The organism is Bradyrhizobium sp. WBOS08 (assembly GCF_024585125.1).
GTDB classification, from domain to species: Bacteria; Pseudomonadota; Alphaproteobacteria; order Rhizobiales; family Xanthobacteraceae; genus Bradyrhizobium; species Bradyrhizobium japonicum_B.
Genome location: NZ_CP028988.1, coordinates 1,414,356 through 1,471,372 on the forward strand (window position 1 = coordinate 1,414,356; position 57,017 = coordinate 1,471,372).

The window sequence follows — 57,017 nt, forward strand, 5'->3', positions numbered from 1 at the left end:
CTGCCGGGCATCCAGGACACCCTCACCATCATCACGTTCAAGGCGTTTGGTACGAGCTAGCCCCCCGCTTCCTTGCGCTTCGGTCGCGGCGGACCGTCCACCGGCGGCAGCGATTTGAGATACTCCGCCATCGCCGCAATATCCTCGTCGGGCAGTTGCGAGGTGTTCTTGATCACGCGCGTCATCGCGCCGCCGACGCTGTCGCCGTCGGGCAATTCGCCGTTCTTGAGGAAATAAGCGATATCCTTCACGCTCCACTCGCCGAGGCGCTTCTGGGTGATGTTGGGCACCCAGCCCTCGCCTTCGGGATTGGGCCCGCCAGCGAAACGCTGGCTCGAGATGATGCCGCCCAGCGCGTTGCGCGGGCTGTGGCATTCGGCGCAATGGCCAAAGCTGTTGACGAGATAGGCGCCGCGATTGAGTTGCGGTGACTTGCTGCTGTCGGCGGTGAATGGCTTGTCATCCAGAAACAGGAACTTCCAGATGCCGACATTGCGCCTGACGTCGAAGGGAAACTGCATGTCGTGGTCGCGCACCTTGCCGGTCACGGGCGGCAGCGTCTTCAAGTAGGCGAAGAGATCGAGCACGTCCTCACGCCTGGCGTGCTGATAGGACGTGTAGGGGAAGGCGGGAAAATAATGCTGCCCGCCCGGCGACACGCCGTGCATCACCGCGTTGACGAAGTCGGTGTCCGTCCATCTGCCGATGCCATCGTTCGGATCCGGAGAGATGTTCGGCGCATAGAACGTTCCGAACGGCGACTTGATCGCGACGCCGCCACCGAGCCTGCCACGATCGGGCTGGTCGGGCGTGGCATGGCAAGACGCGCAGCCTCCGGCGTTGAACATCACCTCGCCATTGGCAAGGTTGGCCACATGGGCCGGCGCGTTGCCCGCCGCCGCTACCCTCGGCGCGCTGAGCCACCAATAGGCGCCGGCGGCAACGAGCGCCGCGAGCAGCCCGATGAGAATTGTTCGTTGCAACATGCAGATCCATTCAATCGTCGCGGCGAACTTATGACCGATGTCGTCGCGGCTCCAGCCACGAAGAATTTAGCCCGCCTCGGCCGGACACGGGAATAAACTGAAATGCCGGCTGTTGGAAGTTTGCCAGCCCGAACGGGTTCAGCAGGGAGAATGTCATGAACAAGACCGTCATTGCCGCCCTGGCGCTCGGTGCCGTGACCTTCGCAGGCCCAGCCAGCGCCGAAAAGCTCAAGGCAACCCTCGACGGCAAGTCCGAGGTGCCGCCAACCGCCGGCAGCGGCACCGGAACCGCCGAACTGAACTATGATGCCGCCAGCAAGAAGCTGTCCTGGACCGTCACTTATTCCGGACTCTCCGGCCCAGCCACCGCCGCGCATTTCCACGGGCCCGCCGAAGCCGGCAAGAATGCCGGCGTCGCGGTCGCGATCCCGAATGCGGCCGCAAGCCCGGTCAAGGGCGAAGCGACGCTGACGGATGCGCAGGCCGCCGATCTGCTTGGCGGCAAGTACTACATCAACATCCACACCGCGGCCAATCCGGGCGGCGAGATCCGCGGTCAGGTGACGAAGTAAGCCGCAACGCTGCTTCGGCGCGAAGGCCGGGCGCAGGGAGGGGCATCCGGTTTTCGATCCGAGGGCAGCGAACGTCTGATGAGTTGAGGCTTGATCGCTCAGCGACGGAAGTGCGCTCCCTCCCCCGCTTGCGGGGGAGGGTTGGGGAGAGGGTGTCTCCGCGCAGAGATTATTGAGAATGACTGAGGACGTCCCTGCGCGGCAAGAGCCCTCACCCGCCGCGCTCTGCGAGCGCGGCGGCCTCTCCCGCAAGCGGGAGAGGCGGAGCAAGCCTCGAACCGCGTTCAACCAACAACCATTCCGCTCAAGCCGCGTTCAGCGCCTGCGCGAGGTCGGCGATCAGGTCGGACGGGTTCTCGATGCCGATCGACAGCCGGATGGTGGAATCGAGCACGCCGATCTTGTGGCGGATGTCGGCGGGAACGCCGGAATGGGTCATGGTCGCTGGCAGGCTCGCAAGCGACTCGGTGCCGCCGAGGCTCACCGCCAGCTTGAGGATCTGCAGCGCGTTGAGAAACTTCACTGCCGCGTCCTTGCCGCCGACGATGTCGAACGAGAAGGTCGATCCCGCCCCGAGGCACTGCCGCGCGAACACGCGGCCCGCCGCCGACGCCTCCTCGTGATGACCGAGATAATGGACCTTGGCCACCTTGGGGTGATCGCGCAGATAATCCGCCACGAGGCGCGCGTTGCTGTTGGCCTTCTCCATGCGCAGGCTCAGCGTCTCCAGCGAGCGGTTGATCATCCAGCAGGAATGCGGATCGAGCTGGGTGCCGATGGCGCCGCGCAGCGCCTTGATACCCTTCATGATCGCCTTCGATCCGAGCGCGGCGCCCGCGATCAGGTCGGAGTGACCGCCGACATATTTGGTCAGCGAATACAGCGACAGGTCCGCGCCGTGCTCGATCGGGCGCTGAAACACCGGGCCGAGCAGCGTATTGTCGCAGGCGATCACCGGCGTGTGCCCCTGCGTCTTTCCGATGGACTCGGCGACACGCCGGATCATGGCGACATCGACCAGGCCGTTGGTCGGGTTGGCCGGGGTTTCGATCAGGATCATCGAAACGCGGCCCTTGGCCATGGCCTCCTCCGCGGCCTGCGTGACGGCTGCTTCGTCGATCCCGTCGGCGAAGCCGACGGCGCCGATCGACAGCCGCGCAAGCGTGTTGGTCAGCAGCGTTTCGGTCCCGCCGTAGAGCGGCTGCGAGTGCAAAATGACGTCGCCGGGGCGGACGAAGGCGAGGATCGTGGTGGCGATCGCCGCCATGCCGGACGAGAACAGCGCGCAGCTCTCGGTGCGTTCGTAGATCGCGAGCCTGTCCTCGACGATCTCGCTGTTGGGATGATTGAAGCGCGAATAGACCAAGCCCGCGCCCATGCCTGCGGGCGGCTCGCGCCGGCCGGCGACGTAATCGAAGAAGTCCTGCCCGTCATCGGCCGTCTTGAACACGAAGGTGGAAGTCAGGAACACCGGCGGCTTGATGGCGCCTTCCGACAATTGCGGGTCATAGCCATAGGTCAGCATCAGCGTTTCGGGATGCAGCATGTGGTTGCCTATGTGCGTCTTCGACGGAAACGGTTTTGCCATGGCCTGTCTCGCTGTTGATTGAGATCCTCGCCGCGCGCTTGAACTCCCGACGTCATGAGGCAATCGGGAAAGAGACGCGACTCATCGCATCAACGCCGCGGCCGCTGCTGCGAACATAACCGTTCGGACGGCGATCCGTCAGACCTTGTGAACGGAAAAATCTTGTAAACGGAAAAGGGCGGCTGCTTTCACAACCGCCCTTTCTGAATTCCGAGTAGCCCGGATGGAGCGCAAGCGCAATCCGGGACGGAGGAACGACTCGGACAGCCCCCGGATTGCGCTTCGCTCCATCCGGGCTACGAAGCTTTTCCTTGGCCTCAGCTGTTCTTGATGCGGTAGGTTTCGTGGCAGCCGCCGCATTCCTTGCCGATCGCGGGCATGCTCGCCTTGAGCGAATCCAGGTCCTTGATCTTGGCCTTGGCCTCGCTGACGACCTTGGCGAAGCTTGCGACCTTCGCGTCGAAGCCGGGCTTGTCCTCCCAGACCTTCGGCGAGGTCGAGTAGTCGCCGTCGAGCTTCACGCCTTTGGCGCTGGCCGGAAACAGGTTCGGCAGCTTCTTGGCGGTATCCTCGAACTGCGCCAGCGCGCTGTCCACCGTCGCCTGGTCGTAGGGCTTCTCGCCCTTCACCATCGCCGACATCGCGCCGGCGTTCTTGCCGTTGCCCTTCATGAGGGTCTGAACTTCCTTGACGGAATCCTGTTGCGCCCAGACGGCGCCCATCCCGAGCAGCAGCGCAGCCCCGACGATCAATACTCGCTTCATTCGCAAAATCCCTTTCCCTGATGCAGGATCGTGCCGACCCCTGAATGGCCAACACCGATTGGCAGATTTCATTCCATCCGGAGCGGACGATAAATCGTCGCACTCCGGATCAATTGGGCTGAGCCCGCAAGACGCGTTCCGCGTGCCTGGACTTACAGGCTGTGGCGACGGTGATGCTCGCTGATGGCGATCCACACCCGCTCCGGCGTCGCCGGCATGTCGATGTGATCGATCTTGTATTCGCGCCAGAGCGCGTCGACGATGGCGTTGACGATGGCCGGACAGGAGCCGATCGCGCCGGCCTCGCCCGCCCCTTTCACGCCCATCGGATTGGTCTTGCACGGGACGTTGTGGGTCTCGAACACGAAGGCCGGGCCATCCGCCGCGCGCGGCAGCGCGTAGTCCATGTAGGTCGCCGTGATGAGCTGGCCGTCGGTGGCGCCATAGACCACCTGCTCCATCAGCGCCTGGCCGATGCCCTGCATGGCGCCGCCATGGACCTGGCCGGCCAGCAGCAGCGGATTGAGCGTCTTGCCGAAATCGTCGACGATCACGTAGTTGACGATCTTGATGATGCCGGTGGCCGGATCGATCTCGACTTCGGCGACATGGGTGCCGTTGGGATAGGTGCCGTCGGCGCTGGCGAAGGTCGCGCTGCCGTTCAGCTTCGACGGATCGACCCCGGGCCGCCTGGCCAGATCGGCGAACAAGATCGAACGATCGGTGCCGGCGATCCGCACCACGCCCTCGGAGATCTCGAGGTCGCCGGCGCCGGCCTCCAGCGCCTGCGCCGCGATCTCCTTCAGCTTCTGGCCGAGCTCGCGCGTGGCACGCTCGACGCTGACGCCGCCGGAGGGGATCGAGGCCGAGCCGCCGGTGCCGAGACCGGTCTTGATCTCGTCGGTATCGCCCTGATGGATGTGGACACGCTCGGGCGCGACGCCGAACTGCTCGGCGACGATCTGGGCGTAGGCGGTCTGGTGGCCCTGCCCGCTCGATTGCGTGCCGATCAGCACGGTGACGTCGCCGTTGGGATCGAGCCGCACATTGGCGGTCTCCTCGCCCATGGTGCCGCAGACCTCGACGTAGCTCGCCAGCCCGATGCCGCGGATCAGGCCCTGCTTCTTGGCAAGTTTCGCGCGCTTGGGAAAGTCCTTCCACTCGGCGATCTCCATCGCACGCTTCAGATGCGCGGCGAAGTCGCCGGAATCGTAGACCTTGCCGGTGGCCGTCTTGTACGGCAGCGCCTTCGGCTGGATGAAATTCTTGCGGCGGACCGCGTCCGGCGTCATGTCGAGCTTGCGCGCGCAGGCATCGACCAGACGCTCGATGACGTAGGCGGCCTCGGGCCGGCCGGCGCCGCGATAGGCATCCACCGGCACGCTGTTGGTGAAGATGGTGCGCACCCGGCAATGGAAGGCCTGGATGTCGTAGAGGCCCGGCAGCATGCCGGCGCCGCCATGCGGGATGTAGGGCCCGAAGGTCGACAGATAGGCGCCCATGTCGCCCATCAGATCGCAATCCATCGCCAGGAACTTGCCGTCCTCGGCCAGCGCCATCTTCGCGGTGGTGACGTTGTCGCGGCCCTGCGCGTCGCCCATGAAATGCTCGGTGCGGTCGGCCGCCCATTTCACCGTCTTCTTCAGCTTCTTGGCCGCGACCGCCATCAGGGCGTATTCGCGGTACGGGAACAGCTTGGTGCCGAACCCGCCGCCGACGTCGGGGCAGATCACCCGCATCTTGTCGGTGGGGATGTTGAGCACGTTCTGGCAGAGGATGTCGCGCAGGCGGTGGCTGCCCTGACTGCCGACCGTCAGCGTCAGATGGTCGCGCTTGGAATCGTATTCGCAGACCGCCGCGCGCGTCTCCATGAAGCTCGCGACCACGCGCGGATTGACGATCGAGATCTCGGCGACCGCATGCGCCTTGGCGAAGGCCGCTTCGGTCGCCGCCTTGTCGCCGATCGAGACGTCGAACAGCACGTTGCCGGGCTTGTCCGGCCAGACCTGCGGCGCGCCCTTTTTCACGGCATTGACGACGCCGGTGACCGCCGGCAGCGGGCTCCATTTGACCTCGATCGCCTCGATCGCGTCGCGGGCCTGATCGATGGTCTCGGCAACCACGAAGGCGACGGCATCGCCGACATGGCGCACCTCGTCCTTGGCCAGGATCGGGTAAGGCGGTCCGGTGAACGGATCGGTCTCGAGATTGAACAGGCAGGGCAGATTGCCGAGATCCGCAACGTCGTCTGCGGTGAGAATCAGCGCAACGCCGGGCAGGCCGCGGGCGCGGCTCACATCGAGGGTATACTTGGCATGCGCATGCGGCGAGCGCAGCATCAGGCAGCGCAGCGCGGCCTGCGGCGCGTAATCGTCGGTATAGCGGCCCTTGCCGCGGATGAGCGCGTCATCCTCCTTGCGCAGCACGCTTTGGCCAACGCCGAACTTGATGGGAGCCGCCATTTTCTGATCCCGTCCTATGGTTGTTTTGCGGGCATATTGCCGTGGAAAAACTGGCAAGGCAAATGGCATTAGGCCGGCGCTGACGCAAGGAATCAACCGGTGCTGGCCTGTAAAGTCGGGGTCATCGCATCAATTTCCGTGTGGCCGCCCTTCGAGACGTCCGCCGCTGAGCCAGCCCGACGACAGGCTCAGCGGTCGTCTCGAAGGAGAGGCGTCACATCCCACCACGGCCCCACAGTGTCCTCGCGTTGTCTCTCACCCTGTCGATGACACGCTCAGGTGCGATGAAGTCGATCTCGCCGCGCGTCAGGCCGATGTCCATCAGCTCCCTGTCGCTGAGGTCATGCAAGCTGACCCGTACGCGGGACCGCCGCGCCTGAAATGCAAGCCAGTATCGCTTGAGCAGGCTCAAGACCATCGAGAGATCGAGGCCGCGCCTTGCGGCATCGATCTCAATTTCGGATGAGATGTTCGTCAGTTGGGGTGGCATCGCACGCTCCTGCTGTTGAGCCGGCAGGGAGCGTGGCCAAAGAAAAGGCCCCGTCCGATGCCGGCGGGGCCTGGTGGAAAAGATGTCGTCGTCGAATTCCTAGCGCACGACTCCTTCCACGGCCCAGCCGAAGCGGGTCATGTGGTTGCGGTTGAGGGTGCGCGACGATTTGATCATGCAGCGCGAATACCACGGGAACAGCGCAAAATCAAGAGATGTGCGGATGTTCACTGCAGCCTGGAGGCGAATGCCCTGCTGGCTTAACCGCGCACCAGGGAAACCAGCCAGCTGCGGCCGAACAGGATGAGGATCGCGAGCGCGTAGACGATGCTGCCGCCGACCGCGAGCAGGACGAGCATCAACTCATCGTGGAAATGCATCGAGGCGAGAGATGCAGCACCGAGGTGCGCGATCAGCCAGAACGCGGCGGCGAGGACGATCCCGGTCAGCAGGAATTTGGCCAGCGACGTCAGCCAGCCACGGTCCAGCACGAGAAAACCGCGCCGCACGGCGAAGAACAGCACCAGCAAGAGATTGGTCCAGACCCCGACGGCCGTTGCGAGCGCGAGGCCGATCTGCGCGAGCGATCCCATCAAGGCGACCTTCAGCGCGACGTTGACGGCGATGCCGGTCAGCGACGCCCGCACCGGCGTCGCTGTGTCCTTGCGCGCATAGAAGGTCGCGACCGCGCTGCGGATCAGCACGAAGGGGATCAGGCCGATGGCGTAGGCCGCGAGCGTGGCGCCGGCCACGGCCGCGTCGGCCTGCGAAAACGCGCCGCGGGCGAACAGCGCCCGCATGATCTCGTCGGGCACGGTGAGGAAGGCCGCCACGAACGGGATCGAGAACAGCAGCGTGAAATCGAAGGCGCGGCGCTGCGCCTTCATCGCGCCGTCCTGGTCATTCGCGGTGATCCGCCGCGACATTTCCGGCAGCAGCACCGTGCCGATGGCGATGCCGATGACGCCGATCGGCAATTGATTGAGGCGGTCGGCGTAATACAGCGCCGAGAGCGCGCCGGCGGGCAGGAAGGTGGCGATGATGGTGTCGGCGAACAGCGCGAGCTGTGTGCCCATCGAGCCCAACGTCGCCGGTCCCAGTGCCTTGAAGAAGTCGCGAACATCTTCGTCGAGCTTGAGCGGCGCAAAGCGCGGCGGGCCGCCATGGCGGGCGAGATCGCCGGCGAGCAGGAAATATTGCAGGAAGCCGGAAATGAGCACGCCCCAGGCGGCGGCGTGGCCCGCGGTCGGAAACCAGGCGGCGAGCGCCAGCGTCATCATCATCGCGACGTTGAGGAAGATCGACGCCGCCGCGGCGCTGGCAAAGCGCTGCATCACGTTGAGCATGCCGCCATAGAGCGTCACCAGCGTGATCAGCAGCAGGTAGGGAAAGGTGATCCGGGTCAGTTCGATCGCGAGCTTGCGCTGCTCGGCATCCTCGGAAAAGCCGGGCGCGAGAATGCTCATGGCCTGCGGCATGAACAGCCAGGCGACGACCAGCAGCACGACCTGCGAGGCCAGCAGCAGCGTGAAGATGCGATCGGCGAACAGATGGGCCGCCGCCTCGCCCTTCTCGCCATGGACATGGGCATAGGCAGGCACCCAGGCGGCGTTGAAGGCCCCCTCGGCGAAGATCGCGCGGAAATGATTGGGCAGCCGCAGCGCCACGAAGAAGGCATCGGCTACGGGACCCGCGCCGAGGATCGCCGCCAGCATGATGTCGCGGGCAAACCCCGTCAGCCGCGAGAGCAGCGTGTATCCACCAACCGTGAAAATGCGTCCGAGCATGCGGACTCTTCTAGAGGCTTATCGGGCAGCCGATAAGGCTTTGAAGTCTGATGTGATGAAAAAAGACAGCTGCTCGGGGCCGGTCACCTCTCCGGTAGGGAGAGGTCGGAGCGCATCGAAGATGCGGTCCGGGTGAGGGGTTACAGTCTCACCGAATGCTGCGCCCCCTCACCCGGATTGCTACGCAATCCGACCTCTCCCCGCTGGGGAGAGGTGAAGAACTCAGCCCGCCAGCGCGCCCTGCACGGCGGCGATGATTCGTTCCTGGTCGGCTTCGGTCAGATAGGCGTGCATCGGCAGGCTGATGACGTCCTGCGACAGGCTCTCGCAAGCCGGCAGGCCGCCATCGGCGACCGGGTATTGCTTGTAGGCGGTCTGCTGATGCATCGACTTGCCGTAATAGATCGCGGTCGGCACGCCCTGGGCCTTCAGCGCGGCGGCAAAGCCGTCGCGGTCGGTCCCCTTCGGCAGGCGGATCGTGTACTGCGCCCAGACCGAGGTATTGCCGGGTGCCAGGCGTGGCACCGTGACGACGTTGCTCAGACCACGCGCGTAGCGCTCGGCGACCCTGTTGCGGGCGGCGATCTCGTCGTCGAAGATCTTCAGCTTCTCGATCAGGACCGCGGCCTGCATGGTGTCGAGCCGGCCGGTCAGGCCGAGCCGGACGTTGTCGTATTTGTCGACGCCCTGCCCGTGCACGCGGATGCTGCGCAGCGTTGCCGCGAGCTCGTCGTCATCGGTGAAGATCGCGCCGCCGTCGCCGAAGCAGCCGAGCGGCTTTGCCGGGAAGAAGCTGGTCGCGGTGGCGAGCCCGAAGGTGCCGAGCTTGCGGCCCTTGTAGCTGGCGCCGAACCCTTGTGCGGCGTCGTCGAGCACGAACAGCCCCTCGGCTCTCGCGATCTCGGCGATGGCGTCGTGATCGGCGGGCTGGCCGAACAGATCGACTGGAATCACCGCGACCGGCTTGAGGCCGGCCTTGCGCGCGGTCGCGATGCCGCGCTTGAGCGAGTCCGGGCTCATGTTGAAGGTGGCCTCGTCGACGTCGACATAGACCGGCGTCGCGCCGGTGCGCGCCACCGGCGAAGCCGTCGCGATGAAGGTGAAGGACGGACACAGCACGGCATCGCCGGGCCCGACATTCTTCGCCATCATCACCATCAGGATCGCGTCGGTGCCGCTGGCGCAGCCGATGACATGCTTGGCGCCGGAATAGGCGGCGAGCTGCTTCTCGAGCTCGAACACCTCCGGGCCGTTGACGAACTGGCAATGATCGAGCACGCGCTTGACGGCGGCATCGAGCGAGGCGCCGAGCCGGCGGCGTTGCGAGGCGACATCGATGAAGGGAATCGGTTCGGAGCGCAGATGCTGGTTCATGGCCTGGTTCTTGGCGCCTTGCTGGTCTTGAGCGGTCGACATGGACAGGGATCAGCCGGCGATGCGGCGCGGCCCCTTGAGGGCGGGCGATTTGGCCGCGGGCCGCGACGGCGTCTCCAGGCACTGGGTGGCGATCTCGAGGCTGGCGACGCCTTCGTCGCCGGTGACCGCCGGCGTCTCGCCGTTGCGCACCGCCTTGAGGAACGCGATCAGCTCGGCGCGGAGCGGCTCGTCATGGCCGACCGGCAGGTGCCGCATCGAATAGCTGCCATCCGGCTTGAAGCCGAAGCATTCGGTGACCTGGCGCGTCAAGAGATCGCCCATCACGTACTTGCCGCGGGTCGCGACCGTGACGCTGCGCGCCTTGAACGGCGTCAGCCAGTTGGTGTTGATGTGAGCGAGCACGCCGTTGGCGGTGCGGAACTGCAGCAGCGCGATGTCCTCGCGCTCGGCCACCGCGCTCGACAGCTGCGGCTGCACCTCGACGATGTCGGATTCGGTGAACCAGCGGATCAGATCGATGTCGTGCACGGCGAGGTCGATGACGACGCCGACATTGGACATGCGCGGCGGGAACGGGCCGACGCGGGTGATCGCGATGGAGAGAATGTCCTCGCCCGCGATCGCCTGCTTGACGGCGGCAACCGCCGGATTGAAGCGCTCGACATGGCCGACCATCAGCGTCACGCCGGCCTTGTGCGCGGCGGCGACGATCTCGCGGCCCTCTTCCACCGTGGATGCGATCGGCTTCTCGACCAGGACATGAATGTTCTTGGCGATGCAGGCGAGCGCCACTTCGTGATGCAGATGCGTCGGCGCGGCGATGGTGACCGCGTCGACGCCGGCGGCGATGAGCTGGTCGAGCGTCTCGAAGCTGGGGCAATTGGCCAGTTCCGTCGCGCGGGCGCGATGCGTGTGCGAGGGATCGACGACGCCGACGAGGCTGATGCCGGGCAGGCCGCTGAGCACGCGCGCATGGTTGCTGCCCATCACGCCGGCGCCAATGACGCCGACGCGCAAGCCGGCCTTTGCCGGTGCTGATCCCTTGGAACTCATCTGAGCAAACCCCGATTCAACGCAAATCCCCGGCGCGCTTCTAGCACGGACGCCACATTTGTGGCGAATGCCGCCCTTGCGGCCCGGACACGATTTGATTCAAAAAGTTACACGTTCCCCGGGCCTTAAGCGGAAAAATAACACTTGTCGGCCCGGGGCTCGTGATTCGGAGCCTGGTGGTTACGACCTTTGATAGTCGTCTTCAATCCGGATGATGTCGTCTTCCCCGAGATAGCTTCCAGTCTGGACCTCGATCAGTTCCAGCTGGATCTTGCCCGGGTTCTCCATGCGGTGGACGGCGCCCATCGGGATGTAGATCGATTCGTTCTCGTGCACCGTCTTGACGGTCTCGTTGACCGTCACCTGCGCGGTGCCGCGGACCACGATCCAGTGCTCGGCGCGATGGTGGTGCTTCTGCAGCGACAGCCGCCCGCCCGGCTTCACCACAATGCGCTTGACCTGGTGGCGCTCGCCATTGTCGACGGACTGGTAGCTGCCCCAGGGCCGATGCACCTTGAGGTGCTCCTCGGTGACCTTGGGCGCAACCGCCTTCAGCTTGGTGACGAGACGCTTCAGGCCGTTGGCATCCTTCTGCCGCGAGACCAGCACCGCATCCGCAGTTGCGACCACGACGAGATCGTCGACGCCTTCGAGCGCGACCAGCGCCTGGTCGGTGGTGACGTTGCAATTGCGGGAATCCTCGAACACGGCGGCGCCGTGCGCGGCGTTGCCCTGCGCGTCCTTCTCGGACAATTCCCACACCGCGTGCCATGAGCCGACATCGGACCAGCCGCACGAGACCGGAACGACCGCCGCGCGCGCGGTCTTCTCCATCACGGCATAGTCGATCGAGATCGCCTTCGCCGCAGCGAACGCCTCCGGCTCCAGCGTGACGAAGCCGAGATCGCGGCCGGCATTGTTGACGGCATTGGTGACCGCCTCGACGCTCGCCGCATCGACCTTGCGGTACTCGTCGAGCAGGACGCTCGCCGGAAACATGAAGTTGCCGCTGTTCCAGAGATAGCCCGAATTGACGTAGTCGGACGCCTTCACCGCGTCCGGCTTCTCGACGAAGCGCGCCACCGCATGCACCTCGCCGGAGATCACCTCGCCCGGGTTGATGTAGCCGTATTCGGTCGCCGGCCGCTCCGGCTTGACGCCGAAGGTGACGATGCGCCCGGTGCTCGCGGCGGCAAGGCCTTCGCGGCAGGCGGCGACGAAGGCGGCATTGTCCTGCACGACGTGATCGGCGGCGAGCGCGAGCACGATCGCCTCACTGGCGCGGTTTTGAGCGAACACCGCGCCTGCGGCGATCGCAGGGCCGGAATCGCGCCGCATCGGCTCGAGGATGACGTCCGCCTCGATGCCGATCTCGGCGAGCTGCTCCAGCACCATGAAGCGATAGGACGCGTTGGTGATGACGATCGGCCGGTCGAACAGGGAGGGATCGGAGACGCGCAGCAGCGTGTCCTGGAAGGTCGAGCGCGTGCCGAACAGCGGCAGGAACTGCTTGGGCCGCACCTCGCGCGAGGCCGGCCACAACCGCGTGCCGGCGCCGCCGCACATGATCAGGGGGATTATGCGTTTGTCCATCGTCATCTCAAACCTTGAAATAGTCCCGATACCAGGTGACAAAATTTTGGACCCCATGCTCGATCGGCGTTGACGGTGCAAAGCCGGTGTCGCGCATCAGATCCTCGACATCCGCGAACGTTTCCAGCACATCTCCCGGCTGCATCGGCAGCAATTCTTTGATCGCCGTCCGGCCCAGCTCCCGCTCCAGAAGACCGACGACGTGCATCAGTTCCTCCGGATGGTGATTGCCGACATTGTAGAGCTTAAACGGCGCATTTGCGGCAGAAGGATCCTCCGCCGGCACGAGATCGATCAGCTTCGAGACGACGCGCGTCACATCGTCGATATAGGTGAAGTCGCGACGCATCCTGCCATGGTTGAAGAGCCGGATCGGCTTGCCCGCCATGATGGCGCTCGCGAACAGAAACATGGCCATGTCGGGCCGTCCCCATGGCCCGTAGATGGTGAAGAAGCGCAGGCCCGTGACCGGCAGGCGATAGAGATGGCTGTAGGACTGCGCCATCACCTCGTTCGCCTTCTTGGTCGCGGCGTAGAAGCTCACCGGATGATCGGTGCGGTCCGCAACCGCAAATGGCATTTTTGTGTTGGCGCCGTAAACGGAGGATGACGAGGCGTAGACGAGATGACGAGCGCCGTTGTTGCGGCAGCCCTCGAGCACGTTGAGAAATCCGACGAGATTGGACTCGGCGTAGGCGTGCGGCTGCTCGATCGAGTAGCGCACGCCGGCCTGCGCCGCCAGATGCACGACTTTGGCAAAACGATGTTGCGCGAACAGCGCGGCCATCGTCTCGCGGTCGGCAAGGTCGGCCTCGACGAAGGAGAAACGGGGTTCCGCCTCGAGCAGCGCAAGTCGCGCCTTCTTCAGCGCCGGGTCGTAATAGCTGTTGAGATTATCGAGCCCGACGACGGACCGGCCTTCGCCCAGGAGCTGGCGGGCAACGTGAAAGCCGATGAAGCCGGCCGCGCCGGTAACCAAAATCGCCTGATCTGTCATCCTGTTCCCTGGGGATCCAAGCCGGCCCTGTTTAGCCGCCGGCTCGATCGGCTCGCAATAGGCCCGCAGCGCTTCATGAGGACTCCTCTCAGCGTCCTTAACGGGGCTATTGAACGAGGGCGATCGAACAAGGGCTATTGCAAGATTGGCGCCAAAACCATACCAAAGCGGCCGAATTCGGCGCCTTGCGTCGGGTTGCCTCAAATCTTCGCAAACCCAGTTCATGCGGGCGAAATGCGCCGAATCCTGCTTTCCGCGGCCAAAATCATGATTTCCGCGGCGCTGCTCTATCTGGCGCTGCGCAAGGTCGACCTATCCGAGCTGTTTTCGCGCTTCACCGTGACCAGCCTGCTCTGGATCGGCGTGGCGATCGCAATCACGTTTCTGCAGATCCTCGTCGGCGTGCTGCGCTGGCGCGAGATCAGTGCTGTCTGCGGCGCGCCGCTCGAGCTCAGCCGTGCCATGCGCTACAACGTGATCGGCTCGTTCTTCAACCAGACCCTGCCGTCGGCGATCGGCGGCGACGCGGTCCGGTTGTGGCTGGTCGCGCGCGCCGGCGCCGGCTGGCGTGCGGCCACCTACTCGATCTTCGTCGACCGCGCCATCGGCCTGATCGCGCTCGCGGTTCTCATCGTCGCGAGCCTGCCCTGGAGCTACACCCTCATCACCGATCCGCACGGGCGCTCGGCGCTGCTGCTCATCGACCTCCTGGCGCTCACCGGCGGCATTGGCTTCCTGATCTTCGGCGCCCTGAAATGGCGCTGGCTCAAGACCTGGTGGGCCACGCATCATCTTCACGCCTGCGCGGTGATCGCCAACCGCGTGATCTTCAATCGCAGCCGCGGACCGGTGATCGCGCTCCTGTCGATCCTCGTTCATGTGCTCGCCGTCGTCATCGCCTGGTGCGTGGTGCAGTCGATTGCAGCCCCGGTGCGCTTCAGCGACGTCTTTCTGCTCGTGCCGCCCGTGATGCTGATCACGATGATGCCGATCTCGATCGCCGGCTGGGGCGTGCGTGAAGCCACGATGGGCCTGGCGTTCGGCTTCGCCGGACTTGCCGCCAACGAGGGCGTCAACATCTCGCTGCTGTACGGCGCGGTGTTCTTCATCGTCGGCGCGGTCGGCGGCCTGGTCTGGATCCTCAGCGCTGAAAAGGCCGCGCAAGGGTCGGCTCCGATCGGAGTGCCGGAGTGAGCTCGGCCACCGGTGCGCTCGCCGGCGCGGCCGTGCTGCTTGCCGTTGCGATCGCCGCGCTGATCTCGGCGCTCGTCACCTGGACCAGCCGTCCCCTGCTCCAGCGCTACGCACTGGCGCGACCGAACGCGCGGTCCTCGCATCGCATCCCGACCCCGCAGGGCGCGGGCATCGCGGTGATCGCCGCCACCCTGATCGTCGCCTCGCTATGGGGGGCCTCGGCCAATGTCGCGATTCCGCCGGCGCTGGTCGCGGCGACGGTCGTGATCGCATTGGTCGGCTTCGCCGACGACATCGTGTCACTGCCCGTGCTCGTGCGGCTGGTGCTGCAGGCAGCCTGCGTCGGCGCGGTGGTGTTCACCGCGCCCGAGGCCGCGCGCATCGTGCCGGCGCTGCCGCTTGCGCTGGAGCGCGGCCTCATCGTCCTTGCCGGAGTCTGGTTCGTGAACCTCGTCAACTTCATGGACGGTCTCGACCTGATGACGGTGGCGGAAGTCGTGCCGGTCACCGCGGCGCTGCTGCTGCTCGGATGGCTCGGGGATCTCTCGTGGCCGGCTGTGCTGATTGCCACCGCGCTGGGCGGCGCCATGCTCGGCTTTGCACCGTTCAACCGTCCGGTCGCAAAGGTCTTCCTCGGCGATGTCGGCAGCCTGCCGATCGGTCTGTTGCTCGGCTGGTGCCTGCTGGAGCTCGCCTGGCACGGCCAACCCGCCGCAGCGCTGCTGCTGCCGGCCTATTACCTTGCGGATTCCACCATCACGCTGTTTCGGCGCATCATCCGGCGCGAGCCATTCTGGTCGGCGCACCGCACCCACTTCTATCAACGCGCAACCGACAATGGGTTCACGGTCCCGCAGGTGATCGGCGAGGTGTTCGCGCTCAATCTCGTGCTGGCGATGCTCGCCATCGTCACCGTTCGCGCCGGCTCGACGACGATCATTGTTGCGTCCTTGGTCGCAGGCGCGGTCGCCGTCGGCCTCGTGCTGCGGCGCTTTTCCCGCCTTCAGGCGTCCTGATCCGACAGCGCCAGCCGAACCCCCTCCTCGAGGGAGACCTGCGGCTGCCAGCCGGTGGCGATCGCCTTGGAGATGTCGAGCTCGAGCGAGCCGATCAGCCCGTCCTGCATCTCCTGACGGCCCACCACGCGCAGGACCGTGCCGAGCAGGTTCGGCGGGACGCCGAACAGCCGGGCAGTTTTGCCAGAGGCTCGCGCCATGCAGGCAATGAATTCAGGCGTCGAGACCCGCTCCCGGTCGGCCAGCAGGAAGATCTCGAAATTGCTCGCCGCGTCAGGATGGCGCAGCCGATGCAAGATGAATGACGACAGGTTCTGCACCGCAAGAAAGTTGCGGCGATTGCGGATCGCCGCAAAGGGCAGCGGCAGCCCCAGCCTGATTGCGCGCGCCAGCAACGGGAAGTTGCCCTTGGCGTGCGCGCCGTAGATCAGCGGCGGCCTGATCACCGAGATTTTCATGTCGACGTCGCGCGCCAGCGTCCTCAAGCCCGCCTCCGCCGCGGCCTTGGATGTGCCGTAGAGGCCACGAGGCGTCGGCGAATCGTTCTCGCTGAACGGCGCGCGGCCGTCATTGCTGCGGCCATGCACTAGAACGGTGCTGATGAAGATGAAATGGCGCACGCCGGCCGCTGCTGCGCAGCGTGCCAGGCGCAGCGTGCCCTCGACATTGACCTTTCGGTAGAGCTCGGCCGCGTGCTCGTCGTTCTTGTAATGCACGCGTGCGGCGAGATGGATGACGGCCTCGACGCCCTCGAGCGCCGCCTGCCAATCGGTGTCGGGACCGATCGCGTCGATCACGACCTCGCCGTCAGCCCCTTCCGGGCTGCGCACCGCGCGGCGGACCGACCAGCCCTCGCGCGTCAATGCGCGCACGACGTGACGGCCGACGAAGCCGCTCGCTCCCGTCACCAGCGCGACCGGCTTCGTCTCGCTCATCGTCGCTCCGACAGGACAGCGCGCAACACCCCATCGACCGGCATGGTCAGGCCGCCGTCGACCCGAATTCCGGCACCGCATCCTTCAGGATGGTCCTGATGGTGGCGCGGTCCTCGCGCGCGACGGCCTGCTCCAGCGCGCTGATCCATTTGCGCAACGTCTGCATCGGCGGCTGGTTCGGCTGTGCGGCCATGATGCCGGCAATCCCGATCTCGCGGGTCGGCTCCTCGGAGGCGAAAAGGATCTCATACAGGCGTTCGCCCGGCCGCATGCCCGTGTACACGATCTCGATGTCGTAGCCGGGCTGCAGTCCGGAGAGGCGGATCATGCGCTCGGCGAGATCGACGATCTTCACCGGCTGGCCCATGTTGAGCACGTAGACCGAGACATCGGCACGCTGCGCGCCGAGCGCGTGCGTGGCCGCGGTGATGACGAGATCGCAGGCCTCGCGGATGGTCATGAAGTAGCGGACCATGTCGGGATGCGTCACCGTGACAGGGCCGCCGGCTTCGATTTGGGCCTTGAACTTCGGCACCACCGAGCCGTTCGACGCCAGCACGTTGCCGAACCGGACCGAGATCAACCGCATCGGCGACCTGGCGCCGCCGCTGGCTGCAGCGAGATCGCGATCGAGCGCCTGGCAGTACATCTCGGCGAAGCGCTTGGTGAGGCCGAGCATCGACACCGGCTCGATCGCCTTGTCGGTTGAGATCATCACCATGGCTTCGGCGCCGGCGTTGTGCGCGGCGTCGGCGACATTGATCGAGCCGAAGATATTGGTCTTGACGCCCTCGCTCCAGTCGCGCTCGAGGATCGGCACGTGCTTGAGCGCGGCAGCATGGAACACGATATCCGGCCTGAACTCGGCCATCAGGCGCACGATGCGCTCGCGATCGCGAATGTCGGCGATCCGTCCTTCGATCTCGGCTGCCACACCCCGCGCGGCGAGCCGTTCCGTGATCGCGTAGAGCGCCGGCTCGGAGTTTTCGACGATCAGGAGCCGCGCGGCGCCGAAGGCGACGACGCGCTCGCAGATCTCGGAACCGATCGAGCCGCCGCCGCCGGTGACGATCACCGCCTTGCCGTTGATCAGGGCTTCCAGGCGGGCATAGTCAATCGCCTCGCTCGGCCGCAGCAGGAGATCTTCGACCGCGACGGGGGTGAGCCGCGGCGTATCGCCGCTCTCGAGCGAGGGCATGCGGCTGACGATCACACCCAACTTGCGCGCCCGCATCAGGACCGATTCCGGATGCGCCTCCGGCTCGAACGCCGACGGCGTCATCACGAGGCGGGCAATCGGCTTGTTGCGTTTGGCGAAGTCCGCAATGATGTCCTCGACATCGTCGATGCCGCCCAGCACCGGCAGGTTGCGGATGATTTGGCCCCGGTCCGAAAACGACGGCGACAAGACGCCGACCGGCCAGATCCGCTTGATCGCCCCGCTCTCGATGCCGCGCAGCAGCACCTCCGCGTCCGCGGCGCGGCCGATCAGCAGCGTCGGCGCGGCATCACCGCCTCTCGCATGGCGCCGCACCCGCGTATAGCGGAAATAGCGATAGGTCATGCGCAACGCGCTGAGGAAAGCGATCTCCAGGAACCAGTAGAGGACGATCGTCGCCTTGCCGAGGAAGAAGGCGCCGCGAACGTTGGGCGCAACGAAGATGTAGTCGAGCACGAGCAGGGCAACCGTCAGCACGGTCGCCGCGCGAATGATGTTCAGCGCGTCGGGCAGCGAGATGAAGCGCCATTTCGTCGTGGTCAGGTTCAAGACGAAGAACACGACGACGCTGAAGGCTAGAAAATAGGGCAGGATCTGGAACAGCAGCGGCAAACGCTCGTAGAAGCCGTCGCCACCCTCGAATCGCACGTAAAAGGCGGCAAAAAGCGCCGCCGTCGTCGCCAGCACATCGTGCAGCGCGATCAGGAAATTGCGCGAGGTGAGATGCGATAAACGCGTCATCCGCCGACCGATGAAAATCCAGTTAGATGCAACCTTTCCGCGCTGATAGCCCATCTGAACCAGACTTGCCAGCCGCGCGGCCGCTCAGGAACCGGCTTCCCCCATCTTCGCCTGGCCCCGTTGTGCCCGGATCACCATGCCGCCGGCGACGCCGACGCCGATGACGTACATCCAGCCCTCATGGAAGTCGAACAGATGGGAGTTGAACAGCGAGGTGAAGACGTTCTGCACCACCACCAGCAGCCCGATCCAGTTGGCAAGCCCGTCGCCGCGAAACAACAGCAGATGCAGGATCCAGATCGCATAGAGAATGAGGATGCCGATCGCGCCCCATTGCACGGCAACGTTGAGCGTCTGGTTGTGGGGATTGCCGATCACCTCGGCCGAGGCCCGGTTCTGACCGGCGGGCGCCGCGGCGCGTTCGAACAATCCGCGCGTCGAGCCGGTGCCGTGCCCCATGATCGGCGCCTCCGCCAAGAAGCTCAGCGACTTCCGCCAGAATTCGAGCCGCAGGCCCATCGAGGTCGCCTCGCCCCTTTCCACATAGCCCGCGTAGTCGTCGGTAAATCTCTCGGCGGTATGGCGCAATTGCGGAGAGGCCTGCCAGGCCAGAACGGCGCCGGCGAGCAGAGCGGCGGAGATGATCGCGATGCTGCGCCATTTGAGGTGCAGCAGCGCGAACACGCCGAACATGATCGGGATGGTGACGAGCGCGGTACGCGACACCACCACGAAGGTCATGTTGACGAAGAAGCTCAGCGCCAGCGCCGTCAGCAGTCCGGCGAGCCAGTAGCGCTTCTCGCGCAGCAACGTCACGATCGGATAGGCCAGCGCGACCGCGCAAAGCGCGAATTCCTGGCTCTGGTCGATGTAGTTCTTGACGAAGATGCCACGCTCGGGCGGACCGCCCTTGAGCGCGAGGTTCGGATAGAAGGCGACCAGCCAGGACATCACCGACAACAACGCGCAGGACACCAGAAAGGCGATGAATATCCAGTGGCCGCGGGGCGAGCGCTCGAAATGATAGAGCAGCAACGGCAGCACGAGCAGCTTCACGGTCGGATTGACCGCATAGAATCGCGCACCCCAGGTCGCGTCCGACCAGAGTGTTCCCACCAGCGCCAGCAGCACCAGCGCGATCGGCGCCGCACAGATCGGACGCTTCAAGAACTCCAGCAACGCGCGGACGTCGAGGAATGGCACCATGCAGACCAGCATCAGCGCGTTGAAGATTCCCGCAAGCGAGGTCGACCAGGGCAGCGAGGCCGCGGTCAGGACCGCGAATATATCGACCGTCTCGCGCCAGGCGGCCGGGCTGCGCAGACGGCGAAGCAACCTTTCGCCGGTCGTCTCGCGTGCGAGCACCGTCACTTGCCCCCTCCCCGAGCGCGATGCACCAGTGCCGTCGTGCTGAAGCCCTGGAGGATGTCGACCAGCACGACCGCCCCGCCCGCTTGCTCGACGATCTCGTGGCCCACCACCTGCTCGCGGGTGTAGTCGCCGCCCTTCACCAGCACGCCGGGCTTGATCCGCCTGATCAGGTCGATCGGCGTGTCTTCCTCGAAGATGACGATGAGATCGACGGCCTCCAGCGCGGCCAGCACCTCGGCTCGCGCGCGCTCGTCCTGGACCGGCCGCTCCGCGCCCTTGAGCCGCCGCACCGAGGCGTCGCTGTTGAGGCCCACGATCAGGCGGTCGCAGGCGGCGCGCGCCGCGGTCAGCACCTTGACGTGGCCCGGATGCAGGATGTCGAAACAGCCATTGGTGAAGCCGACGCGCTGGCCCTGCCTCTTCCACTCGGCGAGTTGGGCGTCGAGCGCATCAGGATCGAGCACGATCTTTTCCTCGGCCGCGAGACTGGCATGCGGCAGGATCTTGCGGCGCAGCTCGGCCGCGCTCACGCTGGCGGTGCCCTGCTTGCCGACCGCGACGGCGGCCGCGGCGTTGGCCATACGCAATGCCGTGTCCCAGTCCGCGCCGGCCGCAAGCGACACCGCGAGGGCGGCGGCGACGGTGTCACCGGCACCGGAGACGTCGCGCACCTTCACCGGGAACGCCGGAACGTGAACGGCCTCGCCGCCACGCGGCACCAGCGTCATGCCGCGCTCGCCCTGAGTGACCAGGATCGCCTCGCAATCGGCGAGCCGCATCACGTCCTCGCTGGCATCGACGATGCTCTGCGGCGTGTCGGCGCGGCTGCGCGTCGCTTCGGAAAACTCCTTGCGGTTGGGCGTAAGCAGCGTGGCGCCGCGATAGATCGCCCAGTTCAGGCTCTTGGGATCGACGATTACGGGCTTGCCGAGCTTTCGCGCGGCGTCGATCGTGTGGCGAATGACGCGCGCCGTCAGTACGCCCTTGGCGTAGTCCGAAAGCAGCACGAGGTCGGCGCGCGCGATTCCCGGCAGGATCGCCTCGATCAGCTTGGTCTCGACCTCATCGGATACCGGCGCCGCCTGCTCCCAATCCGCGCGCAGCATGTGCGTGGAAAAATGTTCGGAGACGAATCGGACCTTTCGCGTGGTCGGGCGCGACGGATCGCGCACCAGCACGCTTTCGATCGCAGCGAGCTCGTCCAGTGCCGTCTTGAGCCGTGCACCGGCATCGTCCTCGCCGACGAGGCCGACGAAGATGCAGCGTGCGCCGAGCGAGGCGACGTTGCGCGCGACGTTGCCGGCGCCGCCGATATGGATCTCGCTGCGCTGCGCTGTGATGACAGGCGTCGGCGCTTCCGGCGAAATCCGCGAGACCTCGCCATAGACGAACTCGTCCAGCATGATATCGCCGATGCACAGCACCGTGCGGCTTGAGATGGCTTGCGCGAGAGCGTCGAAATCGAGAATGGGCGTCGGCATGGTCAGGGAGCCTCAGCGGAAGCGGTCGGGCCGGTCGAGGTAATCCCCGACAAAGGCCTTCACCGCGTCCTCGAGCGTCGTGAAGCCGCCGTTATAGCCGGCGCAGCGGAGCCGATCGACCTCGCTCTGGGTGAAGTACTGGTAGGCCGAACGGATCTGCTCGGGCATGTCGATATATTCGATATTGGGCTTGGTGCCGAGCGCCGCATAGGCAGCCAGCATCAGGTCCCTGAAGCTGCGCGCCTTGCCAGTTCCGACGTTGAACAGTCCGGACACCGACGGCGTCGCCAGGAGCCACATGATTACGCGCACGACGTCATCGACATAGATGAAATCGCGGCGCTGATCGCCGTCTTCGATGCCCTCGCGATGCGATTTGAACAATTGCACGACGCGGCCGGCCTTGACGTCGTCGAAGCGGCGCGCCAGCACGCTCATCATCGAGCCCTTGTGGTATTCGTTGGGGCCGAACACGTTGAAGAATTTCAGGCCGACACATTGCGGCGGCAGTGGCTCACCATTGGCCAAGCGCCCGGCGACCGCAAGATCGAACATGTGCTTGCTCCAGCCGTAGAGATTCATCGGCCGAAGCTTCTTCAATGCGGGGATCGCAGCGTCGTCGTCGAAACCGCTTTCGCCGTTGCCATAAGTCGCTGCCGAGGAGGCGTAGATGAAGGGCACCACGCTTGCTGTGCACCAGTCGAGAAGGCGCATCGACAGACGAAAATTGGTCTCGAACACGAGGTCGCCGTCGGTCGCCGTGGTCGCGGAAATCGCCCCGAGATGGATCACGCCATCGAGCTTGCGGCCTTTCAGCCAGTCCATCAATTCCGCCGGCGGAACGATATCCGCAAGCTGGCGCTTGGCGAGGTTCCGCCACTTGCCATCGGTGCCAAGCAGATCGCAAACCACGACGTCGCTGCGGCCCGCGTCATTGAGGGCGGCCACGACATTCGACCCGATAAAACCGGCCCCGCCGGTCACCAGCAACATTCCGAAATCCCTGCCCGATTTTTCTGCGATCCGGTCCTGCCGTAGCGCATGAGCCGCTAAAGTGTAAGCGGTTTTGGGATTGAGCGGTTTGCCGGCTTTACCTGCCGGCTGGGAGCGGCTACCGAACCGCCAAATCATTGCGGCCCGTTCAACGAATGAACCAAAATTCACAGCTTAGTGGAGATCCAGACCGGAGCGATACCCGCCCGATTCTGATCATTCCCTACATGTGGATCGGCGATTTCGTCCGGAATCACACCGTCGTCCGGGTCCTGAAGGAGCGCTGGCCCAACCGGCCGGTCGATCTCCTCACCACGTCGCTGTGCGCTCCTTTGGTCGATTACATGCCCGGCGTGCGCGAGGGTATCGTCTGGGACCTGCCGCGCGGCCGGCTTGCCGTGGGCCGTCAGTTGGCCTTGGCGAAGCTGCTGCGCGAGCGAGACTACGGCACGGCCCTGGTGCTGCCGCGCACCTGGAAGGCTGCCATCGCGCCCGCTTTGGCCGGTATTCCTGAAAGAGTCGGCTTCGTCGGCGAGTTCCGATTCGGCCTGATCAACCGCTGGCGCTGGGGCGAAAAGAAACTGCCCCGCTTCATCGACAAGAACGCCGCCCTGGCCCAGCCTGACGGCGCCCCCCTACCCCCGGAATGGCCGGTGCCGCAATTGCGGGTCCCGGCGGAGGACATCGTCCGCTGGCGGCAGGCCAACGGCCTCGGCCTAGGGGCCGCGGTGGCGCTCGCTCCCGGCTCCGTGGGCGTCTCAAAGCGCTGGACGTACTATCCCGAGGCCGCCCGCCTGCTGGCCGGGCGCGGGCTCGAAGTCTGGGTGGTCGGCGGCCCCGCCGAGAAGGGCCTCGCTCAGGAGATCGTCGCAGCAGGCGGCCCCGGCGTGCGTGACCTCACCGGCAACGATTTGCGCAGCGGCGTGCTGGCCATGGCCGCCGCCGGCGTCGCCATCTCCAACGATTCCGGCCTGATGCACATCGCGGCCGCCCTGGGCACGCCCACCATGGGCATCTTCGGCCCGACCAGCCCCTATCTCTGGGCCCCCCTCAACGGCCTCGCCGCGACCGTGGTGCAGGACAAGGAGGTGCTGTCCTGCCAGCCCTGCCAGAGCACGATCTGCAAGATGAACGACCACAGGTGCATGCGGAATATCGCGGCGAGCGAGGTGGCGGCGATGGCGCAGCGGGTGCTGAGCGAGGCCGGGACGAAGGCGACGACGTGAGCCGGGCGGTCGCCGATCAGATCATGCTTGCGCGCGCGTTAGCTCATATGGAGCTGTCAGAACAGCAATTGGAATGCTCCATTCCTTGCTGATGGTCCGGATCATGTCCAGCGTCAGTGGACGGACGCGATTCAAAATTTCGGATGCCCGATTGCGTCCGATCAGAGCCGCCAATTCTGACTGCGAACGCCCCATGGATTCAATTGCAAAATGGAGAATGTCGATTGGATCGCCATGAGTGGTCGCGAAGTGATTGTCCTCGTACTCCTTGATGAGTGAAGACAAGACTTCGAATCGATCACCGTCAGACGTGCCGGGAGCGGGCTCGGCCTCGAAATAGCGGGATACTTCGCCGATAGCCCAATCGTAATCCTGTTCGTTGCGAAGCGGCCTTACGTCCATCATCACACGGTCTCCGCGTCTATTCCGTCGTACTCTGCGTGCGTGCCGACAAACTTGATGAGAGCTGTTTTGAACTTGTAGGAGAAGTGAACCACAAGGCGATACTTGTTGCCGCCTATGTCGAAGATGGCTCTGTTGTCGCCAACAAAGTCGATATTGTTTCCAAACGCTCTCTTCAGGTCTGCAGGGCCACTCCAGTCACCCTTGGAAACGATTTCGTACCAGGTCCCCAAGGGGGTCTCCGCTTGGGGGTATCGCTCCCAAAAGACCTTGAGCGCCTTTCGAGCTATTACGTTCATAGCCATATCATGTTCCCAATTCGGGATCAATGCAAAATTCCCATAATGGGAACATAGTCGTAGCGCGGACGCAAATCCGCGCAGCCTTACGCTGGCCGCCAAGCCCTTGATTTCGCTACCCTCGCCTACTGTGCATGGGGTTGTTTTCGCGATTTTTTGTTTGCCGGCGCGACCGCGGAGTTTCAGAGCAGCGACCGATAGACTTCGCCGATCCGCGCCGCTTCGGCATCGAGGCTGAACTTTGCCAGCACCCGCGCCCGCCCCCGCTCGCCCATCGCCGTCGCAAGCGTCACATCGCGCATCAACGGCTCGAGCGCCGCGGCCAGCGCGTCGGCATCTCCGGCCGGGATCAGCACGCCGCTTACACCATCCTCGACCACTAGCTCGGCCGCGCCGGCGCGCGCGGCAACCAGCGCGCTGCCCGCCGCCATCGCCTCGATCAGCGTGAGGCCAAAACCCTCGTTGCGTGAGGTGAAGGCGTAGATGGTCAGGCGCTGGTACCAGCGCTGCACCGCCTCGATCGGCAGCTCGCCGGTGATGACGATGCGCGATTGCAGCCCGGCGGCCTCGATCCGCTTGTTCAGATCGTTGGCAAAGGGCGTCTGCTCGGCCGTGACCTGTCCGACGATGATCGCGGTGAAATCCGGATAGCGCGGTAACAGGCCGCACATCGCATCGACGAAGAGGTCGGTGCCCTTCTGCGCACGCACGCGGCCGAAGCAGCCGATGGCGTAGCGGCCCGGCAGACCGCTTTCAGCGAAAGCAGCGGCGCGATCGGTCGGCGGCGCGTAAACGTCGGTGTCGACGCCGTGCGGGATCACCGTCGCCTTCACCTTCAGGAACGAGGCGGAGATGTCGCTCGTCGCGATGATCGCGTCCATGCGCCGGATCAGCCAGCGCGTGATCCAGCTATGATGCCGCTGCGCCGCCGAGGTGAACACGAGCCTCAAGGGCCAGCCGAGCGCGCGCAGCACGACGCCGGCGATCATCTCGTTGTTGCGCCGCGCATGCCAGATCAGCGGAGCCTTGCGGCGCCATAGCTTGAGAAAATCAGCAGCGCCGAGCCGCGCGATCCCGGCCGGCGCGTCGGAGCCGAACCAGGCGGCGCGATACAGCTTCGCCAGCCGCGGCGCCACCATCCGGTTGGTCGCGGTGACCCCGGAATAGCGCCTGTGCAGATTTGGCACGATCACTTCGAGATCGCCGGGGGAATTGGCCACATCACGCTCCGTTTGACCGGCCCCCTATACGCAACATTAAGCATAGTGACCAGTTCGGCCGCGCCGATACCCCCTCTTCACCACGCAGACGTTAGCTTGCAGCGTTGATCGAAGACGGGTGAGATCATGACTGTGCTAGTCACCGGCGGCGCCGGCTATATCGGAAGTCACACGGTGCTCGCGCTGGCGGAAGCCGGCGAGGACGTCGTGGTGATCGACGATCTCTCTACCGGTTTCTCCGCCTATCTGCCTGAGGGCGTGCCGCTGTTCATCGGCGATGCCGGCGACGAGAACCTGCTCGAAGGCGTGATCGCCCAGCACGACATCGAAAGCATCATCCATTTCGCCGGCTCGGTCGTCGTGCCGGATTCGATGCGCGATCCGCTCGGCTATTACCGCAACAACTTCACGACCGCGCGCAATCTGCTGAACGTCGCGGTCAAGCGCGGCATCAATCGCTTCATCTTCTCTTCGACCGCCGCCGTCTATGGCAATCCGGACCAGGTCCCGGTGCCCGAGCACGCGCCGACGCGGCCGCTGTCGCCCTACGGCTCGTCGAAGCTGATGACCGAGATCATGCTGCACGACGTCGCCGCCGCCTACGGCATGCAATACGTGACCTTGCGCTATTTCAACGTCGCCGGCGCCGATCCGCAGGCCCGCATCGGCCTTGCCACCGTCGGCGCCACGCATCTGCTCAAGATCGCGGTGGAAGCTGCGACCGGCCAGCGCGCCAAGATCGACGTGTTCGGCACCGACTATCCGACCCCCGACGGCAGTTGCATTCGCGACTTCATCCACGTCACGGACCTCTCGCAGGCGCATCGTTCGGCCCTTGCCTATTTGCGCAACGGCGGCGCCTCGACGACGCTGAATTGCGGCTATGGCCGCGGCTATTCGGTGCTGGAGACCATCGACGCCGTGCGCCGCGTCTCGGGCCGCAGCTTTGCCGTGCAATACGCGCCGCGCCGGCCGGGCGACATCATGACCATGGTCGCCGACACCAGCCGCATCCGCGGACTGCTGGACTGGAAGCCGCAATACGAGGACCTCGAGACCATCGCGGCCCACGCGCTGGCATGGGAGGACAAGCTGTTCCACGAGCGTCATGGCGAGCTTCGCCACGCCGCCTCGGCCTAGAATCATCCCAAGCGCAAGCCCTTAATTGGGCTTGAAAAACGGTAGCTGAGCGGGCACAGAGGCCCATCGATCCCTGACGCGCGGGCAGGCTTGTCCTGCGCCGTCAATGGACCCCGGATGGCCCAGTTTCCAAAGAAGATCACCGACGATCCCTATGCGGCAATGGCCCTGGTGCGCCGCCTGGTCACGGAACAGGGGATCGTCTACTGGCGGCGCTACCTCGTCGCTTTCGCGCTGATGGCGGTGGCCGCGGCAGCGACGGCGTGTGCGACCTACGTGCTCGGCCAGGTCATCAACCAGGCCTATGTCGACAAGAACATCCCGGGCATTGCGATGTTCTCGGGGCTCACGGTGATCCTGCTCTTCATCAAGGGCGTGGCCACCTACGGCCACATGGTGATCCTGACCAAGATCTCGAACGCGATCCTCGCCACCAACCAGCGCCAGCTGTTCGCAAAATTGATGCGCGAGAGCGTCGGCTTCTTCTCCGAGCGCCATTCCTCCGAATTCCTGGCGCGGCTCACGGCCGGCGCCAAGTCGATCACCGACGTGCTCAACATGCTGGTCAACGCCATCGGGCGCGACCTCTTGATGCTGCTCGCCATGATCGGCGTGATGGTGTGGCAGGATCCGCTGATGTCGTTCATCGGCCTCGTCGCGGTGCCGCCGGCGATGCTGGTCCTGCGCAAGCTGGTGAAGCGCATCAAAGGCCTCGCCTACAACCAGTTCACCGGCACCGCCGACATCATGGAGACGATGCAGGAATCGCTGCAGGGCATCCGCACGGTCAAGGCGTTCACGCTGGAAGAGACCATGCAGAAGCGCATCGACGAGAACATCGCGATCGTCGAGCGCAACGCCAACAAGATGGCGCGCGTCGCCAACCGCTCCAATCCGCTGATGGAGATGCTCGGCGGCTTCGCGGTCGCCGGCTGCCTGATGTACGGCGGCTACAGCGTGGTCGCGCTCAACGCCACGCCCGGCGCGTTCTTCTCCTTCATGACCGCGTTCCTGATGGCCACCGAGCCGGCCAAGCGGCTGGCGCGGCTCAACATCGATCTGAACAGCCAGCTCGTCGGCGCCCGCATGCTGCTCGAAGTGGTCGACAGCCCGGCCAGCGAACGCTCCGACGACGACAAGCCCGCGTTGAAGCTCACCGACGCGCGGATCGAACTGCGTGACGTCAGCTTCGCTTACCGCACCGGCGAGACCGTGCTCAACCGCATGAGCTTCGTCGCCGAGCCCGGCAAGGTCACCGCGCTGGTCGGCCCCTCCGGCGGCGGCAAGTCGACCGTGCTGGCGCTGCTGCTGCGCTTCCATGAGGTGACGCAAGGCGACATCGTGATCGACGGCCAGTCGATCGGCGCGGTCTCGCGCAAATCCCTGCGCTCGCAGACCGCCTATGTCGGCCAGGACGTCTACCTGTTCCGCGACACCATCCGGAGCAACATCGCCTTCGGCAAGCCGGGCGCGAGCGAGGACGAGATCATCGAGGCGGCGAAGGCGGCCTGCGCGCATGATTTCATCATGGGCTTCCCGCTCGGCTACGATACGCCGGTCGGCGAGCACGGCACGCAGCTGTCCGGCGGCCAGCGCCAGCGCATCGCGGTGGCGCGCGCGCTGATCAAGAACGCGCCGATCATTCTCCTGGACGAGGCCACCGCGGCGCTCGATTCGGAGTCCGAGCGGCAGGTGCAGGAGGCGATCGAGCATCTGTGCCGAAACCGCACCACCATCGTGATCGCCCACCGTCTCCACACCATCATGCACGCGGATGCGATCCTCGTGGTCGAGGGCGGCGAGATCGTCGAGCAGGGCCGGCACGACGAACTGCTCCGCCGCGGTGGCCGTTACGCCTCGTTCTTCCGCCTGCAACACCACCACGATTCCGGCGCGCTGGCGCCGATCAGCGCAACCGCATAGAGTTCGTTCCACCTCAAGAGCAGCGAGACCGCTTCATGAACGCCGCCTCCTACGTCATCCCGCTTCCGCCCCAGGCTTCGCTTCCCGTCGTCGGGGAAAGCGGCCGTTATCCGGTTCGCCGCATCTGGTGCGTCGGCCGCAATTATCTCGAGCACATCCGCGAGATGGGCAATGACGAGCGCGCCCCGCCGTTCTTCTTCGCCAAGCACGCCGACATGCTGGTGCCGGACGGCGCCACCATTCCCTATCCGCCGCTGACCAAGGACCTCCATCACGAGGTCGAGCTGGTCGTGGCGATGAAGAGCGGCGGCCTCAACATCCCCGCCGACAAGGCGCTCGATCACGTCTACGGCTACGCCGTCGGCATCGATCTCACCCGCCGCGACCTCCAGATCGCCTCGCGCAAGAAGGAGCGGCCCTGGGAGATCGGCAAGTCGTTCGACGGCTCCGCTCCTTGCTCGGCGATTCAGCCGGCCTCCAAGATCGGCCATCCCGCCAAAGGCAAGATCTGGCTCACGGTCAACGGCAAGGAAGCCCAGAAGGGCGACCTCACCGAGCTGATCTGGAACGTGCCCGAGATCATCTGGCAGCTCTCGCAGCAGGTGAAGCTCGCCGCCGGCGACATCATCATGACGGGCACCCCGGCCGGCGTGTCGCAGCTCCAGCCCGGCGACAAGCTCGAATGCGGCGTCGACGGTGTCGGCACGCTGAAGGTCAGCATCGGCCAGCCGGAATAGGCGCGAACGTAGGGCGGATTAACGAAGCGTAATCCGCCACCTTCGCGCGGCAATCGGTGACGTCGATCGTTGCTCGACCGTACGGCGGATTACGCTTCGTTGATCCGCCCTACAACACCTATCACGCCCGCACCGGCCGATTGGCAGGGCTTGCCTGCGGGACGCCGCAAGGAGGCCATCACCTGCTCCACATTCGGCAATTTGATCGCGGCAATGTTTGTTGCCATGGGCCGGACGATCCAGCAAGATTTCAGGCCCGAGATCACTCGATCGCGCTAGGGTAATGTCGCAGCCGGGTCCGTTGCTTCGCATGGCCGGTCCGACTTGATGGAGCCAGATTCATGAACCGCCTCCTTCTGCTTGCCGCCTCTCTCCTCCTCACCGCCAGCGCGGCGGGCGCCCAGTCCAGCCACCCTTATGCCGGCATGGAAAGGCGCCCGATCAAGGCGCTGTCACAGCAGCAGATCGACGACCTTCGCGCCGGACGCGGTATGGGCCTGGCTCTTGCTGCGGAGCTCAATGGATATCCCGGTCCCAGCCACGTGCTCGAGCTCGGCGACAGCCTCGACTTGACAGCCGATCAACGCGTCGAGGTCCGGCGACTGTTCGATGCCATGAAACAGGAAACCGTTCCGCTGGGTCACAAGCTCGTCGAGCAAGAGCGAGCGCTGGAAGACCTTTTCTCGTCCCGTGCGGTCACGTCGGAAGCGCTCAAGACGAGCATCGGGGCCATTGCCGAAACCCAGGGGCAACTCCGCGAGAGCCATCTCAAATATCATCTGTCGACCGCCGCCTTGCTCAATCAGAGCCAGATGCAGCGATATGCAGAGTTACGAGGCTACCAGCGTCCCGGCGGCTCCGCAGGGCACCAGCACCGCCACTAGACGAAGCCGACCGAGAGCGGACGATCGTGGCAGGACGGACGAGAGCAATCCGCAGATCGGCACGACGCAAGGGCGAACCAAGCTTCGCCGATCCGCCCCACGCGTCGCTTCAATTCAACGCCGAATACACGATGAGACCCAGAATCAGCGCCGCCAGCGCGTATTTCAGCGTGTAGTAGACGTTGCGGTTCCACTCCTTGACCTTGCGGCTGGCGAGATGAACCTCATAGAGCTTGCCGAACACCTTGTTGAGCACGCCGACATTCTCGCCGTCGACGTTCTGGGTCGCCGACGCCTTGACGATGTGATGGCTGACCCAGCGGTTGATTGCGGTCATGAAGCCGAACTTCATCGGGCGCTCGACGTCGCAGAACAGAATGATGCGGTTGACGTCGGTCGCATTCTCGGCGCTGTGAATGAAGGTCTCGTCGAACATGAAGGCTTCGCCGTCGCGCCAGACGCATTCGACGCCGTCGACCAGGATGCGGCACTTGGCCGAGTTCGGCGTGACCAGGCCGAGGTGATAGCGCAGCGAGCCAGCGAAGGGATCTCGGTGCGCGCCCAGCCTGCCACCCGGCGGCAGCATCGCGAACATCGCGCCGTGCACGCTCGGGATCGACTTCAGCAGCTCAACCGTCTTCGGGCACAGCGTGTTCGCCGAGGGCAGGAAGTCGTCATACCATTTCAGGTAAAACCGTTTCCAGCCGCTCTTGAAGAACGAGTAGAAACCCCAGTCATTGTTCTTGGCTGCCGCGCGGATGAAACCTTCGTCGAACAGGCGCACGGCTTCGTCGCGGATGGTCTCCCAATTCTCGCTCAGCGGCTTCAGCTCGGGAAACCGCTCGACCGGGATCACCGGCTTGTTCGGCACCGCCGAGCCCGCATACATCAGCACATTGTAGGGTGCCAGATAGGTCGAGTGATCGCCGAGCTGGCGCGCAAAGCGCAGCCGCTGCTTGCCGCGGAAGTGAACGTAAATCGTCGAGGCCGCCAGCACATAGAGAATGACAAGTTGCGGCGCAAAAAGCTGTTTCAACATCTCCCCGTTCCCCAGTGAACTCAGCCGGGGACGTCATCTACTCCGGCCGAACGTGTGCGACAAGATACTCGCCGCTGGGTTGTGTTCACACTGGGGAGAGCAGACGGGGGGACCTGGTGGCGGTCAGCGACCCCATCACGCCCGGGACAGCGCCTGGAGACCCTTGAAGGTCAGGCGCTTGGGGTCGGTGACGCCGGCCAGATAGAGACGGCGGATGAAGGCGATGACGGCATCGCGGTCGCAATCGGTCAGCGCGACGACGGCATCGACGGCGATTCTCTGGGCTTCCATTGGGCTCACCTCGGCCTTGCGAGTAACCCCGGCCGAGACAGGCTAGGATTGATCCGTAAATTCGGCGTTAACCGTTCGGGAACATGGCCCGATTCAGCGAGGCGGCCGTATACGCAAAACAACGCATTGCCAAGCGCCGGCTGCTCAGCGCGCCTTGATGCTCTTCCTTAGCTGCGCAAAGTGCTTCTTCAGCCGGGGCACGGCAAAATCGGTGAAGGCGCGCACCTTCGGCACAGCGAGCCGGCCCTGCGGGCAGATCAGGTGGGCCGGCATTTCAGGATCCGCATCACCAGCCAGTACAATCTCGAGCTCGCCGCGGGCGACCTGCTCGGCTACCTGGTACGAATACATCCGCGCAACGCCGCGCCCGGCGACCGTGGAGGCGACCGCCGCATAGGTGCTGTTGACGACAAGCCGAGGTGTGAACTGAATCGTGCGCGGCACTGACGCGCCGGCCTGCGGCGCAAAGGTCCAGGAATTGGGCAGGTGCGCCATCGCCACGATCTGGTGCTTGGCGAGATCGCCGGGCTCGTTGATGTGTGGATGCTGCTTGAGATAGCGCGGTGCTGCCACGACGATGCGGCTGATCTCGCCGACCCGCATCGCGATCATCGCTGAATCCGCGAGCGGCCCGATGCGAAGCGCGATATCGATGCCCTCTTCGATCAGGTTGACCGCCCGGTCGAACAACAGCAGCTTGGCCGACACGGTCGGATAAGCATCGAGGAACGCATCGAGGATCGGCCGCAAGACCATTTCTCCCGAGACCACGGGAGCCGTGATCGTGAGCAGGCCGCGCGGCGCCGTGCGCGGTCCAGCCGCGATGCCATCGGCTTCCTCGAGTTCGGCGAGCACACGGCGGCAGATCGCGGCATAGCGTTCCCCCTCCTCGCTCAGCTTGATCGCGCGAGTCGTCCGGTGCAGCAGTACGGCGCCGACGCGTTCTTCCAAAAACGCGATGGCCCGGCTCACCGCAGCCGGCGATCGGCCGAGCTTGCGCCCGGCGCCAGCCAAGCTGCCCTCGTCCACGGCCAGGACGAACACTTTCATCGCATCCAGACGATCCATTCCCTTCCCGTCCCCCCCTGAGCTTCCGCTCGCAGGCTAGGCGCTCGCCGTAAGCTCGACAACCACCGCCGGGGCGGCCGCCCCCGCATTCGTTCGCGCGGCGAAAGAGTGTCTGCCGGACAGCGGATATTCGCGACCGGCCCGTCGCAGCGTACCTCAGGACGCAAGCCGGCCGCTGCCGGCACAGGTCTCGAAGCTAACAACAGGAGCCCATCATGGGTATCGAGCAGAAGGTCGTCATCGTCACCGGCGCATCGCAGGGCATCGGCGCCGCCCTGGTCCGGGGTTTTCGCGATCGCAATTACCGCGTCGTCGCCACGGCTCGCTCCATCAAGCCGTCGGGTGACGATGACATCCTCGCCGTGCCCGGCGACATCGCCGATCGGGCCACTGCCGAGCGTGTGGTCTCTCAGGCCCTCGCCCGCTTCGGCCGTGTCGACACGCTGGTCAACAATGCCGGCATCTTCGTCGCAAAGCCGTTCACCCAGTACACGGCCGAAGACTATGCAGCGGTGATGGGCACCAACGTCGCGGGCTTTTTCAACATTACCCAGCTCGCCATGGCCGAGATGGAGCGGCAGGGCTCCGGCCACGTGGTACAGATCACGACCACGCTGGCGGATCAGGCCAATTCGAACGTGCCCTCGGTGCTGGCCTCGCTGAGCAAGGGCGGGCTGAACGCCGCGACCAGATCGCTCGCGATCGAATACGCCAAGCGCGGCATCCGGGTGAACGCGGTGTCGCCCGGCATCATCAAATCGCCGATGCACCCGGTCGCGACGCATGCGCAGCTCAGCGCGCTGCACCCGGTCGGTCACATGGGCGAGATGTCCGACATCGTCGATGCGGTGCTCTATCTCGAGGGGGCCTCCTTCGTCACCGGCGAGATCCTGCACGTCGACGGCGGGCAGAGCGCCGGACATTAAGACGAGGAGACGCACGATGCCCATCGTCACCATTCAAGTGACCCGCGAGGGAACGACGCCGGGAGCGGCTTCGCTCTCGGAGGTGGAGAAGGCCGCACTGATCGAGGGTTCAAGCCAGCTCCTGCTCGACGTGCTCGGCAAGCCGCTGGAGTCCACCTTCGTGGTGATCGAAGAAGTCGACACCGCCAATTGGGGCTGGGGCGGGCTGCCCGTGCAGGAATTCCGACGTCGGCGCGCTGCCCAGCCGGGATGATCGGCCGGTCATGCGCGCAAGGGGGGCGCCGTGACCGACGCAGACACGAAGCAGTCCGTCACGCCCCGGCCGAAACCGCATTGCGGAGGAGGCGCCGTCAGGAATAACGCATCACGCCGTCGTCGATCCGTCCGAAGCGCAGGGAGACGATGTCGAGCGCGTAATTCTGGTACAGCCGCCACGGCCGCTTCGAGCCCTGCTTCGGCATCTTGGCCACCGAGCGCTGCACATAGCCCGAGGTGAAATCCAGCGACGGCTGCGCCGTGATGGTCGAGTCATCGTTGTGCGGCACGCATTGACGGAAATTGTGCCGGTCCATGTAGTTGATGAGACGGCAGACATATTCGCAGGTGAGATCGCATTTCAGCGTCCAGGACGCGTTGGTGTAGCCGAAGGCCGAGGCCATGTTGGGCACGTCGGCATACATCATGCCCTTGTAGGTCAAGGTCTTGGCAAAATCGACGGCGCGGCCGTCGACACTGACCTCGAGGCCGCCGACGACCTGGAGCACCAATCCGGTCGCCGTCACGATGATGTCGGCGGCAAGCTCGCTTCCGTCCTTCAGGCGGATGCCGTCACGCGTGAACGTGTCGATCTCGTTGGTCACGACGCTGGCGCGCTGCTCGCGGATCGCCTTGAAGAGGTCGCCGTCCGGCACCAGGCACAGCCGCTGGTCCCAGGGATTGTAGCGCGGGGTGAAATGGGTTGCGACGTCGTAGTCGGGGCCGAGCGCCATTCGCACGCCCTTGAGAATGAGGTCCTTGACCTTCGCGGGCTTGCGCCGGCTGAGCTGGAAGAAGAACATCCCCCACATCACGTTGCGCCAGCGGATCAAATGATAGGCCAGCCGCGCCGGGAGGTTACGGCGCAATTTGTTGGCGAGGGGATCCTGCGCCGGCCGCGATACCACATAGGTCGGCGAGCGCTGCAGCATGGTGACCTGCGCCGCCTTCTTGGCGAGCTCCGGCACCAGCGTGACAGCGGTCGCGCCCGAGCCGATCACGACGACGCGTTTTCCCGCATAGTCGATGTCCTCGGTCCATTTCTGCGGATGCACGATGCGGCCGGCGAAATCCGCAGCGCCCTTGAACTCCGGCGTGTAGCCCGCCTCGTATTTGTAATAGCCCGAGCACATGAAGAGGAAATTGCAGGTGAAGCGGACCAGCTCGCTCGTGTCCTCGCCCGTGATGCGCTCGGCCTCGACGGTCCAGCGTGCCTCGCTGGTCGACCAGGAAGCGCGCTTGACGCGATGGCGGAAGCGGATGTGCTTGTCGATGCCGTTCTCGCCGGCCGTCTCGCGCACATAGTTTAGGATCTGCGGCCCGTCGGCGATCGCCTTCGGGTCGGTCCACGGCTTGAACGAATAGCCGAGCGTGAACATGTCGCTGTCGGAGCGGATGCCGGGATAGCGGAACAGGTCCCAGGTGCCGCCGATGCAGTCGCGCCCCTCCAGGATGACGTAGCTCTTGGTCGGACACCTGGTCTGCAAATGATAGCCCGCGCCGATGCCTGATAGCCCGGCACCGACGATCAGGACGTCGAAATGTTCTTGTTGCATGGTTTTCTCCGCCGGGGAGGATTGTCCGCCCGCCGCTGCTGGCCGTCAATTGGCAATCGGGCGCGCAGCAACCGTAAAGCGAGTTGAATTCCACGTCCCGAAACAACGAAGCCCCGGATTGCTCCGGGGCTTCTTGCGTTCCTGACGGACGACGCGTCTCAGTAGCGGTAGTGATCGCTCTTGTACGGGCCTTCCTGCTTCACGCCGATGTAGTCGGCCTGGTCCTTGCGCAGCTCGGTGAGCTTGACGCCGATCTTGGCGAGGTGCAGGCGGGCGACCTTCTCGTCGAGCGTCTTCGGCAGCACGTAGACCTTCTTCTCGTACTTGCCGTCCTTGTTGTTGGCGAACAGCTCGATCTGCGCCAGCGTCTGGTTGGTGAAGGACGCCGACATCACGAAGGACGGGTGGCCCATCGCGTTGCCGAGGTTCACGAGACGGCCCTCCGACAGCATGATGATGCGGTGCTTGTCGGGGAACTCGATCTCGTCGACCTGCGGCTTGATGTTGGTCCACTTCAGGTTACGGAGCGCCGCGATCTGGATCTCGTTGTCGAAGTGACCGATGTTGCAGACGATGGCGCGATCCTTCATCGCGCGCATGTGCTCGATGGTGATGATGTCCTTGTTGCCGGTGGCGGTGACGAAGATGTCGGCGCGGGGCGCGGCGTCTTCCATGGTCACGACCTCGTAGCCTTCCATCGCCGCCTGCAGCGCGCAGATCGGATCGACTTCCGACACCATGACGCGGCAGCCGGCCTGGCGCAGCGAGGCGGCCGAGCCCTTGCCGACGTCGCCGAAGCCGGCGACCATCGCGACCTTGCCCGACAGCATCACGTCGGTGCCGCGGCGGATGCCGTCGACCAGCGATTCACGGCAGCCATAGAGGTTGTCGAACTTCGACTTGGTGACGCTGTCGTTGACGTTGATGGCCGGCCACAGCAGCGTGCCTGCCTTCTGCATGTCGTAGAGACGATGCACGCCCGTCGTGGTCTCCTCGGACACGCCTTTGATGCTCTTGGCGATCCCGGCGAAGTAACCCTTCGGCTTCTCCTTGAGCTGCTTCTTCAGAAGCGCGAAGAAGACTTCCTCTTCCTCGGAGCCGGGCTTGTCGAGGAAGGCGGCGTCGCCGTTCTCGGCGCGCAGGCCGAGATGGACGTACATGGTGGCGTCGCCGCCGTCGTCGAGGATCATGTTCGGATGACCGCCGCCGTGCCAGTCGAACAGCTTCGCGGTGTAGTCCCAGTACTCGGCCAGCGTCTCGCCCTTGACGGCGAAGACGGGAATGCCGGCGGCCGCGATCGCGGCGGCGGCGTGATCCTGCGTCGAATAGATGTTGCAGGAGACCCAGCGGATGTCGGCGCCGAGCGCGGCCAGCGTCTCGATCAGTACGCCGGTCTGGATCGTCATGTGCAGCGAGCCGGCGATGCGGGCGCCCTTCAGCGGCTGCTTCGGGCCGTACTCCTCGCGGGTGGCCATCAGGCCGGGCATCTCGGTCTCGGCCAGCGAGAGCTCCTTGCGGCCGAAATCGGCGAGCGAAATGTCCTTGACGATGTAATCGGTGAAGCCGGGCTTCGCGTTCATAGGAGGTTCCTGTTTGTTTGGCTCGTCATTCCAGGGCGCTGTGACGCGAGCGAACCTGGAATCCGGAAGTGCGAGATTCCGGGTTCGCCGCGGTTGCGGCGCCCCGGAATGACGAAAGTGACTTAGAGCGCCCGCTTGAGCTGCTCGACGAGGTCGGTCTTCTCCCAGGAGAAGCCGCCCTCGTTGTCCGGCGTGCGGCCGAAATGGCCGTAGGCCGAGGTGCGCGCGTAGATCGGACGGTTGAGGTCGAGATGGGTGCGGATGCCGCGGGGCGTCAGATCCATCGCCTGCGCCGCTGCCTTCTCGAGCTGCTCCTCCGGCACCTTACCGGTGCCATGGGTGTCGATGTAGATCGACAGCGGGCGCGCCACGCCGATGGCGTAGGCGAGCTGCAGCGTGCAGCGGTCGGCCAGGCCGGCGGCAACGATGTTCTTGGCGACGTAGCGGGCGGCATAAGCTGCCGAACGGTCGACCTTGGTCGGATCCTTGCCGGAGAACGCACCGCCGCCATGCGGGGCTGCGCCACCATAGGTGTCGACGATGATCTTGCGGCCGGTCAGGCCGGAATCACCATCCGGGCCGCCGATGTAGAACTTGCCGGTGGGGTTGATGTGCCAGATCGTCTTCGGCGTGATCCAGTCCTTCGGCAACGCCTCGCGCACATAGGGCTCGACGATCTCGCGGACCTGGTTCGAGGTGAGGTCCGGAACCAGATGCTGGTGCGAGACCACGATCTCGCGCACGGCGACCGGCTTGCCGTTCTCGTACTGCACGGTGACCTGGCTCTTGGAGTCGGGTCCGAGCACCTTCTCCTTGCCGGAGTGGCGGGCTTCGGAGATCAGACGGAGGATCTTGTGGGCGTAGAAGATCGGCGCCGGCATCAGATCGGGCGTCTCGTTGGTGGCGTAACCGAACATGATGCCCTGGTCGCCTGCGCCCTCTTCCTTGACCTCGCCCGGCTGCAGCGCATCGACGCCCTGGGCGATGTCGGCCGACTGCGGATGCAGCAGGATCTCGATGTCGCAGGTCTTCCAGTGGAAGCCTTCCTGCTCGTAGCCAATGTCCTTGATCGCGCCGCGGACGACGCCCTCGATCTGCTCGTTGGTCACCGACTTGGGACCGCGGGTCTCGCCCGCAATCACCACCTTGTTGGTGGTGGCGAGCGTTTCGCAGGCGGCGCGGATCTGCCAGGGGTCGATGCCGGCCTTCGGCCCTTCGCGGTAGAACAGATCGACGATCTCGTCGGAAATGCGGTCGCAGACCTTGTCCGGATGACCCTCGGACACGGACTCGCTGGTGAAGAGATAGGACGCGCGCATCAGTAACCCCTTGTTCCGCCGCTAAGCCGGCGGGCGTTTGCGATGTTTACTTTTGATGATGTCAATCACGCCGGCGCGAGATGACGTAGGATTCGTCGAGAAACCAGAGCCCATTGTATTTTCGCAGCACGTCCCTGGCGGCATCCAGAGTGCGGCCGTTTTGAGTCATTTCTGTCAACCGGTCGTCCTCAATCTGAGCGACATACACCGCCGCATTCCACGCTGCAAAGGCCGTGGAGGTCCCGATCGTCCCGGTGACCTCGTTGGGCAGCGCTTCCATATCATACCTGAAGATCGAACGGTTATCCGCATAAGCATTAAAATTTAAGTCGCGGCCCACCGATCCGAGTTCATACTTAACGGCGCGCAATAGCTCATGACGGCTCACCGCGAAAGGATTTTCTCCGGGCCAGATCGCCTGGATCATTTCCATGCCCGGATCCTGGCCATGGGAGTGGATCCCGATCAGCCGCCCTCCCGGTCGAAGCGCCCGCGCAAGCGGTGCGATGATCCGCTTGGCCCGGAAGTTCACGGAGGACAGGGCGCGATAGGGCTGGGAGGCGATGACGAGGTCGAAATTGGCTTCGGTCTGGCCCGGCCGCGGAATGGTCGAGTCCAGCAGGAACCTGTGGTCCTCGCGATACAGCACCAGAACCACGGGCCGCTCATACAGCGGCATGGCGGTGCGCGGGCTGATCGCGGCGCGCCAGTTCTGCTCCAGAAACGGCCGGAGCTCGGCGATCTGCTGCTCGAACTCGCCCGATGAGGCGCCCCGCAGCGGGACCTCGTGCCAGACCGTCGCAGCCGCCGCCGCAGGCGATGCCGGCGTGAGCCAGGGCGCCTCCGAATAGAACATGTTGGTGAAGACGAACACCGACGCCGGGTGCTCGAAAATGCGGTCCGGCACCTTCTCCAGCGTCAGGCGCAGATCCTCGAGACTGAGCTCCTTGCCGGCGACGTAGAACGGCATGTGGGGAAAGCGCTGGTGCGTCGCGCGCAGCACCCGCGCCAGCACGGTGCCGTCGCCGACGCCGGCGTCGAACAGGCGCAGGGCCGGGGGGCGCGGATGGATCGAGGCGAGCTCCAGCGCGACCCTGTCCGCGACCACCCGCTTTTCGCTGCAGGTATGGACGAACAGCAGGTATTTCTGGCGGTTCTCGAAGAAGCGGAAATTGCCGCGCGGATCGCGCTTCTCGGGCGGCACCTGAAGCCCTCGCGGCGGCGGCATGCCGCCGGCCATAGAGGCCGCCATGTAGGCCTGGATCCGCTCCAGCGTGTCGATGGTGATGCGCTTACCCTCGCGCAGGCGATGCACCAGCTTCCCATCGTTCACTGCGCGCCGGCCAAAGGTCGATTCCGCCATGTCCGCCTTGCGGCAGAACTCCGTGATCTGGCTGAGGATTTCGTCGTTCTTCATGAGGTGGGACGCGGTGGGCAGACGGAGTGGGACGCCTCCTCCTAGCAAAGTCTGCCCACCAAGGGAATAGTGGATCGAAGCGCTTCCCCTGCCGTTTGCGCCGGCGCCAGCCGTGAACCGCTGCGGTCTGCCCGGCAACAAACAGGCGCCTCTCCTCTGAAGGGCCATTCGCCATGCGCCGCCTGCTCGTCGCGCTCAGCCTGCTCGTCGCAATCCCTTGGTCCGCACCGGCGCACGCGCAGGCGCGCAATCAGCTCGGGCCGCTCTGCACCACCGACACGACGCCGGCGGAGCAGATGATCGATGCCTGCAGCAAGATCATCGCGTTGAAGGTGTTTCGGGGCGAGCAGCTTGCGACCATCCATTTCTGGCGCGCGGTGGGCTGGAACAAGAAGGGCAATTACTCGAAGGTCATCGCCGATGCTACCGAAGCGATCCGGCTCCAGCCGAGCCAAGCGGGCTACAATCTCAGGGGATCGGCCTATTACGACAAGGGCGACTACGAGATCGCCGTTGCCGATTTTGACGACGCACTGAAGCTCGGACCGCCCAGCGGCACCATCTTCCACAATCGGGGCAACGCCTGGCGCGGCAAGCACGACTTTGCCAAGGCCATCGCCGACTACGACATGGCGATCAAGGCCGATCCGAAATCGGCATTCTCGTTCCAGAATCGCGGCATCTCGAAACAGGCGCTCGGCGACCTCGACGGAGCGCTCGCCGACATCAACCAGGCGATCCGGCTTGATCCTTCGCTGCCGCAGCCATTGATCAACCGCACCGCGATCTGGCGCGCCAAGGGCGAGCTCGATCGCGCCATCGCCGACGGCAGCGAGGCGATCCGGCTGGCCAAGGACAAGCCGCCGGTCAACATCATGACGCCGCCGAACAGCGTGCTGATCTCCGGCTACACAAATCGCGCCCTCACCTATGAGGCCAAGGGCGACTACGCCCGCGCGCGCGACGACTACCAGGCGACGCTGGCGATCGTGGCGTCCGACGCCGGCAGCAAGGCCAACCAGGCCACTGCCAAGGTACGGTTGTCGCTGCTGACGGATGCGGGCGCGCCGATCCCGCGCGATGCGCCCTCGCCGACAACGCAGCCGGCGAATAATCCCGCCTCACAGCAGACCGGCGCGGCCCCGGCCCCCTCGCCTGCCTCGACCGCTCGCGGCGTACGCATGGCGCTGATCATCGGCAACGGCGCCTATGCCCATGTCAAGGCGCTGCCCAATCCCGCCAACGACGCGCGCGCCGTCGCCAAGAGCCTGCGCGATATCGGCTTCACCGTGTCGGAGGGCATCGATCTCGATCGCGCCGCGATGCAGAAGATGACGCGCGAATTCCTGCGCGAAGCCGCCCGGGCGCAGGTCGCTTTGGTCTATTATGCCGGCCATGGCGTGCAGGTCGACGGCCGCAACTATCTCATTCCCGTCGACGTCGCGCTCAAGCCGGGCGCTGCCATGACCGAGGCGATGATCGACATGGATACGATCATGGCCGGCCTCGACGACCAGGTTCGCACCAACATCCTGATCTTCGATGCCTGCCGCAACAATCCCATGGCGCAGCAAGTGGCAAGCGCCGGCACCAACCGCGGTATCGAAAGCGCCTCGGGCCTGGCGGCACCGACCAGCCTGGGCGCTGGCGCGACATTGGGCGCCGGCACGCTGATCGCCTTCGCGACCGCGCCGGGCCAGGTCGCGCTCGACGGCGAAGGCGCCAACTCGCCGTTCTCTGCCGCGCTGTCCCGCCATATCGGCACGCCCGGGCTAGAGGTGCAGCAGATGCTGACGCGGGTGCGGGCAGAGGTGGTCTCGACCACCAGGAACAAGCAGGTGCCGTGGTCGAACTCCTCGCTGCTGGGCGAGGTTTATCTGGCGGAGAAGTGAGGCGGGATTTGCGCGCTGCTTGTGAGCACAGTGCGCCCGACGTTCGCTGTCGTCGCCCGGCTTGACCGGGCGACCCAGTATTCCAGAGACGTCAGCGATTTACCGTGAAACCGCGGCGTACTGGATTCCCCGCCTTCGCGGGGAATGACACCGAGCATGTGGTGAGGCTTCACCGTCGTTCACACGGTGCGGGGCTCAGTTGCCCCACACTTCCTTGGCGATCTCGACAGCGAGGCTGAGCTTGGCCCATTGCTCTTCCTCGGAGAGGATGTTGCCCTCTTCCGTGGAAGCGAAACCGCATTGCGGAGAGAGCGCGAGCTGCTCCAGCGGCGCGAACTTGGCGGCTTCCTCCAGGCGGCGCTTGATGTCGTCCTTCTTCTCGAGCTCGCCGAACTTCGAGGTGATGACGCCGACCACGACGACCTTGTTGCCCTTGGGCAGGAAGCGCAGCGGCTCGAAGCCGCCGGCACGGTCGGAATCGTATTCCAGGAAGTAGCCGTCGTAATTGGTGCCGGCCAGCATGGTTTCGGCAACGGGCTCGTAGCCGCCCGAAGAAATCCAGGTCGAGCGGAAATTGCCGCGGCAGACATGGGTCGTCACCACCATGTCGGCGGGCTTCTCGGCCAGCGCGTAGTTGATGATGCGCGCGTAGATCTGCTGCAGACCATCCGGATTGTCGCCGCGCTCGCGCGCCTTCTGCAATTCGTCCTGCGAGCAGAGATAGGCCCACACGGTGTCGTCGAACTGGAGATAACGGCAGCCGGCATCGTAGAACGCCTTCACCGCCTTGCGATAGGTCTTGCCGAGGTCCTCGTAGAAGGCCTCGAGATCGGGATAGACGTCCTTGGAGATCGACTTGCGGCCGCCGCGGAAGTGCAGCACGGCGGGCGACGGTATCGTCATCTTGGCGGTGACGTGGGCCTGGTCGGCGACCTTCTTCAGGAAGCGGAAATGGTCGAGCATCGGGTGGTCGGCGGGAAAGTCGAGCTTGCCGATGACGCGCACCGCGTCGTGGCGGGTCTGCACGCCCGCGAACTGGATACCGGCGTCGGGATGGAATAGCTCGCAGCCGGTGAGCTTGGCCAGGAAGTCGAAATGCCACCAGGAGCGGCGGAATTCGCCGTCGGTCGCGAGCTTGAGCCCGATCGAGGCCTGCTTGTGCACGACCTTCTCGATCTCCATGTCCTCGATCTTGCGCAGATCGTCGGCCGAGATCTCGCCCTTCTCCAGCCGGATGCGGGCTTCCTTGATCTTGGCCGGACGTAGGAGGCTGCCGACCTCGTCGGCGCGGAAGGGGGCTCTGGTTCGCTGCATTCTTGTTTCTCCCGAAATTTCAGCCGGCGCTCGTTGTACCTCCTCTCACCGCACGCGGGGAGAGGCGAAGAAAAAGTCAGTGGGCCGCCCCTGCGACGCCGAGATGCCGCTCCAGGACCGAGGAGTCGGCCCTCAGCGCGGCGCTCGGAGCGTCGTGGACGATCGTTCCGCGCTCCAATATCACAACGCGGTCGGCCAGCCCCAGAATCTTTTGGGCATTCTGCTCGACGATGATCGAGCAGATGCCGCCCCCCCGGGTGATGGTCCCGATCGCCTTCAGCAGCTCCTCGACGATGATCGGGGCAAGACCCTCGGTCGGCTCGTCCAGCAGAAGCACTTTCGGGTTGAGGGTGAGCGCGCGCCCGATCGCCAGCATCTGCTGCTCGCCACCGGAGAGCTGATTGCCAAAGTTGGTCCGCCGCTCCTTCAGCCGCGGGAACATCTCGTACACCTTCTCGACCGTCCAGGGGCCCGGCTGGGCCACCGCGGTCATGTTCTCCTCGACCGTGAGCGAGCGGAAGATGTTGCGCTCCTGCGGCACCCAGCCGATGCCGGCGCGCGCGCGCTGGTCGGGACGCAAGCTGGTGACGTCGGTGCCGGCCAGCACGACCGAGCCGGAGAAGCGGCGGGTGACTCCGACGACGGAGTTGATCAGCGTGGTCTTGCCGGTGCCGTTGCGGCCAAGCAGCGCCAGAACCTGCCCCTCGGCGAGGCGCAAGGACATGTTGGGCAGCACCACCGCTTCGCCATAGCCGGCACGAAGTGAGTCGATCGCGAGCAGGTCAGACATGGACCGCCTCCTCGCCGAGATAGACCGCCTTGACCTGCGGATCGCGCGCGACCTGCTCGGGCGGCCCTTCGGTCAGCAGCGCGCCGGAGACCAGCACCGAGATGCGGTCGGCAAAGGAGAAGACGAGGTCCATGTCGTGCTCGATCAAGAGCACGGTGACGTCGCGCGGCAGGCTGCCTACCACGGCGAGGATGTCATGGCGCTCGCTCTCGGGCACGCCCGCGGCGGGCTCGTCGAGCAGCAGCACGCGCGGCTTGGCGGCGATCGCGACCGCGATCTCGAGCAGGCGCTGCTTGCCGTAAGGCAGCGTCACGGTCTGCTCGTTCATGACGTCGAGCAGGTGGAAGCGCGCCAGCAGTTCGGCAATCTCGTCATTGACGTCACTGCGCGTGCCCATCCGTCGCCACCAATCGCCGCCATGGCCGAGACGCTCCGAAACGGCAAGGCCGATGGTCTCGAGCGGGGTCAGGTCGGGATAGAGCTGGTTGATCTGGAAGGTGCGTGACAAGCCGCGCAGCACGCGCTTGTGCACGGGCAGGTCGGTGATGTCCTGGCCTTCGAGCAGGATGCGGCCCGAGTTCGGCTTCAGCACGCCGGTGAGCTGGTTGATCACCGTGGTCTTGCCGGCGCCGTTCGGGCCGATCAGCGCGTGACGCGCCCCCTGCTCGACCTTGAGCGACAGATCGCGGGTGACGCGCAGGCCGCCGAACTGCTTTTCGAGGTTCTGGGTTTCGAGCGCGATGGTCATGCATCGCTCTCCGGCACGGCGACGACCGCCTTACGGCCTGCAACCTGCCTGATGACCAGATTCGGCACATACAGCACCCAGCGGTGCAGGCGCTGGCGGCCGACCAGCACGATCACGACCAGCACGAGGCCGATCCAGAACTGCCAGTATTGCGGGGTGATGGTGGAGAACAATTCCTGGAGCATGCGGAAGATCACCGCACCAATCAGCCCACCATAGAGATAGCCGGTGCCCCCGATCACGAGCACCAGCATCAGATCGGCCGAGCGCTCGAAAGCGAAGACGTCGAGCGAGGCGATCGCGGTGGTCTGGGTGAACAGCGCGCCCGCGATGCCGGCATAGAACGCAGCCAGCGTGTAGATCGCGATCAGGCGGCGGTTGACGGGAATGCCGATCGCCGCAGCCCGCAGCGGGTTGTTCTTGATCGCGCGCAGCGACAGGCCGAATGGCGAATGCACGACGCGGCGGGCGAACAGGAACAACAGGAACAGCACGGCCAGCGAGTAAAAGAAGCCGGCCTTGCCGAACATGTCGAACGGAATCTGGCCCAAGATCGGCTGCATCTCGATACCTTGCAGGCCGTCGGTACCGCCGGTGATGTTGGAGAAGCGTTCGGCGAGCGCTTCCAGCAGCAGCGCGATGCCGAGCGTCACCATCAGGCGCGTGAGGTCGACGCCGCGGATCACCAGGAAGCTGGTGGCAAAACCAAGCACCATCGCGGCCAGGCCCGCGACGAGCAGCGCGAGCACGGGCTCGTTGACGATACCGTGAAGCGCGAGAAGTCCAGCGGCATAGGCACCGACCCCGAAGAAGGCGGCGTGGCCGAGCGAGACGATGCCGGCATAGCCAAGGATCAGATCGAGCGACATCGTGAACAGCGCCAGGCGCAGGATGTCGGTCATGATCAGATAGCGCGAGGGAAAGGCGAAGCCGCAGGCCAGCACGATCAGCCAGAAGGCGATTTCGCCGTAGTGCCAGCGCGCCTGGCGCTGGGCGTGATAACCGACGTCGGAAGCAGCGCTCATCGGCGAACTCAGCGCGCGGCCGTGCGGCCGAACAGGCCGTTCGGGCGCCAGATCAGGATCACGATCATCATGGTGTAGATCACGAAGGGACCCATCTTCGGTACGTAGTACTTGCCGGCGACGTCGCCGATGCCGAGCAGGAGCGAGGCCAGGAACGGACCTGTTATCGAGGAGGAGCCGCCGACGGTGACCACGATCAGGAAGTAGATCATGAACTTCAACGGAAAGTACGGATCGAGACCGAGGATCTCGGCGCTGAGCGCGCCGCCGAGGCCTGCGAGCCCGCAACCAAAGGCAAAGGTGAAGGCGAACACCTGCGGCACGTTGATGCCGAGGCCGCTTGCGGCGCGGGGATCGTCGACCGCGGCGCGCAGGCGGCTGCCGAAGCGGGTCTTGGCCAGCACCATCTGCAGAGCGATGGTGAGCAGGCCGCAGATGACGATGATCATCAGCCGGTAGCGGCCGATGCCGACGCCGAACAGGTCGAACTGGCCCTGGAGCGCGGCCGGCAGATTGATGAAGACGCGCGACGAGCCCTGGATGTAGTCGACGGCGGCAACCGACATGAAGGTCAGGCCGATCGTGAACAGCACCTGGTCGAGGTGGCTGCGCGTATAGAGGTGGCGATAGAGCGTCCGTTCGAGCGCAATGCCGATCGCGGCCGAGGAGACGAAGGCGAGCGGCAGTGCGGCGAAGAACGGCCAGCCCATCCGGTTGACCAGCACCATGCAGACATAACCGCCGGCCATGGCGAAGGCGCCGTGGGCGAGGTTGACGAAGTTCATCAGGCCAAGCGTGACCGCAAGCCCGCAGGCGAGCACGAACAGCAGCATGCCGTAGGCGACACCGTCGAACAGGTTGGTGAGGATTGCGGTCATTGGAGGTCGAAAATCATCTCAGGTATGGCCGAGGCCGTGCTGCGCTCCCTCTCCCGCTTGCGGGAGAGGGTTGGGGAGAGGGTGTCTCCGCAAAGGGACAATCCCCTAGTGGAAGGAGCCCTCACCCGACGCTTCGCGTCGACCTCTCCCGCAAGCGGAGAGGTGAAACTACCGCGTCACTTCTTGGTCTTGCCGAGATCCTTGACCGCCTCGAAGGTGGCGAACTCGACATTGTACAGCTCGCCGTCGACCTTCTCGACCTTGCGGATGTAGATGTTCTGCACGATGTCGCGGGTCTCGGGATCGATCGAGATCGGGCCGCGCGGGCTCTCCCACTTCTGGCCCTTCATGGCTTCGATCAGCTTGTCGCCATTGGTATCGCCGCCGGTCTTCTTCAGCGCTTCGTAGATCAGGTGGATGCCGTCATAGCCGCCCACCGCCATGAAGCCCGGACGATTGCCGAACGCCTTCTTGTAGGCGGCGACGAAATCCTTGTTCATCTGCGAAGGGTGCGCCGCGGAGTAGAGGTGCGCGGTGACCGTGCCGAGCACGGCGTCGCCCATGTTGTTGAGCAGGTCGTCGTCGGTGACGTCTCCGGGCCCGATCACCTTGATGCCGGCCTTGTCGAGGCCGCGCTCGGCATACTGCTTCATGAAATTGCCGCCCTGGCCGGCCGGCACGAACACGAAGATCGCGTCCGGCTTGGCGTCTTTCATGCGCTGCAGGAACGGGGCGAAGTCGGGGTTCTGCAGGGGAACCTTGACCTCTTCGACCACCTCGCCGCCGCCGGCCGTGAAGTGCTGCTTGAAGAAGTTGAGAGCGTCATTGCCCGGCGCGTAGTCCGAGGTCAGCGTCGCCACCTTCTTGATGCCGTTCTTCGCCGCCCAGTCGCCGATGATGGTCGAGGACTGTGCCAGCGTGAAGCTGGTGCGTACGATATAGGGCGAGCGCTCGGTGATGATCGAGGTGCCGGCCGCCATGACGATTTCCGGAATCTTGGCCTGCGTTGCCAGCGGCGCCGCCGCGAGTGCGGCGGGCGTCACGCCGAAGCCGGCGATGAAGTTGACCTTGTCGTTGACGATCAGCTCCTGCGCGGCGGTCTTGGTCTTGTCCGGGATCGCGGCATCGTCCTTGAGGATGATCTCGATCTTCTTGCCGGCGACGGTGTCGCCCTTCTGCTGCATGTAGAGCTTGATCGCGTTCTCGATCTGCTTGCCGGTCGAGGCCTGGCCGCCTGTCATCGGCAGGATCAGGCCGATCTTGACGCTGTCCTGGGCCTTCGCAGGCGCGACGGCCGCGAGGCTTGCGATGGCGGCCGCTACGGCGGTCCGCGAAAGAATCTTGCGTTCGAACATCAGATGTCTCTCCCCTTCATTCCTGCTCTTGTGCCCTGGACCGAGTACCCGGCCCTTGCCTCAAACTTAGCCGACGCGCGAGCAATCATCGCTGGCCACATGGGCGTCTTTCGCGCCAACCTTGTCAATCGGACGTTTGGCGACTAGTCGGCGAGCCCTGCGTTCCGGTGACTCACCGACCGAAGCGGCGCCCCGGGTTTCCCTACAGCAACTCGCCCACCACTCATTTGTACGAATGTACAAAGAAAATGGACTTGTCAACGAAAACCCCGCCGCCAACCGACGCCATGTTGTCGCGAGCGCCGCATGGCAGTCTAGAACCGGCAGGGATCGCAGGCATGGAGGATTTCGTCTTTCGCTTGCAGAATATGTACATCCGCGCGCCCTGGCTTCCCGCATCTCGGTAATAAATTACCTATCTCGAATAAGTCTATTTTACCTTGTTGAAGGCTAAGCTTCTGCCCTGCCGGCCCGGGCTGGCGTCCACTGACCGACTGCGCGCCCACACAATGTCCAAGACTTTTCGTTCCGCCCTCGTCCTCGCTGCGCTCGCTGCGGGACTGTCCGGCTGCGGGACGGTCAACGAAAAACTCTCCGCCGGCATGGGCGACTATGTCCCGCAATGGGCCGGCGGCCTGCCGGCCGATGCCCCGCCGCGACCGGGCACCCCGCAATACGACGCCTACATGAAGGAACGCGAACGCAAGCGGCTGATGCCGGCGGCGGATCGCGAGAAGGAAGAGCAGGCGCAGAAGGGCGCGACGGGAACGACCTCAGCCGGCACGGCGCGCTGACGGGCCGAATGGCGAATTGGGAGTGGCGAATATCGCCCCTTTTCTATCCCCCGCCGCTATTCGCTAGTCCACGAACACCACGGTCTTGCGGCCGTTGAGGATGACGCGGTCGTCGAGATGGTAGCGGATCGCGCGGGCGAGCACGCGACGCTCGATGTCGCGGCCCTTGCGGACGAGATCCTCGGGCGTGTCGCGATGACTGATGCGCTCGACGTCCTGATCGATGATCGGGCCTTCGTCGAGATCGCGCGTGACGTAATGCGCGGTGGCGCCGATCAGCTTGACGCCGCGCTCATGGGCCTGGTGATAGGGCTTTGCGCCCTTGAAGCCCGGCAGGAACGAGTGGTGGATGTTGATGCAGCGTCCCGAAAGCTTGGCCGACAGGTCATCGGACAGGATCTGCATATAGCGGGCGAGCACGACGAGATCGGTCTTCGTCTTGCCGACGAGGTCGATGATCTGCGATTCCTGCTCGCGCTTGGTCTCCTTGGTCACCGGCAGGTGGTGGAATGGGATGCCGCCGAAATCGAGCCCGGCATAGACCTCCCGCGGATGGTTGGAGACGATCGCAGTCAGCGTCATCGGCAACTCGCCGGTGCGCCAGCGATAGAGGATGTCGACCAGGCAGTGGTCGGACTTCGACACCAGCAGCATCACCTTGCGATGCGCGGCGCGGTCGCGCATCTGCCATTCCATGCCGAAACGCTCGGCGATCGCGGCAAAGCCGGTCTGCAGCGCCGACAGTTCCACGGCAAGATCGGCCGCGGTGAACACCACCCGCATGAAGAACTTCTTGGTCTCGACGTCGTCGAACTGCTGGGCGTCGAGAATGTTCTGTCCATTGTGGGCGAGAAACGTCGACACCGCCGAGACGATGCCGGGCCGATCCGGACAGGACAAGGTCAGAACATATTGATGGTCGGGCATGTTGATGGACGGGCTTGGCTCTTGATGAAGGTTTGTGCAGCGGAACGACCCCGCGACCTGCACCCTGCTCTAGCACCGACCCCGCCCTTGCGCCAATCCCAAGACAAGCCCAAGACTTGCTTCGACATCATGCGCGGAGTCAGGATGAACAGACGATTGCGATTACGGAGAATCCCATGGCCGACCGCCTGAACGGCTACCGCATCCTGATCCTGGAAACGCGCGAGGAGGCGCAGTTTTCCAAGCTGCTGGCCGAGCAAGGCGCCGAGGTCGTGCAATGCCCGATGTTCACCATCCACGACGCGCCGGACCCCGCCCCGGTCGAGGCCTGGATCCGCCGCGCCATCGACAAGCCGCTTGACGATCTCGTGCTGATGACCGGCGAAGGCCTGCGGCGGATCATGAAGCTTGCCCGCGCCCGCGGGATCGACGCCGACTTTGTCGCCGCGCTCGCCAAGACGCGGACATTCACCCGCGGCCCAAAGCCCGGCAGGGCGCTGCGCGAGGTCGGGCTGGAACCGCAGCAGACGACAGAGAAACCGACCACCGAGGGCGTGATCGAGATGCTGAGCAAGCTCGACCTCAGGGGACGACGCCTCGGCCTGCAGCTCTATCCGGACAAGGAGCATAGCGCGCTGACCGGCGCGCTGGCCGCACAAGGCGCCGCGGTCGATACGGTGCTGCCCTATGTCTACGATTCCAAGGCGGCCGATACCAACATCATCGCCGCCGTCGACGACATGGCCGCGGGACGGATCGACGCCCTCGCGCTCACCAATCTCGGCCAGGTCCGCCGCCTGATCGAGGCCGCGAAGGCGCATGGCAGCGAGGCCAAGCTGCGCGCCGGCCTCGAACGGACGCTGATCGCGTCGGTCGGCCCGGCGGTCTCCGGCGAGCTCGCCGCCCACGGCCTGCGCACCGACGTCTCGCCGGCGGAGGAAGCGTACTTCATGCGACCGCTCATCTCGGCGATGGCCTCAGCCCTGGCGCAGCGGAAGCCGAGAGCCACGACGAGGTAAGAGCCGAACGCGGGGGCGGCCTGCGGCAGCTGCGATTGACACGAGCATCGCTGGCGCTAGCTTGCGAGCAAGAAGAAACCACACGGGCTGGGAAATCGCCGTGATACGAGCCATCGCGCCTTGAGCAGAGCCGCACGAACTTCCGCGCTCGCGCCGTTCCGCATTCGCAACTATCGCTTTCAATGGCCGTCGGATCTGCTCACCTCCTGGGCGTTCGAGGTCGAGACGCTCGTGCTTGGCTGGTACATCCTGGTCGAGACCGGCTCGGTGCTGCTGCTCACCGTGCTTGCCTCGCTCCAGTTCGTCGGGACATTGGTCGCGCCGGTGTTCGGCATGATCGGCGATCGCATGGGCCATCGCGATCTCCTGGTCGTGATGCGTCTTGCCTATACGGTGCTCTCGTCAACCATCATGGTCCTGGCGCTGACCGGTCATCTGTCGCCGCTGAGCGTCATGATCATCGTCGCGATCATGGGTTTGATTCGTCCCTCCGATCTCGGCGTCCGGGGCGCGCTGCTCGCCGAGATCATGCCGGCCGAGCAGCTGGTGGGCGCCATCAGCGTTGCACGCACCACCCAGGACAGCGCGCGCATCGCCGGCGCGTTGACCGGCGCCGGATTGTTCGCGGTCCTCGGCATCGGTCTCGTCTATGTGGCGATCGCCTGCCTCTATCTGGCAGCCGCGCTTCTCATGCTCTGCCTGACCCGGCCCAAGAGAACCGTCGTCACGAGCGATCTTCCGGCCAACAGCCACGCGGTGTCGCGACTGCTGGGCGAGCTCAAGGAAGGAATCGTCTACGCCTGGAATGGCCCGGGAATGCGCGCGGCGCTGTGCGTGGCGTTCCTGGCCAATCTCACCGCATTTCCCTTCACGGGCGGGCTACTCCCCTACATCGCCCGCGACATCTTTCATACCGACCAGACCGGCCTCGGTTACCTCTCGGCGAGCTTCGCGATCGGCTCGCTGATCGGCTCCATCACGCTCAGCCTCGTCGGCGGACTGCGCATTGCCCGGCTTCTGATCGGCGCGACGCTGGCCTGGTACGCCATGCTGCTGATATTCGTCGAAATCAGGACCATGCCGGTGGCGATGGCCTGCCTCGTTCTCGCCGGCATCGCCCAGAGCATGTCGATGATCTCGGCAGCCGTGATCCTGATGCGGTCGGCCAGTGCGCATCTTCGCGGCCGCGTGATGGGCGTGCGCATGATGGTGATCTACGGCCTGCCGATAGGATTGCTCGCGGCCGGCAGCATGATCGACGTCATCGGCTATTCCGCAACCGGCTCGCTCTATGCCGCCGCGGGCTTCATCACGATGCTGGCGATCGCGATCCGCTGGCGCGCCGATCTATGGCCGGTGCACGCGCCCGCCAATGCGCGATGAGGTCGCGTTAGTCCCCGTAGCCGCGCAGCCGCTCGATATCGAGGATGGTGACGCCGCCATATTCCAGCCGCAGCAGCCCCTCCTTCTCCAGCCGGTTCAGCGCGCGGTTGGCGTTCTGGCGGGACATGCCGGAGAGCGCGCCGATCTCCTCCTGGGTGATCTCCAGATGCGCGGTCGATTCCGGGTAGAGGATCGGGTTGAACAGCGAGGCGATGCTGCGGGCAAGGCGCGCGGTCGCATCGAGGGTCCGATTGACCTCGAGCATGCCGATGAACTGGCCGAGCCGCTCGTTGAGCTGGCGCACCAGAAAGCGGTTGAAGCCGACGCTGTTCTCGAACAGCCACATGAAGGCGCTGCGTTCCATCAGCGCGACGCGGCTGTCGCGCAGCGCGACCACGTCATAGCGGCGCGGCTCGTTCTTGAGCACGCTGCCCTCGCCGAACCAGGCCCCTGCCGTCAGCCCGGCCAGGCTCGTTTCCTTGCCGTCCCGCGAGACCCCTCCCATGCGGGCAAGACCGCTGACCATGCCGGCCCAATAGGCGAAGATGTCGCCGCGCATGAACACGGTCTCGCCGGTGCCGTAGGACCGCTCAGTGATACCGGCGCGCGCGACCTCGATCTCCGCTTGCGTGAGCTCGCGCGACCAGGCGGCGACGCGCTTCAGATGATCTTCTGAAATCATGATCTCGCGAACAGCCGCACCGTTTCGTCACTCCACCTTCTGTTGCATTGCAACATGATTATGACGACTGCCACCCGACGAAAGATGAAGGCCGCTGCCGCCCGGCAAACTTTGTCGCAGAATTGTCAGCCGGGAGACATTTCAAAATAGCGCTTTCCCCTATTGAGAACCACCTCGGCGATGCGGCTCTTGATCCCTGACGGGAACGAGAGTGGCGCGGGCTCCGGTCGAGACCATCTGCTGCATGGCCTCACCGGCACCACCGTACTAGGATCGCCGGACAGAACGGACGAAGAGCGCGGCTAAAAAGCGCCATCACCGGGAGGGTTTCGTTTGGTGGCTACCAGTCTTGAAGTGCGCGGCGTGTCCTTGCGATTCGGCGGCGTCCGTGCGCTGACCGATGTCAGTTTCGCCATCAAGGACGGCGAGCTGTTCTCGATCATCGGCCCCAATGGCGCCGGCAAGACCTCGATCGTGAACTGTATTTCCGGTCGCTACAAGCCGACTGAAGGCCAGCTCTTCTATGGAGACCGCGACATCACCGGCTTGACGCCGAATGCCCGGGCCTCGCTCGGCATCGGCCGCACCTTCCAGAATCTCGCCCTGTTCCACCACATGAGCGTGCTCGACAACATCATGGTCGGCCGCCATCACCTCCTGAAGAACAATTTCCTGACGGGCTCGCTGTACTGGCTCACCGGCGCGCGCAAGGAAGAGCTCGAGCACCGCCGCAAGGTGGAGGAAATCATCGACTTCCTCGATCTGCAGTCGGTGCGCAAAGCCACCGCCGGCACCCTCTCCTACGGCCTGCGCAAGCGCGTCGAGCTCGCCCGCGCCATGGCGCTGGAGCCTCGCCTCATCCTCCTCGACGAGCCGATGGCCGGCATGAACTTCGAGGAGAAAGAGGACATGGCCCGCTACATCGTCGACCTCAACGAGGAGTTCGGGATGACGGTGGTGATGATCGAGCACGACATGGGCGTGGTGATGGACATCTCCCATCGCGTCATGGTGCTGGATTTCGGCAAGAAGATCGCCGAAGGGGACCCCGCGACGGTGCTCGCCGATCCTCACGTCAAGCGTGCCTATCTCGGCGAGGAAGACGAAGTGCTGGTCGATCCCGACGATGCACCGCCTGCGCAGGAGAGCGCGGCATGATGGACTACGCAGGCCGCGTCGCGCAGGCCGACACCTATCCCAAGATGCTCCGGCTCAACGCCAGGGAGCACGGCAACGAAATCGCGTTGCGGGAGAAGGATCTCGGGCTCTGGCGGCTATTCACCTGGAACGACTATCAGGCCCGCGCGCGCGACTTCGCGCTCGGTCTCGTCGAAATGGGCCTTGGCCGCGGCGACGTCATCGGCATCATCGGCGACAACCGGCCGGACTGGGTCGCGGCGGAAGTCGCGACGCACGCCATCGGCGGCCTCAGCCTCGGGCTTTATCGCGACGTGCTCGACGAGGAGGCTTCCTATCTCCTCAATTATGGTGAGGCACAGCTCGTCTTCGCCGAGGACGAGGAGCAGGTCGACAAGCTGCTCACCCTCGCCGACCGCGCACCGAAGCTGAAGCACATCATCTATTCCGATCCGCGAGGGATGCGGAAATACGACGACCCGCGCCTGATGTCGGCGGATGCGTTTGCCGAGCTCGGCCGGGCACGTGCCGCGCGCGAGCCGGAGCTCTACGACCGCCTCGTAGATGCCACCAATGGCGAGGATGTCGCGATCCTCTGCACGACGTCGGGCACCACGTCTCATCCCAAGCTGGCGATGCTCGCCGCCGGCCGGGTGCTCGGTCATTGCGCGACCTATCTCGCCTTCGATCCGAAAGGGCCGGACGACGAATACGTCTCCGTGCTGCCGCTGCCGTGGATCATGGAGCAGGTCTACGTGCTCGGCAAAGGCCTGTTGTGCCGCATGAAGATCAACTTCGTCGAAGAGCCCGACACCATGATGAACGATCTGCGCGAGATCGCGCCGACGTTCGTCTTGTTCGCCCCCCGCGTCTGGGAATCCATCGCCGCCGACGTCCGGGCCAAGGTGATGGACGCCACGCCTCTCAAGCAGCGCCTGTTCGACGTCGGCATGAAGAGCGGCCTCGCCGCGCTCGAACAGGGCAAGCGCTCCGCCCTTGCCGACGCCATCTTGTTCCGCGCGCTGCGCGACCGCCTCGGCTTCACCCGCCTGCGCTCGGCCGCGACCGGCGGTGCGGCGCTCGGCCCCGAGACCTTCAAGTTCTTCCAGGCGATGGGCGTGCCGCTGCGCACGCTCTACGGCCAGACTGAGCTGCTCGGGGCCTATACGCTGCATCCCGAAGGCAAGGTCGATCCCGACACGACCGGCGTGCCGATGGCCGACAATGTCGAGATCCGCATCGACAATCCCGACGTCCACGGCGTCGGCGAGATCGTGGTGCGGCATCCCAACATGTTCCTAGGCTACTACAAGAATCCGGAAGCGAGCGTCGCCGACATCAAGGACGGCTGGATGTGCTCCGGCGATGCCGGCTATTTCAACGCCAACAACCAGCTCGTCGTCATCGACCGCATCAAGGATCTCGCCGAGACCTCGCGCGGCGAGCGTTTCTCGCCGCAATTCATCGAGAACAAGCTGAAATTCTCGCCCTATATCGCCGAAGCGGTGGTGCTGGGCGCCGGCCGCGACGCGCTCGCGGCGATGATCTGCATCCGCTACTCCATCATCTCGAAATGGGCGGAGAAGAACCGCCTCTCCTTCACCACCTACACCGACCTCGCCTCGCGGCCCGAGGTCTACGCGCTGCTGCACAAGGAGGTCGAGACCGTCAACGCCACGCTGCCGCCGGCCCAGCGCATCTCGCGCTTCCTGCTGCTGTACAAGGAGCTGGACGCCGACGACGGCGAGCTCACCCGCACCAGAAAAGTGCGCCGCAGCGTCATCAACGAAAAGTACGCCGGCATCATCGACGCGATCTACCGCGGCGATTCCGACATTCCCGTCGACACCGTGATCCGCTTCCAGGACGGCACCACACAGCGGGTGCGGACGACATTGCGAGTGGTGGACCTCGGGGTGCACGGGCACATGGCGGAGGCGGCGGAGTGAGCCAAATGTCCATCACGCGCGGTGCTGCCCTTCGCCTCTCCCCGCTTGCGGCAGAGCAATCGCATATGCCGTCCGTCATTGCGAGCACAGCGAAGCTATCCAGACTGCGTCCACAGAAAGACCCTGGATTGCTTCGCTGTGCTCGCAATGACGATGCAGGTGCAGCAGGAAATCATAAATGAACACCGCCTTCCTCATCCAGCTCTTGGTCAACGGCCTCGTGGTCGGCACGCTCTATGGCGTGGTCGCGATGTCGTTCGTGCTGATCTACAAGGCGACGCAGGTCGTCAATTTCGCGCAAGGCGAGCTGCTGCTGGTCGGCGCCTGGGTGTGCTGGGCGCTGCTGGCGAAGTACCAGGTGCCGTTCTGGATCGGCATGCCGATGACGCTGGTGTTCATGTTCGTGTTCGGCATCGCGGTCCAGGTCCTGATCCTGCGGCCGATGATCGGCGAGCCCATCATCTCGGTCATCATGGTGACGATCGGACTCTCCACGGTGCTGCAGGCCACGCTGAAATGGATGTTCGGCGTCAATCCGCAGCCGTTCCCGCGCGTGTTCGAGAGCCAGTCGGTCAGCCTGCTCGGGCTGCAGATCCAGACCGTCTATGTCATGAGCCTCGTGGTCTCCGTCGCCATGATGATCGGCATGGCCTGGTTCTTCCGTGCGTCGAAATACGGCCTTGCGATGCGCGCCACCGCGTTCAACCAGCAGGTCGCGCAATCGCTTGGCATTTCCGTCAAGAGCGTGTTCGCGATGGCCTGGGCGATCTCGGCGACGGTCTCGGCAGTCGCGGGTGTGGTCGTCGCGGTCGTGAACGGCGTGTCGTCGGGTCTTGCCGCCTACGGCATCAAGGTCTTTCCGGCGGCGATCCTCGGTGGGCTCGATTCCGTCGGCGGCGCCGTGCTCGGCGGCATCATCATCGGCCTGCTCGAGAACGTCGCGCAATATGTCGACAGCGAGTATCTGCACTGGGGCAATCTCTACGAGATCGCGCCGTTCTACGTCCTCATCATCGTGCTGATGATCAAGCCCTACGGCCTGTTCGGCACCCACGACATCGAACGGATCTGACCCATGGCCGGCCCTGCCCTCATTCCCGCTGGTGATTTCCGCACCTCCTATGCGGCCGACACCACGATCTTCCCGACCGCCACCAGCCGCAACTTCGCCATCGCGGGCGTCGCGCTGCTGTGCTTCGCGCCGCAATTCTTCAGCGGATACT

52 protein-coding genes (2 of these 52 cut by a window edge) are annotated in these 57,017 nt (G+C 64.8%); 19 read left to right on the plus strand and 33 right to left on the minus strand.

Annotated features, from left to right (window positions below; genetic code table 11):
- Positions 1–60 carry the 3' portion of an Lrp/AsnC family transcriptional regulator gene (locus DCM80_RS06905; RefSeq protein WP_135162037.1) on the plus strand. 186 nt of this gene lie to the left of the window's left edge, so only the last 60 of its 246 coding nucleotides appear in the window; its start codon lies off the left edge, out of view; the stop codon is at positions 58–60.
- On the opposite strand, the gene DCM80_RS06910 is transcribed toward DCM80_RS06905, so the two are convergent.
- Positions 57–986, minus strand: coding sequence for a cytochrome c (locus DCM80_RS06910; protein ID WP_257196303.1), 930 nt, complete (start codon positions 984–986; stop codon positions 57–59). The genes DCM80_RS06905 and DCM80_RS06910 overlap by 4 nt on opposite strands.
- Positions 987–1,141: 155 nt before the next feature.
- Here DCM80_RS06910 and DCM80_RS06915 point away from each other — a divergent pair, with 155 nt between their 5' ends.
- Positions 1,142–1,558, plus strand: coding sequence for a CHRD domain-containing protein (locus DCM80_RS06915; protein ID WP_257196304.1), 417 nt, complete (start codon positions 1,142–1,144; stop codon positions 1,556–1,558).
- A gap of 304 nt (positions 1,559–1,862) precedes the next feature.
- On the opposite strand, the gene DCM80_RS06920 is transcribed toward DCM80_RS06915, so the two are convergent.
- The 9 genes from DCM80_RS06920 to DCM80_RS06960 all read right to left on the minus strand — a co-directional run bounded on the left by DCM80_RS06920 (position 1,863) and on the right by DCM80_RS06960 (position 13,669).
- Positions 1,863–3,146 (minus strand): cystathionine gamma-synthase family protein, encoded by a 1,284-nt coding sequence (locus DCM80_RS06920; RefSeq protein ID WP_257196305.1) that lies wholly within the window; start codon positions 3,144–3,146, stop codon positions 1,863–1,865.
- A gap of 317 nt (positions 3,147–3,463) precedes the next feature.
- Complete coding sequence (locus DCM80_RS06925) at positions 3,464–3,910, minus strand: cytochrome c (protein ID WP_257196306.1); 447 nt, start codon at positions 3,908–3,910, stop codon at positions 3,464–3,466.
- Between the two features lie 152 nt (positions 3,911–4,062).
- Positions 4,063–6,372: a xanthine dehydrogenase family protein molybdopterin-binding subunit gene (locus DCM80_RS06930; RefSeq protein ID WP_257196307.1), complete on the minus strand. Its 2,310-nt coding sequence runs from the start codon at positions 6,370–6,372 to the stop codon at positions 4,063–4,065.
- A 214-nt stretch (positions 6,373–6,586) separates the two neighbouring features.
- Entirely contained in the window at positions 6,587–6,862 is a 276-nt protein-coding gene (locus DCM80_RS06935) for a DUF1127 domain-containing protein (protein ID WP_257196308.1), read from the minus strand.
- A gap of 260 nt (positions 6,863–7,122) precedes the next feature.
- Entirely contained in the window at positions 7,123–8,649 is a 1,527-nt protein-coding gene (gene murJ / locus DCM80_RS06940) for a murein biosynthesis integral membrane protein MurJ (RefSeq protein ID WP_257196309.1), read from the minus strand.
- 222 nt (positions 8,650–8,871) lie between these two features.
- Positions 8,872–10,023 (minus strand): DegT/DnrJ/EryC1/StrS aminotransferase family protein, encoded by a 1,152-nt coding sequence (locus DCM80_RS06945; RefSeq protein ID WP_257197885.1) that lies wholly within the window; start codon positions 10,021–10,023, stop codon positions 8,872–8,874.
- A gap of 51 nt (positions 10,024–10,074) precedes the next feature.
- Positions 10,075–11,079 carry a Gfo/Idh/MocA family protein gene (locus DCM80_RS06950; RefSeq protein WP_257175577.1) on the minus strand — a complete coding sequence of 335 codons (1,005 nt, stop codon included), beginning with the start codon at positions 11,077–11,079 and terminating at the stop codon, positions 10,075–10,077.
- Between the two features lie 180 nt (positions 11,080–11,259).
- Positions 11,260–12,672, minus strand: a complete 1,413-nt coding sequence (locus DCM80_RS06955; RefSeq protein ID WP_257196310.1) for a mannose-1-phosphate guanylyltransferase/mannose-6-phosphate isomerase — start codon at positions 12,670–12,672, stop codon at positions 11,260–11,262.
- Between the two features lie 7 nt (positions 12,673–12,679).
- Entirely contained in the window at positions 12,680–13,669 is a 990-nt protein-coding gene (locus DCM80_RS06960; protein WP_257196311.1) for an NAD-dependent epimerase, read from the minus strand.
- A gap of 234 nt (positions 13,670–13,903) precedes the next feature.
- Here DCM80_RS06960 and DCM80_RS06965 point away from each other — a divergent pair, with 234 nt between their 5' ends.
- Together DCM80_RS06965 and DCM80_RS06970 are read left to right on the plus strand one after the other, a co-directional pair.
- Positions 13,904–14,863 carry a lysylphosphatidylglycerol synthase transmembrane domain-containing protein gene (locus DCM80_RS06965; protein WP_257196312.1) on the plus strand — a complete coding sequence of 320 codons (960 nt, stop codon included), beginning with the start codon at positions 13,904–13,906 and terminating at the stop codon, positions 14,861–14,863.
- On the plus strand, positions 14,860–15,879 hold the full coding sequence (locus DCM80_RS06970) for a glycosyltransferase family 4 protein (protein ID WP_257196313.1): 1,020 nt from the start codon (positions 14,860–14,862) through the stop codon (positions 15,877–15,879). Before DCM80_RS06965 ends, DCM80_RS06970 begins: the two co-directional genes overlap by 4 nt.
- On the opposite strand, the gene DCM80_RS06975 is transcribed toward DCM80_RS06970, so the two are convergent.
- The 5 genes from DCM80_RS06975 to rfaD form a co-directional block, all read right to left on the minus strand.
- Complete coding sequence (locus DCM80_RS06975) at positions 15,867–16,814, minus strand: NAD-dependent epimerase/dehydratase family protein (protein WP_257196314.1); 948 nt, start codon at positions 16,812–16,814, stop codon at positions 15,867–15,869. The two genes, DCM80_RS06970 and DCM80_RS06975, sit on opposite strands and share 13 nt — an antisense overlap.
- Positions 16,815–16,860: 46 nt before the next feature.
- Complete coding sequence (locus tag DCM80_RS06980; RefSeq protein WP_028137550.1) at positions 16,861–18,774, minus strand: nucleoside-diphosphate sugar epimerase/dehydratase; 1,914 nt, start codon at positions 18,772–18,774, stop codon at positions 16,861–16,863.
- A gap of 84 nt (positions 18,775–18,858) precedes the next feature.
- Entirely contained in the window at positions 18,859–20,145 is a 1,287-nt protein-coding gene (locus DCM80_RS06985; RefSeq protein ID WP_257196315.1) for an O-antigen ligase, read from the minus strand.
- The gene (gene rfaE1 / locus DCM80_RS06990; RefSeq protein ID WP_257196316.1) at positions 20,142–21,626 is read right to left on the minus strand and encodes a D-glycero-beta-D-manno-heptose-7-phosphate kinase; all 1,485 of its coding nucleotides are present in this window, start codon (positions 21,624–21,626) and stop codon (positions 20,142–20,144) included. Before rfaE1 ends, DCM80_RS06985 begins: the two co-directional genes overlap by 4 nt.
- Positions 21,627–21,638: 12 nt before the next feature.
- On the minus strand, positions 21,639–22,619 hold the full coding sequence (gene rfaD, locus DCM80_RS06995; protein WP_257196317.1) for an ADP-glyceromanno-heptose 6-epimerase: 981 nt from the start codon (positions 22,617–22,619) through the stop codon (positions 21,639–21,641).
- Between the two features lie 155 nt (positions 22,620–22,774).
- Between rfaD and waaF the strand changes: the two genes are divergently transcribed.
- A complete protein-coding gene (waaF, locus tag DCM80_RS07000) occupies positions 22,775–23,845 on the plus strand; it encodes a lipopolysaccharide heptosyltransferase II (protein WP_257196318.1) in 1,071 nt (356 codons plus the stop codon).
- A gap of 21 nt (positions 23,846–23,866) precedes the next feature.
- Here the strand turns inward: waaF and DCM80_RS07005 are convergent, their stop codons facing one another.
- The 3 genes from DCM80_RS07005 to DCM80_RS07015 form a co-directional block, all read right to left on the minus strand.
- Positions 23,867–24,250, minus strand: a complete 384-nt coding sequence (locus DCM80_RS07005) for a type II toxin-antitoxin system HigA family antitoxin (protein ID WP_306594639.1) — start codon at positions 24,248–24,250, stop codon at positions 23,867–23,869.
- Complete coding sequence (locus DCM80_RS07010; protein ID WP_257197887.1) at positions 24,250–24,546, minus strand: type II toxin-antitoxin system HigB family toxin; 297 nt, start codon at positions 24,544–24,546, stop codon at positions 24,250–24,252. Before DCM80_RS07010 ends, DCM80_RS07005 begins: the two co-directional genes overlap by 1 nt.
- A gap of 182 nt (positions 24,547–24,728) precedes the next feature.
- Positions 24,729–25,766, minus strand: coding sequence for a glycosyltransferase family 4 protein (locus tag DCM80_RS07015; RefSeq protein WP_257196319.1), 1,038 nt, complete (start codon positions 25,764–25,766; stop codon positions 24,729–24,731).
- A 126-nt stretch (positions 25,767–25,892) separates the two neighbouring features.
- Between DCM80_RS07015 and galE the strand changes: the two genes are divergently transcribed.
- From galE to DCM80_RS07035, 4 genes are all read left to right on the plus strand, one after another.
- Complete coding sequence (gene galE, locus DCM80_RS07020; protein ID WP_257196320.1) at positions 25,893–26,906, plus strand: UDP-glucose 4-epimerase GalE; 1,014 nt, start codon at positions 25,893–25,895, stop codon at positions 26,904–26,906.
- Positions 26,907–27,023: 117 nt separating this feature from the next.
- A complete protein-coding gene (locus DCM80_RS07025; RefSeq protein ID WP_257196321.1) occupies positions 27,024–28,829 on the plus strand; it encodes an ABC transporter ATP-binding protein in 1,806 nt (601 codons plus the stop codon).
- Between the two features lie 35 nt (positions 28,830–28,864).
- Complete coding sequence (locus tag DCM80_RS07030) at positions 28,865–29,566, plus strand: fumarylacetoacetate hydrolase family protein (RefSeq protein WP_257196322.1); 702 nt, start codon at positions 28,865–28,867, stop codon at positions 29,564–29,566.
- A 341-nt stretch (positions 29,567–29,907) separates the two neighbouring features.
- Entirely contained in the window at positions 29,908–30,450 is a 543-nt protein-coding gene (locus DCM80_RS07035; protein WP_257196323.1) for a Spy/CpxP family protein refolding chaperone, read from the plus strand.
- 109 nt (positions 30,451–30,559) lie between these two features.
- Here DCM80_RS07035 and DCM80_RS07040 read toward each other — a convergent pair whose 3' ends face one another.
- From DCM80_RS07040 to DCM80_RS07050, 3 genes are all read right to left on the minus strand, one after another.
- Entirely contained in the window at positions 30,560–31,489 is a 930-nt protein-coding gene (locus tag DCM80_RS07040) for an aspartyl/asparaginyl beta-hydroxylase domain-containing protein (protein WP_257196324.1), read from the minus strand.
- 135 nt (positions 31,490–31,624) lie between these two features.
- Positions 31,625–31,780 carry a hypothetical protein gene (locus DCM80_RS07045; protein WP_007612486.1) on the minus strand — a complete coding sequence of 52 codons (156 nt, stop codon included), beginning with the start codon at positions 31,778–31,780 and terminating at the stop codon, positions 31,625–31,627.
- A 144-nt stretch (positions 31,781–31,924) separates the two neighbouring features.
- Positions 31,925–32,848: a LysR family transcriptional regulator gene (locus DCM80_RS07050; RefSeq protein ID WP_257196325.1), complete on the minus strand. Its 924-nt coding sequence runs from the start codon at positions 32,846–32,848 to the stop codon at positions 31,925–31,927.
- A 215-nt stretch (positions 32,849–33,063) separates the two neighbouring features.
- On the opposite strand from DCM80_RS07050, the gene DCM80_RS07055 reads away from it, so the two are divergent.
- Together DCM80_RS07055 and DCM80_RS07060 are read left to right on the plus strand one after the other, a co-directional pair.
- Positions 33,064–33,774 (plus strand): SDR family NAD(P)-dependent oxidoreductase, encoded by a 711-nt coding sequence (locus tag DCM80_RS07055; protein ID WP_257196326.1) that lies wholly within the window; start codon positions 33,064–33,066, stop codon positions 33,772–33,774.
- Between the two features lie 16 nt (positions 33,775–33,790).
- A complete protein-coding gene (locus DCM80_RS07060; protein ID WP_257196328.1) occupies positions 33,791–34,027 on the plus strand; it encodes a 4-oxalocrotonate tautomerase family protein in 237 nt (78 codons plus the stop codon).
- 97 nt (positions 34,028–34,124) lie between these two features.
- Here the strand turns inward: DCM80_RS07060 and DCM80_RS07065 are convergent, their stop codons facing one another.
- The 4 genes from DCM80_RS07065 to DCM80_RS07080 form a co-directional block, all read right to left on the minus strand.
- The gene (locus DCM80_RS07065) at positions 34,125–35,585 is read right to left on the minus strand and encodes an NAD(P)/FAD-dependent oxidoreductase (protein ID WP_257196329.1); all 1,461 of its coding nucleotides are present in this window, start codon (positions 35,583–35,585) and stop codon (positions 34,125–34,127) included.
- A gap of 158 nt (positions 35,586–35,743) precedes the next feature.
- On the minus strand, positions 35,744–37,165 hold the full coding sequence (gene ahcY, locus DCM80_RS07070; protein ID WP_257175599.1) for an adenosylhomocysteinase: 1,422 nt from the start codon (positions 37,163–37,165) through the stop codon (positions 35,744–35,746).
- Positions 37,166–37,287: 122 nt separating this feature from the next.
- Complete coding sequence (metK, locus tag DCM80_RS07075; RefSeq protein ID WP_028137567.1) at positions 37,288–38,484, minus strand: methionine adenosyltransferase; 1,197 nt, start codon at positions 38,482–38,484, stop codon at positions 37,288–37,290.
- 61 nt (positions 38,485–38,545) lie between these two features.
- Positions 38,546–39,901, minus strand: a complete 1,356-nt coding sequence (locus DCM80_RS07080; RefSeq protein ID WP_028137568.1) for a hypothetical protein — start codon at positions 39,899–39,901, stop codon at positions 38,546–38,548.
- Between the two features lie 173 nt (positions 39,902–40,074).
- Here DCM80_RS07080 and DCM80_RS07085 point away from each other — a divergent pair, with 173 nt between their 5' ends.
- Positions 40,075–41,793, plus strand: a complete 1,719-nt coding sequence (locus tag DCM80_RS07085; RefSeq protein ID WP_257196330.1) for a caspase family protein — start codon at positions 40,075–40,077, stop codon at positions 41,791–41,793.
- A gap of 195 nt (positions 41,794–41,988) precedes the next feature.
- Here the strand turns inward: DCM80_RS07085 and DCM80_RS07090 are convergent, their stop codons facing one another.
- From DCM80_RS07090 to DCM80_RS07115, 6 genes are all read right to left on the minus strand, one after another.
- The gene (locus DCM80_RS07090; protein ID WP_257196331.1) at positions 41,989–43,107 is read right to left on the minus strand and encodes a cobalamin-independent methionine synthase II family protein; all 1,119 of its coding nucleotides are present in this window, start codon (positions 43,105–43,107) and stop codon (positions 41,989–41,991) included.
- A 76-nt stretch (positions 43,108–43,183) separates the two neighbouring features.
- Positions 43,184–43,897: an ABC transporter ATP-binding protein gene (locus DCM80_RS07095; RefSeq protein WP_257196332.1), complete on the minus strand. Its 714-nt coding sequence runs from the start codon at positions 43,895–43,897 to the stop codon at positions 43,184–43,186.
- Complete coding sequence (locus tag DCM80_RS07100) at positions 43,890–44,645, minus strand: ABC transporter ATP-binding protein (RefSeq protein WP_257196333.1); 756 nt, start codon at positions 44,643–44,645, stop codon at positions 43,890–43,892. Before DCM80_RS07100 ends, DCM80_RS07095 begins: the two co-directional genes overlap by 8 nt.
- Positions 44,642–45,670, minus strand: a complete 1,029-nt coding sequence (locus DCM80_RS07105; protein ID WP_028137573.1) for a branched-chain amino acid ABC transporter permease — start codon at positions 45,668–45,670, stop codon at positions 44,642–44,644. Before DCM80_RS07105 ends, DCM80_RS07100 begins: the two co-directional genes overlap by 4 nt.
- 8 nt (positions 45,671–45,678) lie before the next feature.
- Positions 45,679–46,548, minus strand: a complete 870-nt coding sequence (locus DCM80_RS07110; protein ID WP_025037494.1) for a branched-chain amino acid ABC transporter permease — start codon at positions 46,546–46,548, stop codon at positions 45,679–45,681.
- 176 nt (positions 46,549–46,724) lie between these two features.
- Entirely contained in the window at positions 46,725–47,903 is a 1,179-nt protein-coding gene (locus tag DCM80_RS07115) for an ABC transporter substrate-binding protein (RefSeq protein ID WP_028137575.1), read from the minus strand.
- 509 nt (positions 47,904–48,412) lie between these two features.
- On the opposite strand from DCM80_RS07115, the gene DCM80_RS07120 reads away from it, so the two are divergent.
- Positions 48,413–48,697: a hypothetical protein gene (locus DCM80_RS07120; RefSeq protein ID WP_257196334.1), complete on the plus strand. Its 285-nt coding sequence runs from the start codon at positions 48,413–48,415 to the stop codon at positions 48,695–48,697.
- A gap of 63 nt (positions 48,698–48,760) precedes the next feature.
- Here the strand turns inward: DCM80_RS07120 and purU are convergent, their stop codons facing one another.
- Positions 48,761–49,624 (minus strand): formyltetrahydrofolate deformylase, encoded by an 864-nt coding sequence (gene purU / locus DCM80_RS07125; protein WP_257196335.1) that lies wholly within the window; start codon positions 49,622–49,624, stop codon positions 48,761–48,763.
- 176 nt (positions 49,625–49,800) lie between these two features.
- Between purU and DCM80_RS07130 the strand changes: the two genes are divergently transcribed.
- The gene (locus DCM80_RS07130) at positions 49,801–50,643 is read left to right on the plus strand and encodes a uroporphyrinogen-III synthase (RefSeq protein ID WP_257196336.1); all 843 of its coding nucleotides are present in this window, start codon (positions 49,801–49,803) and stop codon (positions 50,641–50,643) included.
- A 120-nt stretch (positions 50,644–50,763) separates the two neighbouring features.
- Entirely contained in the window at positions 50,764–52,026 is a 1,263-nt protein-coding gene (locus tag DCM80_RS07135) for an MFS transporter (RefSeq protein ID WP_257196339.1), read from the plus strand.
- Positions 52,027–52,033: 7 nt separating this feature from the next.
- On the opposite strand, the gene DCM80_RS07140 is transcribed toward DCM80_RS07135, so the two are convergent.
- On the minus strand, positions 52,034–52,708 hold the full coding sequence (locus DCM80_RS07140) for a Crp/Fnr family transcriptional regulator (protein WP_028137580.1): 675 nt from the start codon (positions 52,706–52,708) through the stop codon (positions 52,034–52,036).
- Between the two features lie 336 nt (positions 52,709–53,044).
- On the opposite strand from DCM80_RS07140, the gene DCM80_RS07145 reads away from it, so the two are divergent.
- From DCM80_RS07145 to DCM80_RS07160, 4 genes are all read left to right on the plus strand, one after another.
- Positions 53,045–53,866: an ABC transporter ATP-binding protein gene (locus tag DCM80_RS07145; RefSeq protein WP_257196340.1), complete on the plus strand. Its 822-nt coding sequence runs from the start codon at positions 53,045–53,047 to the stop codon at positions 53,864–53,866.
- Positions 53,863–55,794 carry a long-chain fatty acid--CoA ligase gene (locus DCM80_RS07150; RefSeq protein ID WP_257196341.1) on the plus strand — a complete coding sequence of 644 codons (1,932 nt, stop codon included), beginning with the start codon at positions 53,863–53,865 and terminating at the stop codon, positions 55,792–55,794. The genes DCM80_RS07145 and DCM80_RS07150 overlap by 4 nt, the downstream gene beginning before the upstream one ends.
- A 178-nt stretch (positions 55,795–55,972) precedes the next feature.
- On the plus strand, positions 55,973–56,866 hold the full coding sequence (locus DCM80_RS07155; RefSeq protein ID WP_018317428.1) for a branched-chain amino acid ABC transporter permease: 894 nt from the start codon (positions 55,973–55,975) through the stop codon (positions 56,864–56,866).
- Positions 56,867–56,869: 3 nt separating this feature from the next.
- Positions 56,870–57,017: the 5' portion of a branched-chain amino acid ABC transporter permease gene (locus DCM80_RS07160; RefSeq protein WP_028137583.1), read on the plus strand. It continues 926 nt past the right edge of the window; 148 of the gene's 1,074 nt are visible here — the first part of the coding sequence; the start codon lies at positions 56,870–56,872; its stop codon lies off the right edge, out of view.

Bases quoted from the DNA above. Each gene is read 5' to 3' on its own strand.
- DCM80_RS06910 (WP_257196303.1), bottom strand. From the start codon at position 986: ATGTTGCAACGAACAATTCTCATCGGGCTGCTCGCGGCGCTCGTTGCC.
- DCM80_RS06915 (WP_257196304.1), top strand. From the start codon at position 1,142: ATGAACAAGACCGTCATTGCCGCCCTGGCGCTCGGTGCCGTGACCTTC.
- DCM80_RS06920 (WP_257196305.1), bottom strand. From the start codon at position 3,146: ATGGCAAAACCGTTTCCGTCGAAGACGCACATAGGCAACCACATGCTG.
- DCM80_RS06925 (WP_257196306.1), bottom strand. From the start codon at position 3,910: ATGAAGCGAGTATTGATCGTCGGGGCTGCGCTGCTGCTCGGGATGGGC.
- DCM80_RS06930 (WP_257196307.1), bottom strand. From the start codon at position 6,372: ATGGCGGCTCCCATCAAGTTCGGCGTTGGCCAAAGCGTGCTGCGCAAG.
- DCM80_RS06935 (WP_257196308.1), bottom strand. From the start codon at position 6,862: ATGCCACCCCAACTGACGAACATCTCATCCGAAATTGAGATCGATGCC.
- murJ (WP_257196309.1), bottom strand. From the start codon at position 8,649: ATGCTCGGACGCATTTTCACGGTTGGTGGATACACGCTGCTCTCGCGG.
- DCM80_RS06945 (WP_257197885.1), bottom strand. From the start codon at position 10,023: ATGAACCAGCATCTGCGCTCCGAACCGATTCCCTTCATCGATGTCGCC.
- DCM80_RS06950 (WP_257175577.1), bottom strand. From the start codon at position 11,079: ATGAGTTCCAAGGGATCAGCACCGGCAAAGGCCGGCTTGCGCGTCGGC.
- DCM80_RS06955 (WP_257196310.1), bottom strand. From the start codon at position 12,672: ATGGACAAACGCATAATCCCCCTGATCATGTGCGGCGGCGCCGGCACG.
- DCM80_RS06960 (WP_257196311.1), bottom strand. From the start codon at position 13,669: ATGACAGATCAGGCGATTTTGGTTACCGGCGCGGCCGGCTTCATCGGC.
- DCM80_RS06965 (WP_257196312.1), top strand. From the start codon at position 13,904: ATGCGCCGAATCCTGCTTTCCGCGGCCAAAATCATGATTTCCGCGGCG.
- DCM80_RS06975 (WP_257196314.1), bottom strand. From the start codon at position 16,814: ATGAGCGAGACGAAGCCGGTCGCGCTGGTGACGGGAGCGAGCGGCTTC.
- DCM80_RS06980 (WP_028137550.1), bottom strand. From the start codon at position 18,774: ATGACGCGTTTATCGCATCTCACCTCGCGCAATTTCCTGATCGCGCTG.
- rfaE1 (WP_257196316.1), bottom strand. From the start codon at position 21,626: ATGCCGACGCCCATTCTCGATTTCGACGCTCTCGCGCAAGCCATCTCA.
- rfaD (WP_257196317.1), bottom strand. From the start codon at position 22,619: ATGTTGCTGGTGACCGGCGGGGCCGGTTTTATCGGGTCGAATGTCGTG.
- waaF (WP_257196318.1), top strand. From the start codon at position 22,775: ATGAACCAAAATTCACAGCTTAGTGGAGATCCAGACCGGAGCGATACC.
- DCM80_RS07005 (WP_306594639.1), bottom strand. From the start codon at position 24,250: ATGATGGACGTAAGGCCGCTTCGCAACGAACAGGATTACGATTGGGCT.
- DCM80_RS07010 (WP_257197887.1), bottom strand. From the start codon at position 24,546: ATGAACGTAATAGCTCGAAAGGCGCTCAAGGTCTTTTGGGAGCGATAC.
- galE (WP_257196320.1), top strand. From the start codon at position 25,893: ATGACTGTGCTAGTCACCGGCGGCGCCGGCTATATCGGAAGTCACACG.
- DCM80_RS07025 (WP_257196321.1), top strand. From the start codon at position 27,024: ATGGCCCAGTTTCCAAAGAAGATCACCGACGATCCCTATGCGGCAATG.
- DCM80_RS07030 (WP_257196322.1), top strand. From the start codon at position 28,865: ATGAACGCCGCCTCCTACGTCATCCCGCTTCCGCCCCAGGCTTCGCTT.
- DCM80_RS07035 (WP_257196323.1), top strand. From the start codon at position 29,908: ATGAACCGCCTCCTTCTGCTTGCCGCCTCTCTCCTCCTCACCGCCAGC.
- DCM80_RS07040 (WP_257196324.1), bottom strand. From the start codon at position 31,489: ATGTTGAAACAGCTTTTTGCGCCGCAACTTGTCATTCTCTATGTGCTG.
- DCM80_RS07045 (WP_007612486.1), bottom strand. From the start codon at position 31,780: ATGGAAGCCCAGAGAATCGCCGTCGATGCCGTCGTCGCGCTGACCGAT.
- DCM80_RS07050 (WP_257196325.1), bottom strand. From the start codon at position 32,848: ATGGATCGTCTGGATGCGATGAAAGTGTTCGTCCTGGCCGTGGACGAG.
- DCM80_RS07055 (WP_257196326.1), top strand. From the start codon at position 33,064: ATGGGTATCGAGCAGAAGGTCGTCATCGTCACCGGCGCATCGCAGGGC.
- DCM80_RS07060 (WP_257196328.1), top strand. From the start codon at position 33,791: ATGCCCATCGTCACCATTCAAGTGACCCGCGAGGGAACGACGCCGGGA.
- DCM80_RS07065 (WP_257196329.1), bottom strand. From the start codon at position 35,585: ATGCAACAAGAACATTTCGACGTCCTGATCGTCGGTGCCGGGCTATCA.
- ahcY (WP_257175599.1), bottom strand. From the start codon at position 37,165: ATGAACGCGAAGCCCGGCTTCACCGATTACATCGTCAAGGACATTTCG.
- metK (WP_028137567.1), bottom strand. From the start codon at position 38,484: ATGCGCGCGTCCTATCTCTTCACCAGCGAGTCCGTGTCCGAGGGTCAT.
- DCM80_RS07080 (WP_028137568.1), bottom strand. From the start codon at position 39,901: ATGAAGAACGACGAAATCCTCAGCCAGATCACGGAGTTCTGCCGCAAG.
- DCM80_RS07085 (WP_257196330.1), top strand. From the start codon at position 40,075: ATGCGCCGCCTGCTCGTCGCGCTCAGCCTGCTCGTCGCAATCCCTTGG.
- DCM80_RS07090 (WP_257196331.1), bottom strand. From the start codon at position 43,107: ATGCAGCGAACCAGAGCCCCCTTCCGCGCCGACGAGGTCGGCAGCCTC.
- DCM80_RS07095 (WP_257196332.1), bottom strand. From the start codon at position 43,897: ATGTCTGACCTGCTCGCGATCGACTCACTTCGTGCCGGCTATGGCGAA.
- DCM80_RS07100 (WP_257196333.1), bottom strand. From the start codon at position 44,645: ATGACCATCGCGCTCGAAACCCAGAACCTCGAAAAGCAGTTCGGCGGC.
- DCM80_RS07105 (WP_028137573.1), bottom strand. From the start codon at position 45,670: ATGAGCGCTGCTTCCGACGTCGGTTATCACGCCCAGCGCCAGGCGCGC.
- DCM80_RS07110 (WP_025037494.1), bottom strand. From the start codon at position 46,548: ATGACCGCAATCCTCACCAACCTGTTCGACGGTGTCGCCTACGGCATG.
- DCM80_RS07115 (WP_028137575.1), bottom strand. From the start codon at position 47,903: ATGTTCGAACGCAAGATTCTTTCGCGGACCGCCGTAGCGGCCGCCATC.
- DCM80_RS07120 (WP_257196334.1), top strand. From the start codon at position 48,413: ATGTCCAAGACTTTTCGTTCCGCCCTCGTCCTCGCTGCGCTCGCTGCG.
- purU (WP_257196335.1), bottom strand. From the start codon at position 49,624: ATGCCCGACCATCAATATGTTCTGACCTTGTCCTGTCCGGATCGGCCC.
- DCM80_RS07130 (WP_257196336.1), top strand. From the start codon at position 49,801: ATGGCCGACCGCCTGAACGGCTACCGCATCCTGATCCTGGAAACGCGC.
- DCM80_RS07140 (WP_028137580.1), bottom strand. From the start codon at position 52,708: ATGATTTCAGAAGATCATCTGAAGCGCGTCGCCGCCTGGTCGCGCGAG.
- DCM80_RS07150 (WP_257196341.1), top strand. From the start codon at position 53,863: ATGATGGACTACGCAGGCCGCGTCGCGCAGGCCGACACCTATCCCAAG.
- DCM80_RS07155 (WP_018317428.1), top strand. From the start codon at position 55,973: ATGAACACCGCCTTCCTCATCCAGCTCTTGGTCAACGGCCTCGTGGTC.